60 protein-coding genes (1 of these 60 running past the window's edge) are annotated in these 55,541 nt (G+C 62.3%); 46 read left to right on the top strand and 14 right to left on the bottom strand.

Annotated features, from left to right (window positions below):
- The 3 genes from QF118_RS00300 to QF118_RS00290 form a co-directional block, all read right to left on the bottom strand.
- Window positions 1–14 carry the start of a gamma-glutamyltransferase family protein gene (locus QF118_RS00300; RefSeq protein ID WP_282300644.1) on the bottom strand. Its footprint begins 1,561 nt before the window's first position, so 14 of the gene's 1,575 nt are visible here — the first part of the coding sequence; the start codon lies at window positions 12–14; its stop codon lies off the left edge, out of view.
- 582 nt (window positions 15–596) lie between these two features.
- Window positions 597–1,049 (bottom strand): ATP-binding protein, encoded by a 453-nt coding sequence (locus QF118_RS00295; RefSeq protein ID WP_282300643.1) that lies wholly within the window; start codon window positions 1,047–1,049, stop codon window positions 597–599.
- A gap of 26 nt (window positions 1,050–1,075) precedes the next feature.
- Entirely contained in the window at window positions 1,076–1,411 is a 336-nt protein-coding gene (locus QF118_RS00290; RefSeq protein ID WP_282300642.1) for an STAS domain-containing protein, read from the bottom strand.
- Between the two features lie 93 nt (window positions 1,412–1,504).
- Here QF118_RS00290 and QF118_RS00285 point away from each other — a divergent pair, with 93 nt between their 5' ends.
- The 8 genes from QF118_RS00285 (at window position 1,505) to QF118_RS00250 (ending at window position 8,953) form a co-directional block, all read left to right on the top strand.
- Window positions 1,505–2,677 (top strand): thiolase family protein, encoded by a 1,173-nt coding sequence (locus tag QF118_RS00285; protein WP_282300641.1) that lies wholly within the window; start codon window positions 1,505–1,507, stop codon window positions 2,675–2,677.
- Window positions 2,678–2,775: 98 nt separating this feature from the next.
- A complete protein-coding gene (locus tag QF118_RS00280; RefSeq protein WP_282300640.1) occupies window positions 2,776–3,234 on the top strand; it encodes a free L-methionine (R)-S-oxide reductase MsrC in 459 nt (152 codons plus the stop codon).
- Window positions 3,235–3,318: 84 nt separating this feature from the next.
- Window positions 3,319–3,882 (top strand): helix-turn-helix domain-containing protein, encoded by a 564-nt coding sequence (locus QF118_RS00275; protein ID WP_282300639.1) that lies wholly within the window; start codon window positions 3,319–3,321, stop codon window positions 3,880–3,882.
- A gap of 1 nt (window position 3,883) precedes the next feature.
- On the top strand, window positions 3,884–4,510 hold the full coding sequence (locus tag QF118_RS00270) for a LysE family translocator (RefSeq protein WP_282300638.1): 627 nt from the start codon (window positions 3,884–3,886) through the stop codon (window positions 4,508–4,510).
- Window positions 4,507–4,875, top strand: coding sequence for a GFA family protein (locus tag QF118_RS00265; RefSeq protein ID WP_282300637.1), 369 nt, complete (start codon window positions 4,507–4,509; stop codon window positions 4,873–4,875). Before QF118_RS00270 ends, QF118_RS00265 begins: the two co-directional genes overlap by 4 nt.
- A 1-nt stretch (window position 4,876) precedes the next feature.
- Entirely contained in the window at window positions 4,877–5,776 is a 900-nt protein-coding gene (locus QF118_RS00260; protein WP_282300636.1) for a homocysteine S-methyltransferase family protein, read from the top strand.
- Window positions 5,777–5,799: 23 nt separating this feature from the next.
- Window positions 5,800–8,247: a GcvT family protein gene (locus QF118_RS00255; RefSeq protein WP_282300635.1), complete on the top strand. Its 2,448-nt coding sequence runs from the start codon at window positions 5,800–5,802 to the stop codon at window positions 8,245–8,247.
- 58 nt (window positions 8,248–8,305) lie between these two features.
- On the top strand, window positions 8,306–8,953 hold the full coding sequence (locus QF118_RS00250) for an RluA family pseudouridine synthase (protein ID WP_282300634.1): 648 nt from the start codon (window positions 8,306–8,308) through the stop codon (window positions 8,951–8,953).
- Window positions 8,954–9,113: 160 nt separating this feature from the next.
- Here the strand turns inward: QF118_RS00250 and QF118_RS00245 are convergent, their stop codons facing one another.
- A complete protein-coding gene (locus QF118_RS00245; protein ID WP_282300633.1) occupies window positions 9,114–10,550 on the bottom strand; it encodes an aldehyde dehydrogenase family protein in 1,437 nt (478 codons plus the stop codon).
- A 163-nt stretch (window positions 10,551–10,713) separates the two neighbouring features.
- On the opposite strand from QF118_RS00245, the gene QF118_RS00240 reads away from it, so the two are divergent.
- From QF118_RS00240 to QF118_RS00205, 8 genes are all read left to right on the top strand, one after another.
- The gene (locus QF118_RS00240) at window positions 10,714–11,367 is read left to right on the top strand and encodes a peroxiredoxin (protein WP_282300632.1); all 654 of its coding nucleotides are present in this window, start codon (window positions 10,714–10,716) and stop codon (window positions 11,365–11,367) included.
- A 212-nt stretch (window positions 11,368–11,579) separates the two neighbouring features.
- Window positions 11,580–12,287 (top strand): hypothetical protein, encoded by a 708-nt coding sequence (locus QF118_RS00235; protein ID WP_282300631.1) that lies wholly within the window; start codon window positions 11,580–11,582, stop codon window positions 12,285–12,287.
- A 63-nt stretch (window positions 12,288–12,350) separates the two neighbouring features.
- On the top strand, window positions 12,351–13,388 hold the full coding sequence (locus tag QF118_RS00230) for a succinylglutamate desuccinylase/aspartoacylase family protein (RefSeq protein WP_282300630.1): 1,038 nt from the start codon (window positions 12,351–12,353) through the stop codon (window positions 13,386–13,388).
- A gap of 110 nt (window positions 13,389–13,498) precedes the next feature.
- On the top strand, window positions 13,499–14,287 hold the full coding sequence (locus QF118_RS00225) for an exodeoxyribonuclease III (RefSeq protein WP_282300629.1): 789 nt from the start codon (window positions 13,499–13,501) through the stop codon (window positions 14,285–14,287).
- 532 nt (window positions 14,288–14,819) lie between these two features.
- Window positions 14,820–15,419, top strand: a complete 600-nt coding sequence (locus tag QF118_RS00220; RefSeq protein ID WP_282300628.1) for a hypothetical protein — start codon at window positions 14,820–14,822, stop codon at window positions 15,417–15,419.
- Between the two features lie 101 nt (window positions 15,420–15,520).
- Entirely contained in the window at window positions 15,521–16,432 is a 912-nt protein-coding gene (gene trxA / locus QF118_RS00215; protein ID WP_282300627.1) for a thioredoxin, read from the top strand.
- A gap of 27 nt (window positions 16,433–16,459) precedes the next feature.
- Window positions 16,460–17,101 carry an LON peptidase substrate-binding domain-containing protein gene (locus QF118_RS00210; RefSeq protein ID WP_282300626.1) on the top strand — a complete coding sequence of 214 codons (642 nt, stop codon included), beginning with the start codon at window positions 16,460–16,462 and terminating at the stop codon, window positions 17,099–17,101.
- Window positions 17,098–17,280 carry a Trm112 family protein gene (locus QF118_RS00205; protein WP_282300625.1) on the top strand — a complete coding sequence of 61 codons (183 nt, stop codon included), beginning with the start codon at window positions 17,098–17,100 and terminating at the stop codon, window positions 17,278–17,280. Before QF118_RS00210 ends, QF118_RS00205 begins: the two co-directional genes overlap by 4 nt.
- Here the strand turns inward: QF118_RS00205 and QF118_RS00200 are convergent.
- Entirely contained in the window at window positions 17,277–18,245 is a 969-nt protein-coding gene (locus QF118_RS00200) for a threonine ammonia-lyase (protein WP_282300624.1), read from the bottom strand. The genes QF118_RS00205 and QF118_RS00200 overlap by 4 nt on opposite strands.
- 84 nt (window positions 18,246–18,329) lie before the next feature.
- On the opposite strand from QF118_RS00200, the gene QF118_RS00195 reads away from it, so the two are divergent.
- The 4 genes from QF118_RS00195 (at window position 18,330) to rpsO (ending at window position 20,838) form a co-directional block, all read left to right on the top strand.
- Window positions 18,330–18,917: a DUF1643 domain-containing protein gene (locus tag QF118_RS00195; RefSeq protein ID WP_317133887.1), complete on the top strand. Its 588-nt coding sequence runs from the start codon at window positions 18,330–18,332 to the stop codon at window positions 18,915–18,917.
- Window positions 18,839–19,141, top strand: coding sequence for a DUF5665 domain-containing protein (locus QF118_RS00190; protein ID WP_282300623.1), 303 nt, complete (start codon window positions 18,839–18,841; stop codon window positions 19,139–19,141). The genes QF118_RS00195 and QF118_RS00190 overlap by 79 nt, the downstream gene beginning before the upstream one ends.
- A 77-nt stretch (window positions 19,142–19,218) precedes the next feature.
- The gene (locus QF118_RS00185) at window positions 19,219–20,382 is read left to right on the top strand and encodes a calcium-binding protein (RefSeq protein ID WP_282300622.1); all 1,164 of its coding nucleotides are present in this window, start codon (window positions 19,219–19,221) and stop codon (window positions 20,380–20,382) included.
- Between the two features lie 186 nt (window positions 20,383–20,568).
- The gene (rpsO, locus tag QF118_RS00180; protein ID WP_282300621.1) at window positions 20,569–20,838 is read left to right on the top strand and encodes a 30S ribosomal protein S15; all 270 of its coding nucleotides are present in this window, start codon (window positions 20,569–20,571) and stop codon (window positions 20,836–20,838) included.
- Here the strand turns inward: rpsO and QF118_RS00175 are convergent.
- Window positions 20,835–21,116: a hypothetical protein gene (locus tag QF118_RS00175; RefSeq protein WP_282300620.1), complete on the bottom strand. Its 282-nt coding sequence runs from the start codon at window positions 21,114–21,116 to the stop codon at window positions 20,835–20,837. The two genes, rpsO and QF118_RS00175, sit on opposite strands and share 4 nt — an antisense overlap.
- Window positions 21,117–21,349: 233 nt before the next feature.
- Here QF118_RS00175 and pnp point away from each other — a divergent pair, with 233 nt between their 5' ends.
- A complete protein-coding gene (pnp, locus tag QF118_RS00170) occupies window positions 21,350–23,497 on the top strand; it encodes a polyribonucleotide nucleotidyltransferase (protein ID WP_282300619.1) in 2,148 nt (715 codons plus the stop codon).
- 260 nt (window positions 23,498–23,757) lie between these two features.
- Window positions 23,758–24,111 carry a YigZ family protein gene (locus tag QF118_RS00165; RefSeq protein ID WP_282300618.1) on the top strand — a complete coding sequence of 118 codons (354 nt, stop codon included), beginning with the start codon at window positions 23,758–23,760 and terminating at the stop codon, window positions 24,109–24,111.
- A 273-nt stretch (window positions 24,112–24,384) separates the two neighbouring features.
- Here the strand turns inward: QF118_RS00165 and QF118_RS00160 are convergent, their stop codons facing one another.
- On the bottom strand, window positions 24,385–25,071 hold the full coding sequence (locus QF118_RS00160) for a response regulator transcription factor (protein WP_282300617.1): 687 nt from the start codon (window positions 25,069–25,071) through the stop codon (window positions 24,385–24,387).
- Between the two features lie 145 nt (window positions 25,072–25,216).
- On the opposite strand from QF118_RS00160, the gene ribA reads away from it, so the two are divergent.
- From ribA to QF118_RS00145, 3 genes are read left to right on the top strand one after another with little or no spacing between them, the layout of a single operon-like run.
- Complete coding sequence (gene ribA / locus QF118_RS00155) at window positions 25,217–26,299, top strand: GTP cyclohydrolase II (RefSeq protein WP_282300616.1); 1,083 nt, start codon at window positions 25,217–25,219, stop codon at window positions 26,297–26,299.
- 58 nt (window positions 26,300–26,357) lie between these two features.
- A complete protein-coding gene (locus QF118_RS00150) occupies window positions 26,358–27,359 on the top strand; it encodes an LLM class flavin-dependent oxidoreductase (protein ID WP_282300614.1) in 1,002 nt (333 codons plus the stop codon).
- Window positions 27,360–27,373: 14 nt separating this feature from the next.
- Window positions 27,374–27,868, top strand: a complete 495-nt coding sequence (locus tag QF118_RS00145) for a L,D-transpeptidase family protein (protein WP_282300613.1) — start codon at window positions 27,374–27,376, stop codon at window positions 27,866–27,868.
- On the opposite strand, the gene QF118_RS00140 is transcribed toward QF118_RS00145, so the two are convergent.
- Genes QF118_RS00140 through QF118_RS00130 form a run of 3 tightly spaced genes read right to left on the bottom strand, consistent with a single transcriptional unit; the run spans window position 27,865 to window position 30,859 of the window.
- Window positions 27,865–28,509, bottom strand: coding sequence for a GntR family transcriptional regulator (locus QF118_RS00140; RefSeq protein WP_282300612.1), 645 nt, complete (start codon window positions 28,507–28,509; stop codon window positions 27,865–27,867). The genes QF118_RS00145 and QF118_RS00140 overlap by 4 nt on opposite strands.
- A complete protein-coding gene (gene argE / locus QF118_RS00135; protein ID WP_282300611.1) occupies window positions 28,506–29,666 on the bottom strand; it encodes an acetylornithine deacetylase in 1,161 nt (386 codons plus the stop codon). The genes QF118_RS00140 and argE overlap by 4 nt, the downstream gene beginning before the upstream one ends.
- Window positions 29,663–30,859 (bottom strand): M24 family metallopeptidase, encoded by a 1,197-nt coding sequence (locus QF118_RS00130; RefSeq protein WP_282300610.1) that lies wholly within the window; start codon window positions 30,857–30,859, stop codon window positions 29,663–29,665. The genes argE and QF118_RS00130 overlap by 4 nt, the downstream gene beginning before the upstream one ends.
- Window positions 30,860–31,236: 377 nt before the next feature.
- Here QF118_RS00130 and QF118_RS00125 point away from each other — a divergent pair, with 377 nt between their 5' ends.
- From QF118_RS00125 to QF118_RS00095, 7 genes are all read left to right on the top strand, one after another.
- The gene (locus tag QF118_RS00125) at window positions 31,237–32,340 is read left to right on the top strand and encodes an ABC transporter ATP-binding protein (protein ID WP_282300609.1); all 1,104 of its coding nucleotides are present in this window, start codon (window positions 31,237–31,239) and stop codon (window positions 32,338–32,340) included.
- A gap of 121 nt (window positions 32,341–32,461) precedes the next feature.
- A complete protein-coding gene (locus QF118_RS00120) occupies window positions 32,462–33,577 on the top strand; it encodes an extracellular solute-binding protein (protein WP_282300608.1) in 1,116 nt (371 codons plus the stop codon).
- A gap of 93 nt (window positions 33,578–33,670) precedes the next feature.
- The gene (locus QF118_RS00115; protein WP_282300607.1) at window positions 33,671–33,958 is read left to right on the top strand and encodes a DUF1330 domain-containing protein; all 288 of its coding nucleotides are present in this window, start codon (window positions 33,671–33,673) and stop codon (window positions 33,956–33,958) included.
- Between the two features lie 3 nt (window positions 33,959–33,961).
- Window positions 33,962–35,596, top strand: a complete 1,635-nt coding sequence (locus QF118_RS00110) for an ABC transporter permease (RefSeq protein ID WP_282300606.1) — start codon at window positions 33,962–33,964, stop codon at window positions 35,594–35,596.
- A gap of 4 nt (window positions 35,597–35,600) precedes the next feature.
- On the top strand, window positions 35,601–36,785 hold the full coding sequence (locus QF118_RS00105; protein WP_282300605.1) for an ABC transporter permease: 1,185 nt from the start codon (window positions 35,601–35,603) through the stop codon (window positions 36,783–36,785).
- 112 nt (window positions 36,786–36,897) lie between these two features.
- Window positions 36,898–38,148, top strand: a complete 1,251-nt coding sequence (locus tag QF118_RS00100) for a PAS domain-containing protein (RefSeq protein WP_282300604.1) — start codon at window positions 36,898–36,900, stop codon at window positions 38,146–38,148.
- Window positions 38,149–38,238: 90 nt separating this feature from the next.
- A complete protein-coding gene (locus QF118_RS00095; RefSeq protein ID WP_282300603.1) occupies window positions 38,239–39,486 on the top strand; it encodes a PAS domain-containing protein in 1,248 nt (415 codons plus the stop codon).
- Window positions 39,487–39,543: 57 nt separating this feature from the next.
- Here QF118_RS00095 and QF118_RS00090 read toward each other — a convergent pair whose 3' ends face one another.
- Window positions 39,544–40,416 carry a branched-chain amino acid aminotransferase gene (locus tag QF118_RS00090; protein ID WP_282300602.1) on the bottom strand — a complete coding sequence of 291 codons (873 nt, stop codon included), beginning with the start codon at window positions 40,414–40,416 and terminating at the stop codon, window positions 39,544–39,546.
- Window positions 40,417–40,574: 158 nt separating this feature from the next.
- Between QF118_RS00090 and QF118_RS00085 the strand changes: the two genes are divergently transcribed.
- From QF118_RS00085 to dxs, 6 genes are all read left to right on the top strand, one after another.
- Window positions 40,575–41,087 (top strand): MarR family winged helix-turn-helix transcriptional regulator, encoded by a 513-nt coding sequence (locus QF118_RS00085; RefSeq protein ID WP_282300601.1) that lies wholly within the window; start codon window positions 40,575–40,577, stop codon window positions 41,085–41,087.
- Complete coding sequence (locus QF118_RS00080) at window positions 41,084–41,785, top strand: response regulator (RefSeq protein ID WP_282300600.1); 702 nt, start codon at window positions 41,084–41,086, stop codon at window positions 41,783–41,785. Before QF118_RS00085 ends, QF118_RS00080 begins: the two co-directional genes overlap by 4 nt.
- A gap of 70 nt (window positions 41,786–41,855) precedes the next feature.
- Entirely contained in the window at window positions 41,856–42,779 is a 924-nt protein-coding gene (locus QF118_RS00075) for a histone deacetylase family protein (protein ID WP_282300599.1), read from the top strand.
- Window positions 42,776–43,018 carry an exodeoxyribonuclease VII small subunit gene (locus tag QF118_RS00070; protein ID WP_282300598.1) on the top strand — a complete coding sequence of 81 codons (243 nt, stop codon included), beginning with the start codon at window positions 42,776–42,778 and terminating at the stop codon, window positions 43,016–43,018. The genes QF118_RS00075 and QF118_RS00070 overlap by 4 nt, the downstream gene beginning before the upstream one ends.
- Window positions 43,008–43,877 (top strand): polyprenyl synthetase family protein, encoded by an 870-nt coding sequence (locus tag QF118_RS00065; RefSeq protein ID WP_282300597.1) that lies wholly within the window; start codon window positions 43,008–43,010, stop codon window positions 43,875–43,877. The genes QF118_RS00070 and QF118_RS00065 overlap by 11 nt, the downstream gene beginning before the upstream one ends.
- A 15-nt stretch (window positions 43,878–43,892) precedes the next feature.
- Window positions 43,893–45,818, top strand: a complete 1,926-nt coding sequence (dxs, locus tag QF118_RS00060; protein WP_282300596.1) for a 1-deoxy-D-xylulose-5-phosphate synthase — start codon at window positions 43,893–43,895, stop codon at window positions 45,816–45,818.
- A gap of 3 nt (window positions 45,819–45,821) precedes the next feature.
- Here dxs and QF118_RS00055 read toward each other — a convergent pair whose 3' ends face one another.
- Window positions 45,822–46,436: an exopolysaccharide biosynthesis protein gene (locus tag QF118_RS00055; RefSeq protein WP_282300595.1), complete on the bottom strand. Its 615-nt coding sequence runs from the start codon at window positions 46,434–46,436 to the stop codon at window positions 45,822–45,824.
- A 7-nt stretch (window positions 46,437–46,443) separates the two neighbouring features.
- Window positions 46,444–47,301, bottom strand: a complete 858-nt coding sequence (locus QF118_RS00050; protein WP_282300594.1) for an SDR family oxidoreductase — start codon at window positions 47,299–47,301, stop codon at window positions 46,444–46,446.
- A 194-nt stretch (window positions 47,302–47,495) separates the two neighbouring features.
- On the opposite strand from QF118_RS00050, the gene QF118_RS00045 reads away from it, so the two are divergent.
- From QF118_RS00045 to QF118_RS00010, 8 genes are all read left to right on the top strand, one after another.
- Window positions 47,496–47,975, top strand: a complete 480-nt coding sequence (locus QF118_RS00045) for a lytic transglycosylase domain-containing protein (RefSeq protein WP_282300593.1) — start codon at window positions 47,496–47,498, stop codon at window positions 47,973–47,975.
- A 491-nt stretch (window positions 47,976–48,466) separates the two neighbouring features.
- Entirely contained in the window at window positions 48,467–49,516 is a 1,050-nt protein-coding gene (locus QF118_RS00040; RefSeq protein WP_282300592.1) for an AAA family ATPase, read from the top strand.
- A 69-nt stretch (window positions 49,517–49,585) separates the two neighbouring features.
- On the top strand, window positions 49,586–49,843 hold the full coding sequence (locus QF118_RS00035) for a hypothetical protein (RefSeq protein WP_282300591.1): 258 nt from the start codon (window positions 49,586–49,588) through the stop codon (window positions 49,841–49,843).
- A 109-nt stretch (window positions 49,844–49,952) separates the two neighbouring features.
- Window positions 49,953–51,365 (top strand): TRAFs-binding domain-containing protein, encoded by a 1,413-nt coding sequence (locus tag QF118_RS00030; RefSeq protein WP_282300590.1) that lies wholly within the window; start codon window positions 49,953–49,955, stop codon window positions 51,363–51,365.
- Between the two features lie 183 nt (window positions 51,366–51,548).
- Complete coding sequence (locus QF118_RS00025) at window positions 51,549–51,944, top strand: TIR domain-containing protein (RefSeq protein WP_282300589.1); 396 nt, start codon at window positions 51,549–51,551, stop codon at window positions 51,942–51,944.
- Window positions 51,941–52,816: a DUF4231 domain-containing protein gene (locus QF118_RS00020; protein WP_282300588.1), complete on the top strand. Its 876-nt coding sequence runs from the start codon at window positions 51,941–51,943 to the stop codon at window positions 52,814–52,816. Before QF118_RS00025 ends, QF118_RS00020 begins: the two co-directional genes overlap by 4 nt.
- A gap of 112 nt (window positions 52,817–52,928) precedes the next feature.
- Window positions 52,929–54,131: a YuaX family protein gene (locus QF118_RS00015; protein ID WP_282300587.1), complete on the top strand. Its 1,203-nt coding sequence runs from the start codon at window positions 52,929–52,931 to the stop codon at window positions 54,129–54,131.
- Window positions 54,132–54,176: 45 nt separating this feature from the next.
- Entirely contained in the window at window positions 54,177–54,665 is a 489-nt protein-coding gene (locus tag QF118_RS00010) for a TIR domain-containing protein (RefSeq protein WP_282300586.1), read from the top strand.
- Window positions 54,666–54,815: 150 nt separating this feature from the next.
- Here QF118_RS00010 and QF118_RS00005 read toward each other — a convergent pair whose 3' ends face one another.
- A complete protein-coding gene (locus QF118_RS00005; RefSeq protein ID WP_282300585.1) occupies window positions 54,816–55,448 on the bottom strand; it encodes a tyrosine-type recombinase/integrase in 633 nt (210 codons plus the stop codon).
- Between the last annotated feature and the right edge of the window lie 93 nt (window positions 55,449–55,541).

Here is a 55,541-nt window from a genome sequence, read left to right as displayed (position 1 = left end):
TGGAAATCGCGCATGAAACTTGCCCCTGTTGCTGATCCGGCTGCCTTGGACGCCCGGGTGTTCCCATGGCGGTCAGGCGCATTGTCGATTTCGGGGAAGGATAGGCGCGACGCCTGCCGCGTCAATGCGGTTGGTCGATGCATATGCTTTTGAGAAATCAAGTACCTCGGCGCCACGCACTGGGTGGGGGCTGTTAATGCGCGGCGCCGAGGGAAGCCATATGCAGCTACAAGACCATGAATGCCTGCGGAACAGGGCGGAAATGTGAAAGCGCTGCGGTGATTCCATGACGATCGGGCTGCCGGGGCCTGGCAGCGCGCAAAGGCCAGACAAGCGCAGGCGACCAGCCCGCACCGGCAAGGGCTGACGGCAGCTGACCATGGCTTGGGCAATCTGCGGACGGTTTGCGGAAATGGGAGGGGGGTAAGTGCCTCGGCGCCACGCACTGGGTGGGGGCTGTTAATGCGTGACGCCGAGGGAAGCCATATGCAGCTACAAGGCCTTTGTGCCCTGGATTTCTGACGGGAATATGACCTTATCCGGGTCATTCAAAGGCACGGACGAAAGAAACGGTGGCCTTTGCGTCGCCCTGCGTGTCAGTGCGTGCCCAACATGATGCTGAAGCTCAGGTAGTTGACGCCTTCCTTGCGGCGATACCGCAGATCATCCGTCATGCTGCGGATCAGGAACCAGCCGAACCCGCCTTCGGGCAGGTCCGCATTGGACACATCCAGCGTGGTCAGTTCCCCCTTGGGCAGATCGCCGCCGGGCATCGAATGCCCCCGGTCCTCGATCTGCGCGTCAAGGCGGTCACCGACAAGGGTCAGGCACAGGCTGATTTCGCCATCCACGCGTTCCTCGTAGGCATGTTCGACAATGTTGTTCAGCGCCTCCGCTAGGACCAGCTCGCAGGGGCCCAGGGCCTCGTGCCCATGGCCGTGGCGCGCAAGATCATCGCGCGCGGCGGCCAGGGTTTCGCGAACGGCCTCGGGGCGGCTTGCCAGGACATAGTGCATCCGGACACCATTCTGCCTATCGGTCGGGGTCATTGGTTGACCTCCGTATGATGACGATTTCAGGCGGGGTATTGAACGGCAAGATCGACGCTGTCGTGAATGGTAAAGATGGAATCCATCCGGGTCATCCGGAACACCTTGTCGACCGTCGGGGTCAGTCCGGCCAGCTCCAGCTTGCGCCCGTCCGGCATCAGCTTCATCGCCGCGACGATCGCGCCCAAACCGCTGGAATCGATAAAGTCGACGTGTTCCAGGTTCAGAATCACACGGCCGCTGGCGTCGGCGACGGCTTCGCGCATCCGGTCCTTGAACTGGATTGCCACGGCGGCGTCGATGCGGTTGGCTTCGACGTTGACGATATCGATGTCCCCGCGGGGTTGGGTTGTCAGTTTCATTGCTGCCTCACAGATGCTCAATGCAAACCACCCTAGACGCCATTCCTTACCATTCGGTATGCAGGGGACAGGCAAGCTTGGAAGGGACAGCAGATGAAAGACGTCGTGATTACCGGAGCCGCGCGCACACCGATGGGCGGATTCCAGGGGGTTTTCGAAAACGTGCCGGCGGCAACCCTGGGCGGCGCATCCATCGCCGGTGCGCTGGCGCAGGCCGGCAACCCGGCCGTCGACGAATTGCTGATGGGCTGCGTTCTGCCCGCCGGCCAGGGCCAGGCCCCGGCGCGCCAGGCCGGTTTCGCCGCAGGACTGGGCGAAGAAGTACCCGCCACAACCCTGAACAAGATGTGCGGATCAGGCATGAAGGCGGCGATGATGGCCTTTGACCGGCTGGCGCTGGGGCAGGCGACCACCATGGTCGCAGGCGGCATGGAATCGATGACCGGCGCGCCTTACCTGCTGCCAAAAATGCGCGGCGGCGCCCGCATCGGCCACGGCCAGGTGATCGACCACATGTTCCTCGACGGTCTCGAAGACGCCTATGACAAGGGCCGCTTGATGGGCACCTTTGCCGAAGACTGCGCCACGACCTTCGGCTTCACCCGCGAAGCACAGGACCAATACGCCCTGGCCTCGCTGTCCAACGCGCTCGAAGCGGAACGCACCGGCGCCTTCGAAGACGAAATCATCCCCGTGACCCTGCACACCCGCACCGGCGAGGAAATCATCACTCGCGACGAACAGCCCGGCAAGGCGCGCCCCGAAAAGATCCCGATGCTCAAACCCGCCTTCCGCAAGGACGGCACGGTCACGGCCGCCAATTCCTCGTCGATCTCGGATGGCGCGGCGGCGCTCGTCCTGACGACACTTGATGTTGCTGCCGCCTCGGGCGCGGTACCGCGCGCGCGCATCCTGGGCCATGCCAGCCATGCCCAGGCGCCGGCGCTGTTCCCCACTGCCCCCGTGCCCGCCGCGCAGAAACTGCTGGCCAGTATCGGCTGGAAAGCCTCGGACGTCGATCTTTGGGAAGTCAACGAAGCCTTCGCTGTCGTACCCATGGCTTTCATGCAGGAAATGGGCCTGCGCCGCGACGTGGTCAACGTCAACGGCGGCGCCTGCGCGTTGGGCCATCCCATCGGCGCCTCGGGCGCGCGGATCATCGTCACCCTGCTGAACGCACTGGAAAAACGCAACTTGCGGCGCGGCGTGGCAGCCATCTGCATCGGCGGAGGAGAAGGCACGGCGATCGCGATCGAACGCCTCTGACCACGCGCAACACCCTCTGGCATCTTCTTCTTGGCTCAAATACTCCGGGGAGCGCGAGGGGCTGGCCCCTCGCACCCTTCCGTCGAAAAAGGCGCATCATGCACGTTGATTACTCCGACCTTGGCAAGACCATCGCCGCCCTGACCGCGGGCGAAACCGATACTGTTGCGCTGATGGCGACGCTGGCCTGCGAAATCCACCAATCTGACGACCGGTTCCACTGGACCGGTTTCTACCGCGTCACCGCGCCGGAGCTGCTCAAGATCGGGCCTTATCAGGGTGGCCACGGCTGCCTTGTCATTCCGTTCGCGCGCGGGGTCTGCGGCGCTTGCGCCCGCACCGGGCAGGCGCAGATCGTCGAGGATGTCGATGCCTTCCCCGGTCACATCGCCTGTTCCAGCTCGACGCGGTCCGAACTGGTCCTGCCGGTGCGCAACGGCGCGGGGCGCTTGCTGGGCGTTCTGGACATCGACAGCGATCTGCCCGGCGCCTTTGACGAAGAGGACGCCAAGGCGCTGCAGGCCATTCTTGATGCAACCTTCGAGGCTGCGGAATAGTCACGCGTCTGGTGAAAAAATCCTTTGAATTTTCACGAAGCCATGCCAACGTGAAATTCACCCACGATTTTTCACCGAGTCGCAATGACCCAGACCGCCCCCAGAACCCTAGGCGCCGATCTGCGCGCCGTGCGCCGGATGCGCGGGCTGACCTTGCAGGACATGGCGCAGCGGTTGGATCGCTCGGTCGGCTGGCTCAGCCAGGTTGAACGCGACCTCTCCGAACCTTCGATCACCGACCTGCGCCACATGGCGCAGGCGCTCGACATCCCGGTTTCGGCGCTGTTCGGCCGCCCAGAAACCCCGCCCGAAGAGGCCGGGCTGATCGTCCGCAAATCCGCCCGTCGCCCCATCGGATCAGGGCAGGCCGGTCTGGTCGAAGAACTGCTGTCCCCCGATCTGACCGACGATTTCGAGATGGTGCACTGCACCTTTGCCCCCGGCGCCCGGATCGGCGAACCGGTGTCGCGCCCGACGCAAGAGGTCGGCTATCTGGTCTCGGGCCAGCTTGACCTGATCATCGGGGGGCGCCACTTTTCCCTGTCGCCCGGCGACAGTTTCCGCATTCGCGGCGAGACCTTTGATTGGTCCAACCCCCATGATGTGCCCGCCCAGGTCATCTGGGTCATCGCGCCGCCGGTCTACTGACATGAGCGTCGAGGCCTGGATCGTCTTTGCCAGCTTCTGGGTGTTGTTCGTCACCTCGCCGGGGCCGAACGCGGTCAATTGCATCCAGAACGGCATGAGCTTTGGCCTGCTCCGGTCGCTGTGGGGCGTGCTGGGCATCCTGACCCAGGCGCTGTTGTTCCTGACCCTGTCGGCGGTGGGGATCACGGCGCTGATCGTCACCTCGCCCACCGGGTTCCTGCTGGCCAAGATCGTCGGGGCGCTGGTGCTGATCTGGCTGGGCATCCGCAACTGGCGGCGGGCAACGATGGTGGTGCAAGAGGACCCGGCACCCTCGCATCACATCTATTCGCGCGCCTTCATGATCGCGACGATCAACCCCAAATCCGTCGCGGGCTACCTGGCGGCCTTTTCGCAATTCGTGCAGACGGATGTGCCGATCGCCCAGCAGATGTGGGTGATCGTGCCCACTGCGCTGACCCTGACCGCCGCCAGCTATGTCACCTATACCGCCCTTGGTGCCTTTCTGGGGCGCGCGGCGCTGTCGGCCGTCGCCAATACCACCATCCGCCGCGTTTTGGCGGGGTGTTTCATTGTTTACGGTCTGGCGCTGGCCGCCACGGCCCTTCCAGAAGGAACATTTTCATGAACGGAAGCTGCGCCTGCGGATCCATCCGCTTTACGACCTCGGGTACACCCGAGGGCGCGTCGGTCTGCCATTGCGGCCAGTGCCGCAAGATGTCGGGCTTTGCCTGGTCTTCGGCCTACCTGCCGCAGGACCGCGTCAGCATCGAAGGGCAGGTGCGCTGGGTGCATCTGTCAAACAAGGCCGAGCGCGGCGTCTGCCCGTCTTGCGGGTCTTTCCTGTTCTGGCGCGCCCATGACGAGGACACCATCAGCTTTGCCCTTGGCGCCATCGACGGGCCGACAGGGCTTAGCCTGACCAAACACATCTTTACCGCCGACAAGGGCGATTACTACGCCATCGCCGATGGCCTTCCGCAAAGGACCTGAGATGACAAAACCGGATATCACGCTGCTGGATGGCGGCATGGGGCAGGAACTGATCAAACGGTCGGGCGATGCGCCCACGCCTCTTTGGTCCACCCAGGTCATGATGGACCACCCCGGCCTCGTGGCGCAGGTCCACGCGGATTATTTCGCGGCGGGCGCGACCATCGCCACCACGAACACCTACGCCATCCTGCGCGACCGGCTGGAACGTGTCGGGTTGGAAGACCGCTTTGAACAGCTACAGCTTCTGGCCCTGCAAGAGGCGCGCGCCGCGCGCGACGAACATGGCTCGGGGCGCATTGCCGGGTCGATCGGGCCGCTGCGCGCCAGCTATCGCCCCGACATTCACCCCCCGGTGCAAGAGGCGATGCCGCTTTACGCCGAAATCGCCAGCCTTCAGGCGCCACATGTCGATCTGTTCATCATCGAAACCGTCGCCTCGCTGGACCATGCCCGCGCCGCCCTGATGGCGGTTCTGGGGCATGGCAAACCGGTCTGGCTGTCGATCACGCTGGACGATACCGACGGCACGCGCCTGCGCTCGGGCGAGGCGGTGGCCGACATTCTGCCCATCGCGGCCGAGGGCGCCGCCGCGCTTTTGGCCAACTGTTCCGCCCCCGAGGCGATGCCCGCCGCGCTGGAAATCTTTGCCACCGGGGATCTGCCTTTTGGCGCCTATGCCAATGCCTTCACAATGATCACCAGCGATTTCCTCAAGGATGCGCCCACCGTCGATGCCCTGTCGGCGCGTCAGGATCTGGGCCCGCAGGCCTATGCCGAACACGCGCTGGCCTGGATCGACATGGGGGCCACCATCGTCGGCGGCTGCTGTGAAACCGGCCCCGCCCATATCGCCGAACTTGCCCGCCGCCTGCGCGCGGCCGGTCACACCATCGTCTGACCCCTTTCAAAGGAGACGCCCCAATGACACAGGTTCCCAAACACGCCCGCGCCCTGATCATCGGCGGCGGAGTCGTCGGTGCTTCGTTGGCCTATCACCTGACCAAACTGGGCTGGACGGATGTAGTCCTGCTGGAACGCAAGCGCCTGACCTCGGGCACCACATGGCATGCGGCCGGGCTGATCGCCCAGCTGCGCGCCACGGCGAACATGACCAAGCTGGCGAAATACAGCCAGGAACTGTACGGCCAACTCGAAGAGGAAACCGGCCTTGCCACCGGCTTTCGCCGGGTGGGTTCGATCACCGTCGCGCTGACCGACGAACGCCACGAAGAGCTGCGCCGTCAGGCCGCCATGGCCCGCGCCTTTGGCGTCGAGATCACCGAGATCACCCCGGATGAAATCATCGCCAAATATCCCCACCTCAACCCCGATGGGGTCGTGGGCGGGGTCTACCTGCCCAAGGACGGGCAGGGCGATCCGGGCAATATCGCGCTGGCCCTGGCCAAGGGCGCGCGCAACCGCGGGGCGGTCGTTCTGGAAGGGGTCAAGGCCACCCGTGCCGCCAAATCCGGCGGGCGCGTCACCTCGGTCGATTATGTCACCGAGGCCGGGGATGCGGGCACCATCACCTGCGATCATGTGGTGAACTGCGCCGGGATGTGGGGCCGCGATCTGGGCGCCATGCTGGGCGCGCCGGTGCCGCTGCACGCCTGTGAACACTTCTACATCGTCTCAGAGCCGATCCCCGGCCTGCAATCTCTGCCGGTGCTGCGGGTGCCGGATGAATGCGCCTATTACAAGGAAGACGCTGGCAAGATCATGCTGGGCGCGTTCGAACCCAAGTCAAAACCCTGGGCGATGAAGGGCATCCCCGAGGATTTCGAATTCGACCAGCTGCCCGAGGACTTCGACCACTTCGAACCGATTTTGGAGGCAGCGGTCAACCGCATGCCTATGCTGGAGCAGGCGGGCATCCACACCTTCTTCAACGGGCCGGAAAGCTTCACGCCCGACAACGCCTATTACCTTGGTCAGGCGCCGCAGATGCAAAACGTCTGGGTTGCCGCCGGGTTCAACTCGATCGGGATCCAATCGGCGGGCGGCGCGGGCATGGCGCTGGCCCAATGGATGGAGGATGGTCAGAAACCCTTTGATCTGGGCGATGTCGATATCGCCCGCGCCCAACCGTTCCAAAGCAACCGCCGCTATCTGCAGGAACGCGTCAGCGAAACGCTGGGGCTGCTCTACGCCGATCACTTCCCCTATCGGCAAAAGGCCACGGCGCGCGGGGTGCGCCGCTCGCCCTTCCACGCGCTTCTGGCCGAAAAGGGTGCGGTCTTTGGCGAGCTGGCCGGGTGGGAGCGGGCAAACTGGTTCGCCGCCCCGGGCCAGGCGCGCGACTACGAATACACCTGGGGCCGCAGCAATTGGTTCGACAACCGCGCCGCCGAACATAAGGCGATCCGCGAAAACGTCGGGCTGTACGACATGTCGTCCTTTGGCAAACTGCGTGTCGAGGGCCGCGATGCCTGTGCCTTTCTCAACCACGTCTGCGGCGCGCAGGTCGATGTGGAGCCGGGCCGCATCGTCTATACCCAGTTCCTGAACTCGCGCGGCGGGATCGAGGCGGACGTGACCGTTACCCGCCTGTCGGAAACCGCCTATCTGGTCGTCACACCCGCCGCCACCCGCGTCGCGGATCAGGCCTGGCTGCAACGCCATGTCGGCGATCATGGCGTCGTCATCACCGATGTGACCGCGGGCGAAGGCGTGCTGGCGATCATGGGCCCCAAGGCGCGCGATCTGCTGATGGCGGTGTCGCCCAATGACTTCTCGAACGAGGCGAACCCCTTTGGCACGGCGCAGGACATCGAGCTTGGCCTTGGCATGGCCCGCGTGCACCGCGTGTCCTACGTGGGCGAGCTGGGCTGGGAAATCTACGCCAGCGCCGACATGGCGGCGCATGTCTTTGAAACCCTGGCCGAGGCAGGCGAGGGGATGGGGCTGAAATATTGCGGGCTGCATGCCATGGACAGTTGCCGCATCGAAAAGGCGTTCCGCCACTTTGGGCATGACATCACCTGCGAGGATCACGTGCTGGAGGCGGGGCTTGGCTTTGCGGTCAAGACCGACAAACCGGCATTCATCGGGCGCGACGCTGTTCTGGCCAAACGCGAGGCGGGGCTTGACCGCCGCATGGTCCAGTTCCTGCTGCACGACCCCGAACCGCTGCTGTACCACAACGAACCGATCCTGCGCGACGGGCAGATCGTCGGGCACCTGACCTCGGGCGGCTATGGTCACCACCTCGGCGCCGCCGTCGGGCTGGGCTATGTGCCCTGCAAGGGCGAAAGCCCCGCGCAGCTGCTGGCCTCGCGCTACGAGATCGACGTGGCGGGCACGCGGGTTCAGGCGACGGCCTCGCTCAAACCGCTGTATGATCCGACGTCGGAACGCGTCCGCGCATGACGGCCAGCAACGCGCCCTTGCCCTTGCGGGCGGGGCGCGCTTCTGACAAACCGCGCGGATGAGCACAGCCTATTCCCCACCGCAGGGCGAAATAACCGTCCTGCACGAAGACAGCGATCTGCTGATCGTCGACAAACCCGAAGGCCTCTTGTCCGTTCCGGGCAAGGGCGAAGGGCTGGAAGATTGCCTTCTGACGCGCCTCGAACGCGCCTTTCCGACGGTGCGCCTTGTGCATCGGCTGGACCGCGATACCTCGGGGGTGATGGTCTTTGCGCTGACGGCCCATGCGCAAAAGCACCTTGGCCAGCAGTTCGAAACGCGCAAGGTCAAGAAGACCTACGTAGCGCGTCTGGCCGGTGTTTTGGAGCCACAAGAGGGCGAGATCGACCTGCCGTTGATCGTCGACTGGCCGAACCGCCCGCGCCAGATGGTCTGCCACGACACCGGGAAACCGGCCCTGACCGGCTGGAAAGTGCTGAAGTCGTCAGATACGGAAACCCGCGTGCGCCTGTTTCCCCATACCGGGCGCAGCCACCAGTTGCGTGTGCATATGCTGGCGCTTGGACATCCCATCCTTGGCGATGAACTCTATGCACCGGACACCGCAAATGATTATCCGCGCATGATGCTGCACGCCGAGGAATTGCGGGTCAATCACCCCGAAAACGGGCGCGGCATGAAGTTCCGGGCAAAGCCCCCGTTCTAGAACGTTCAGGGGGCGCTGCCCCCACCGCCTTGCAGGCGGCTCCCCCGGGATATTTCCGGCACAAAGAAGCAATGGTCCGTTCCATGTTTCTTTGTGCTCCAAATATCCCGGGGGGAGGCTCGTCAGAGCCGGGGGGCTGGCCCCCCAGCGCCGGTCGATATCAGGCTGGCCAGCCTGAGACGGCCTTGACCTCGACAAAGTCGTGGATCCCCCAGCTGCCCGCCTCGCGGCCATTGCCCGAGGCTTTCATGCCACCAAAGGGCGCGCCGGCCCCGCGCGACTGGCCATTCATTTCCACCATGCCCGACCGCAGCTGACGGGCCAGCCGCATGCGGCGCGCGTCGTCGGTGCTTTGGACATAGTTGGTCAGGCCGTAGGGCGTGTCATTGGCGATCTGCACGGCCTCTTCCTCTGTCTCGAACTTGAGGATCGACAGGACCGGGCCAAAGATTTCCTCGCGGGCGATGGTCATGTCGTTGGTCACGTCGGCAAAGACCGTGGGGCGCACATAGAACCCCTTGTTCAGGCCCTCGGGGCGACCAAGGCCGCCAGCGACCAGGCGGGCGCCTTCGTCGATGCCTTTCTGGATCAGGTCCTGGATCTTGTTCCACTGGACTTCATTGACCACTGGGCCGATGTGGCGGCCTTCTTCCGAGGCGGGGCCGACGGTGATCGACTTGGCAACGGCGGCGGCCTCTTCGACGGCGGCATCATAGCGCGAGGCTTCGACGATCATCCGCGACGGGGCGTTACAGCTTTGACCGGTGTTGTTCATCATGTGCAGCACGCCGCGCTTGACCGCCTTGTCGTCGGCATCGGCAAAGACCAGGTTTGCGCCCTTGCCGCCCAGTTCCAGGTGGACGCGTTTCAGCGTATCGGCTGCCGCGATCGAGATCAGGCGCCCGGCGCGGGTCGAGCCGGTAAAGCTGACCATGTCCACGTCGGGATGCGCAGACAGCTGTGCTCCGACGCCCGCTCCGTCACCGTTAAGGAGGTTGAAGACGCCCGGCGGAATATCGGCGGCCTCCATGATCTCGGCAAAGATCACCGCATCCAGCGGCGATTCCTCGGAAGGTTTCAGAACCATCGTGTTGCCCGCCACCAGCGCCGCGCCAACCTTGAGCGTGATCTGGTTCATCGGCCAGTTCCAGGGCGTGATCAGCGCGCAGACACCGACCGCCTCGTGGATGATGCGGGTGCCGCTGTCCTGATCGCTCAGCGGTGCCTCCCAGGGGAATTCCTTGGCGGCGGTGATGAAGTTCTTGAGGTGATAGAGGCCTGCGCCGACCTGGCTGGCGCGTGACATTTCGATCGGGGCGCCCATTTCGACGCTCATCGCCTGGGCCAGATCCTCGGCGCGGGCCTTGTAGGCCTGATAGACGCGTTCAAGCGCTTCGATGCGCTGGGCGGGGGGCGTGGCGATCCAGCCGGGCAGGGCGGCCTTGGCGGCGGCCACGGCGGCATTGGTGTCGGCTTCGCCGCCCAGGGAAATCACCGCGCAGGGTTCTTCCGTGGACGGGTCGATCACATTGTGATCCTTGCCCGCAATCGGGTTGACCCAAGCGCCATTAATGTAGAACTGCTTATTCTCGATCATGTTTGCCTCCTGCTGGCTGGCTAAGTCCGACCGATTGGTCGGTCTTTTGCGGCACTCTGTCACTGTGCCGCGAGAGTCGCAAGGCAGGGCTTTACATCGTCGATTTGGAATATATCTAGGTCGCATGAATTTACCGAGCGACACACACAGGAAGGACGTTTCCATGGCTCTGCGCATCAACCAAGAAATCCCCAATCTTACCGTTCCCACCGACATGGGTGACATCACGCTGCACGACTGGATCGGCGACAGCTGGGCGATCCTTTTTTCGCACCCCAAGGATTTCACCCCGGTCTGCACCACCGAATTCGGCGCCGTGGCGCAGCTGGCCGATGAATGGGCCAAGCGCAACACCAAGGTCATGGGCATTTCCGTCGATGGTGTCGAAGAGCACAAGCAGTGGAAGGCCGACATCGAAAAGACCGCCGGCGCGCCCGCAGGGTTCCCGATCGTCGCCGACGAGGACCTGACCGTCGCCAAGGCGCTGGACATGCTGCCCGCCGATGCCTACCTGCCCGACGGCCGCACCCCGGCTGACAGCGCCACGGTGCGTTCCGTCTTTATCATCGCGCCGAACAAGAAGGTGCAGTTGATGATGACCTATCCGATGTCCGTGGGCCGCAACTTTGCCGAGGTGCTGCGCGCGCTGGATGGCCTGCAGCGCACCTATGAACAGCCGCTGGCCACCCCGGCGAACTGGGAAGTGGGCCAGGACGTGATCGTTGGCCTGGGTCTGGACGACGCCGCCGCCAAGGCCAAGTACGGTGAGCTGGACATCAAGCTGCCTTACCTGCGGTACGCCAAGAACCCGGCCTGAGCCAACGGCCCGGACGATTGACGAAGCCCCCGGTCCTATCAGGCCGGGGGCTTTTCCTTGGGTGCGCAAAAGTTGACAGACCGTTCCCCAAGGTCTTTCATTCCTGGGTGTGATTGTTGCACGAATTTCAACCGGGGGTTTTCATGACACATATTCCAGACACTACGACTAAAGCCGTTTTCCAACCCGTTGCGGCGGGGGCCTATCCACATTTGTACTATGGAGCAGGCGAGGGCAGTCTTGTCATTGCTTCCCTGAATGCTGGCAACTCGGGTGCCCTTTATGTCGGGGGCGGCGGCATCAACTCGGGGTTCCAGCGGGCTTTGTCCGGGCAGGATACATCGGCCTATCAGACCGACCACCAGGCTTTGGCAAAATCCACCCCTGTGGGTCAGACGGCCACCCAGACCTATTCGTCCGCTGATCCCTGCGCCAGTATGACGATCTGCAACAAACCTGTGGCTTTGGCCCTGGCCGCGGTCGCGGCCGGTCGCACGGACTATACCGGCGTGGCCTTTCTGGATGCCTTCGGCGATGCGCTGTGTCCCAAGGGGAACCCGAACAACCGCGCCATGGCCTATGTCGCGCCGCCATTGGGCAGCGCGTACACGGATGACGCAAGTTTTCTGTCCGATGTCAGCCTAGTCGGCACCCATGCGATCGAGGCGCTGCATGCCCACAACCAATGGGCCGAGGCACAGAATGCCCCGGTGATCGAGGGGCTGAGGATGTGCATGTACAGTTCGGTGATCTATGGCAGGGAAGGGGTGTCGCAGGACAGCATTGCCCTTGCGATCTTTGCCGGCATCCAGACAGGTCTAATCCAGACCGGGTGCAAGCTGGCCGAATTGCAAATGCCGGTGGGAAGCGAAGCGAACAACCCCTATTTCGCGGCGGTCCAGAACAAGCTGGCCAGCTGAACTTGGCAGTTGCCCCGGGTGCAATCCGGATTTAAGCCAAGGGTCGGACCAGGAGATTTCCCCATGACCGACTTTTTCCAGCTTGGCCAGGAACGCATCGCGCCCGGGCAGCGCAAGACGGTGGACCTGCCGGTGTCGGTCATGTCCGACCACACGCCGGTGACCATGTCGGCGCATGTGGTGCACGGCAAGAAACCCGGCCCTGTCATGTTCGTGTCCGCCGCCATCCACGGCGACGAGGTGATCGGGGTGGAAATCGTGCGCCGCCTGTTGCGCACCGCGCCGATGAACCGGCTGGCGGGCACGCTGATCGCGGTGCCCATCGTCAATGCCTTTGGGTTTCTCAACCAGTCGCGGTACCTGCCGGACAGGCGCGATCTGAACCGGGTGTTTCCGGGCCATGCCTATGGCTCGCTTGCGGCGCGGCTGGCGGATTTGTTCATGACCGAAATCGTGTCGCGCAGTGATGTGGGGATCGACCTGCATTCAGCGGCCGTGGGCCGCGAGAACCTGCCGCAGATCCGCCTGACCCCAAAGAACGATCGTCTGAAGAAACTGGGCACGGCCTTTGCCGCCCCGGTGACACTGATGTCCAAGACAAGGGATGGCTCGCTGCGGCTCGAGGCGGAAAAGGCCGGGGTCGACGTGCTGCTGTACGAGGCCGGCGAGGGGCTGCGCTTTGACGAATTCGCCGCCCGCGCCGGTGTCGCCGGTATCCTGCGCGTCATGGCGACACTGGGCATGATCACCATGCGCGGCGTGCCCAAACCGCGCGCGCACGGGGTGCTGTGCAGCGGCTCAAGCTGGGTGCGCGCGCCTTCGGGCGGGCTGTTGCGCACGCTCAAGGCCAGCGGCGACTGGGTCGAGCCGGGTTCGGTGCTGGGCGTCGTGTCCGACCCCTTTGGCCAGCGCGAGGCCGAGGTGCTGGCCGAAAAGCGCGGCATCATCGTGGGCCGGATCAACCTGCCCGTGGTGAACGAGGGCGACGCCCTGTTCCACATCGCCGAGCCAGAACAGCCCAAGGCCGCCGAGGCCGCCGCCGGCGATTTCGACGCCCATCCCGAAGCGGCGCCACTGTTCGACGAAGACGAAATCATCTGACGGCAGGGGCGGGCTGAAACCCCGCCCTGAGGCATCTTTGCGCAGGCTTCGCGGTTGCGCGCAGGCGCGTGGGCGGGCACTGTCGCGCCGCTGCACATCAGGAGACACCCATGCCCTTTACCCTTGCCACCTGGAACATCAACTCGGTCCGACTGCGCGCGCCTTTGGTCGAAAAGCTTTTGCGCGAAGAGGGGCCGGATGTTCTGTGTTTGCAGGAATGCAAAAGCCCGGTGGACAAGATCCCGCTGGAGGGGTTTCAGGCGCTGGGCTACACCCACATGGTAGCGCGCGGGCAAAAGGGCTACAACGGCGTTGCGATCCTGTCGAAACTGCCGATCCGCGACGTCGGAGACAAGGATTTCGCGGCATTGGGCCACGCCCGGCACGTCGCGGGGCAATTGGAAAACGGCGTGATCATCCACAACTTTTACGTCCCCGCTGGCGGCGACAAACCCGACCGTGCGGTGAACGAAAAGTTCGGCCAGAAACTGGACTACCTGAGCGAGATGCGCGACTGGTTCTACGCCGGTCGTCCGGAAAAATCCATCCTTGTCGGGGACTTGAACATCGCGCCACTGGACGATGACGTCTGGGATCACAAGAAAATGCTCAAGGTCGTCAGCCATACCCCGATCGAGGTCGAGGCGCTGGGCGCGGCGCAGGACGCGGGCGGATTCGTCGACGTGACGCGCCGCGATGTGCCCGAGGGCAAGCTGTATTCGTGGTGGTCCTACCGCGCGCGCGACTGGGACGAGGCGGACAAGGGCCGGCGGCTGGATCACGTCTGGGCGACGCCGGATATTTCCAACGCGGCGCACTCGAGCCGGGTGCTGCGGGCGGCGCGCGGCTGGGAACAACCCAGCGATCACGCCCCGGTTTTCGCGACGTTCGACCTGTAATCCGGTACAAAATGGGCGGGGATTGGGTACATATTCCAAATCCCAGCGCCGCCCACCCGGAATTTTGCCGTTTGGTACAAAATTCCGCGCGTTTGGTATGGATTGATAAACCGGAATACGATTGCGGGACGGCGCCGCGAATGAAAGGCTGAAACCTGACGGACAGGAGGCACATGTGGCGCGCAAACCCATCGATCCGAACGACCCGCTGACGGACCTCGACGAGGCGGCGGCGAAGGAAGCGTATCGCCGGGCGGCCCGTGGCCGCAATGGTCAACCTGACATGGCTCGCTCTGGACTACCTGCCTGTGTCCGACCTGGCTCCGTTGTCTCAAATGCATCAGTTGATTGATCTGCATATCGAAGACACTGCGGCGGAGGATTTGCGCCCCTTGATCAGGTTGCCCCGATTGGTCGACAGCCCAATAGAAGCCATGCAGGCTTGACTTTCAAGAATTGCGCCGCCTGCTAGGTTGACCCTGAACTCGCCCGGATTTTAGAGATTGAGGACGCCGCAGAGCGGGCGCGGACGTTGTTTGCCTATCTTGAAGACTGGAAGCCGCCAGCGGAGGTTCCTTCTGTACCGGAAATCCCTGCCCGAACCGAGCGAACACCGGCACAGGTGGCGGCGTCTTTTGTAGCCGCATCGAAGATTTCGACCAGGGAAATCAAGGCGGTCCTTCGAGACAGCTATCCTGATCTGACGGAGCGGTCAGGCCATTTGCGGGACTTGATCCAGCAGGAACTTTCGATGCATGCAATGATTGCCTGCCCCAACCAAGGGCCGGCACGCGATGAATATATTCGCAAGCGTGAGTTTCTGAGAACCTTGTCAGCTGGCATATTGTCCCTTTCCGAGGATATTCCAGCGCTGTCCGAGGTCGAGATTTCCGACGGTGACACCAAGCGCCTGAAGACCCGGTTGATCGAGGTCGCGCGATTGGTGGATGACTCGGTGGCCTATCTGGACGGTGATACGGGAACCTACGGAGGTCTCTACAAGATCGGGTTGATCGCAGGCGTCGGTGGTTTGCTGTCCTTGTTCGGAATGCCTTTGGCGACCGGCTCGGCCATTGCGGGCGGGGTCCTTGGCGCGCAGACAGTCAGAGTGCATTTGTCGCGAGACACGTGACAACCCGCATGCCGAAGGGAAGGCACCATGGCCGAGCCCTTGCATCCCGGCCCCCGCTGCGCCATCTAACGCGCTAGGAAACCGCAAAGGCGGAGGCGGAAATGTTGGAATTGGGTATGGGGCAGGCTCCTGCGGGGGATCTGGTCAAGGATATCACCGAGGCGGAGTTCATGGCCGAGGTCGTCGAGGCCTCGCAGAGTGTGCCGATCATCGTCGATTTCTGGGCGCCGTGGTGCGGGCCGTGCAAGACGCTGGGCCCGGCGCTGGAGGCCGCCGTCAAGGAGGCGCGCGGAGCAGTGCGCATGGTCAAGGTCAACGTCGACGAGGCGCAGAATATTGCTGGCCAGTTGCGCATCCAGTCGATCCCGACGGTCTATGCCTTTTGGCAGGGCCAACCGGTCGACGGTTTCCAGGGCGCGCTGCCGGGGTCCGAGCTGAAGGCCTTTATCGGGCGGGTCGTGGCGGCGGCGGGCGGCGATGCCAGCGGCGGTCTGGACGAGGCGATCGAAGCGGCCGAGGAAATGCTGGAGCAGGGCGCCGCGGTGGACGCGGCGCAGACCTTTGCGGCGATCCTGGGCGAAGACCCCAACAATGCCCGCGCCTATGCCGGAATGGTGCAGGCGCATATCGCGATGGACGATCTGGAGCAGGCCGAGGCGATCCTGAACGGTGCCCCGGCCGAGATTTCCAGGGCGCCCGAACTGGAAGCGGCCCATGCCAAGCTGGAGCTGGCCAAGCAGGCCGGCAACGCGGGCCCCATCACCGAATTGCAGGCGCAGGTCGATGCCGACCCCGGCAACCATCAGGCGCGGTTCGATCTGGCGCAGGCGCTCTATGCCTCGGGCGATGCCGAGGGCGCGGTGACGCAGCTTCTGGAGCTGTTCCGCAAGGATCGCGAATGGAACGATGGCGCGGCCAAGGCGCAGCTGTTCACGATCTTCGAGGCGCTCAAGCCGAATGATCCGGTGGTGCTGAATGGCCGTCGCAAGCTGAGCTCGATGATATTTGCCTGAGGCGCCGGGCGGGCTAGATCATCGGCCATGACAAAACTGACTGATCTGCCGGGTGTGATCCCGATCTTTCCACTGCCGGGGGCGCTGCTTTTGCCGCGTGCCCGGCTGCCGCTGCATATCTTTGAGCCGCGCTATCTGGCGATGCTGGATGATTGCCTGAAAACCGACACGCGGCTGATCGGGATGATCCAGCCGAACGAGGCGCCGGGGCGCACGGGGACGGGGTTGCACCTGATCGGCTGTGCAGGGCGTGTGTCGCAGTTTTCGGAAACCGAGGACGGGCGGTACATGGTCACACTGACCGGGGTGTCGCGGTTCCGGGTGCTGCGCGAGGTCGAGGGGTTCACGCCCTACCGCCGCTGCGATGTCAGCTGGGACGGGTTCGAGGCGGACAAGGACGCCGCCGAACGGGACGACGCCTTTGACCGCAGGGGCTTCATGCGGCTGCTCGAACGCTATTTCAAGGCGCGCGATCTGTCGGCAGACTGGGAAACCCTGCAAGAGGCCGAGGACGAGCTGCTGGTCAATTCGCTGTCGATGCTGCTGGACTTTTCGCCCGAGGACAAGCAGGCCCTGCTTGAGGCGCCATCGCTGGCGACGCGGCGCGAAACGCTGGTGACGCTGATCGAATATGCCCTGCGGGGCGGAGAAGAGGATTTGATCCAATGACCGAAAAGGCCTTTGATCGACGCATGTTGGAGGCGCTTGTCTGCCCGGTGACCCAGGGCGGTCTGGACTATGACGCCGAGCGGCAGGAACTGGTCAGCCGCAACGCGCGGCTGGCCTTTCCGATCCGCGACGGCATTCCCGTCATGCTGATCGACGAAGCGCGGAGCCTCGACGCCTAAAGGCGCTGCAACGCACGGGCAAAGACCGACGCCTCGACATTGCCGCCGCTGATCGTCGCGATCACCGTGTCGCCCTGCAATGCGTCGCCATGGAACAGCGCGGCGGCAAGGGCGACCGCGCCGCCCGGTTCGGCCACCACCTTGAGATGACGAAAGGCCAGCGCCATGGCGTGCAGCACCTCGTCATCGCTGACCACCAGACCGGGGCCGCACAGGCGCGCGTTGATCGGAAAGGTCAGATCGCCCGGTTTCGGCGTCAGGATCGCATCACACAGCCCCCCGGCCTCTTGGTCATTGGCAAGCTGCTTGCCCGCGCGCAGCGACCGGGCGGTATCGTCAAAGCCTTCGGGTTCGGCGGGGCGCACGCGCATGTCCGGCGCACGGGCCTGAAGCGCCAGCGCGATCCCGGCGGTCAGCCCGCCACCCCCGCAGCAGACCAGAACATCGCCCTGCGTGACGTTCAGTTCGGCGGCCTGCTCGGCGATTTCCAGACCGCAGGTGCCCTGTCCGGCGATGACCTCGGGGTCGTCATAGGGTTTGATCAGCGTCAGGCCACGGCCGCGCGCCAGGCGGTCTCCGATTTCCTCGCGCGCCTCGCGGCCGCGTTCGTACAGAACCACCTCCGCGCCAAGGGCGCGGGTGCCGTCGATTTTCAGGGCGGGCGCGTCCGAGGGCATGATGATCACGGCAGGCGCGCCATGGGCGCGGGCGGCCATGGCCACGCCCTGCGCATGGTTGCCCGAGGAATAGGCGATCACGCCCTTTTTGCGCGCCTCGGGGGACATTGCGGACAGCGCCGACCAGCCGCCGCGAAACTTGAAACTGCCGGTGTGTTGCAGGCATTCGGGTTTGACCAGCAGGCGGCGCCCGGCGATCTGATCCAGGGCGGGCGCGCCCAGCAGGGGCGTGCGGCGCGCGTGGCTCTTCAGGCGTTTGGCGGCGGCTTCGATCCGGGCGATGTCCATGGCGGGTCCTTTCGTGCGTCGGGGCAAAGAGGGCGTCACTTTGGCGGGCTTGTCAACGGCTGGTGGCGGGGCCATGCTGCCGCCATGATCGAACGGCAGGCCAAGCGTGACGGCCAGGTCAGCACCGCCTGGTTTTCCCCCTGCGAGCGCTATCGCTATGGGCTGAGACGGACGTGGGACACGGATTTGCCCGCCGTGCTGTTCATCATGCTCAACCCCTCGACCGCGGACGAAATGCGCAACGATCCGACCATCGAACGCTGCCAGCGGCGCGCTCGTGCCATGGGCTGCGGCAGTCTTTGGATTGCCAACCTTTTCGCCTTTCGTGCCACGCGGCCGCAGGACCTGCGCCGCGCCGCCGATCCCGAGGGGCCGGAAAACGTCGCGTTCCTGCGGGATTGGTCCGGCGCCGCGGACTTGACGATTGCGGGTTGGGGGGGTGCATGGGGGGCTTTCAGGTCAGGCGGCACGGGTTGCCCCCGACCTGCCCGGAGACGTCCGGCACTTGGGATTGACCAAGGATGGCCATCCGCGGCACCCGCTGTATGTGCCCTATGCGATCCGCCCCGAACCATGGCCGAAGGAGGCCCGCTATGCAAAGCTCTGACCACGAGCGCACCGAACAGATGCACCGGGACCTCAATCGCCTTGCGAATGAGCTGGCGCGGCTGAACAATCACCGGTTCATCAAGGTGCAGAATTCGCATGTGCGGATGGTCACGTTCCAGTTCGTGCGCGGCCTGGCCTTTGGTCTGGGGACGGTCATCGGGGCCTCGGCGCTTGTGTCGGTCATCGTCGTCATGCTGAGCCAGATCGAATTCGTTCCCATCCTGGGCGATCTTGCGGTCCAGATCATCGAGGAAATCCAACCCGAAGCGCGCGAAACAGACCGTTAACCGCTTTGCGGGAATTTCGTTGATCCGTCAGGACCCATCGGGGATACTGGGCAAGGTGGAGTGCGAGGGTTGCGACCATGTTTTTTCTTGCGGGCTTGATGGGGATGATGGTGCTGGGCTCTTTTGCCTTTGTCAGCACCCCTTTTGTCGAAGAAGACGAGGCCGTTGAAGACGACCTTCAGGATGCCACCACCGGCGAGGCCGAGGAAGACCCCGATGCCGAGGTCGGCGAAGGCACCGGAATAATGGATTTTGCCGCCGCCAGCGAAGAGGCCGCCGCCAACCAGGAGGCGGCTGCCCCGGTTCATCAGACCATGACCTCGGACATTGGCATGTCGCCGCAGGGCGAAGCTTATGATATCGAACAGGATGTGGCCGGCGGGGCGATGCAGTCGTTGTTCGGCCAGATGGGCCTGATCAACATGCCCGGTCTGATCGAAGAGGGCAGCGACGGCGACGACAGCATGACCGGCACCGACGCGACCGACCTTTTGGGCGGCGGTGACGGCAATGACCTGATCGACAGCGGCGCCTCGGACGATGAATTGCAGGGCGGCGACGGCGAGGACACCTTGCTGGGCGGTTCCGAAAACGATTCCCTGCACGGCGGGGCCGGGGCCGATGTCATGTTCGGCGGCGACGGGCAGGACGAGATGTTCGGCCACGATGGCGACGATCAGATGTCGGGCGATGCCGGCGATGACGAGCTGTGGGGCGGTCTGGGCGATGACCGGATGGATGGCGGTGACGGCGCGGATGCGCTGCTGGGCCGCGAAGGCGCCGACACGCTGGATGGCGGTCTGGGCGAAGACACGCTTTTCGGTGGATGGGACAATGACCTGTTGATCGGCGTGGAACGGGATGCCGACGGCCTGGACGTCGATGATGCCGATTACCTGAACGGCGGCGACGGGGACGATACCATTGCCATCGGCACAGGCGATATCGTGACGGGCGGCGAGGGCGCGGATGTGCTGGTGCTTGGTGACTGGATCGCCGACAAGGCCGCGCAACTGATGGATTTCGATGCATCCGAAGACCAGATCGTGGTTGTCTATGACGACAGCAACGAGGAAGACGATCCCGAGCTGGAACTGCGCGTCAGCGCGGATGACCCGGAGCTTTCGGAGATCGTCGTGAACGGCGTCGTTCTGGGCACGCTTGCCACGGTTGGCGCCCCTTCCGTCGATGCAATCGTCCTGGTCGGGGAAAGCGCGGCGGGGGCCCTGTCCTTCGGATAAGGGCGCCGATCCTGCGGGGCGGTGCTTTAGTGGCCCTTTTGCCGGGTTTCCCTGCCTTTTTTGACTTTCCAACCCGAGATGAATCGCTTATCAGCGCGCATCCGTCTGCATGACGGTGTTCTCCACGGGCCTTGCTGGACGACATCCCGGCTCGAGCCATAACCCTTAATCCGAAAGGAGATCCCGATGTCGATCACGCCCGAAGAAAAGAACCGCCTGATGAAGGAATTCGCAACCAAGGAAGGCGACACCGGTTCGCCCGAAGTCCAGGTTGCCATTCTGACCTCGCGCATTTCCACCCTGACCGAGCACTTCAAGACCCACAAGAAGGACAACCACTCGCGTCGTGGCCTTCTCAAGCTGGTTGCTCAGCGCCGCAAGCTGCTGGACTACACCAAGGCTCGTGATGAAGCACGGTACCAGGACCTGATCAAGCGTCTCGGCATCCGCCGCTAAGGACGGGCGGGGCTGTCCCCGCCGAACCCAAGATTGCTGGCGCCCGCTTCGAAAGAAGCGGGCGTTTTGCTTGCCGAGACGGTGAATGGCATTTTCGCCGAAAGTCTTGTTTCCCGTTCCAGCCTGTCAGATGAAAATTCGGATGGGACCGCGGCAGAAACCGACGAAGTGCCCCCTTCAAGCAGGTGAAAGCCGGGCAGGCGTCCCTTTTGCACATAGCGTTTGCGCCCGATCTCGGCCTTGACCCAAACGGCCGGGCGCCGGACGACCCGGGCCATCGGTAGGCAACAGCCAGCCACGCGGCGCGCCAAGGGGCAGTTTTACGGTCCCTCCAGCCACCCCGCACGCAATCGTAGCTTTCCAAAGCATGGAAAAACCTGTAAGGCGCGAACATCTGAGACGTGACGCAATGGCCTCGGCGCATGGAATGATGAAGAGGTCGGCGGCAATGGGGCCGCCATTCAAACGGGAGACCCGGAGGGCCGGGAGCGCTCCCATACAGGATAGATGAATGTTTAAAGAAACGAAGAAGTCGATGCAGTGGGGCGAAGAGACGCTCACACTGGAAACGGGCAAGATTGCCCGTCAGGCCGATGGCACCGTGATCGCCACTCTGGGCGAGACCTCGGTCATGGCGAACGTGACGTTCGCAAAGGAACCGCGCGAAGGGCAGGATTTCTTTCCGCTGACGGTCCACTACCAGGAAAAATACTATGCCGCCGGTAAAGTGCCGGGCGGTTTCTTCAAGCGCGAAGCGCGCCCGACCGAAAAAGAGACGCTGACCGCGCGTCTGATCGACCGTCCGATCCGCCCGCTGTTCGTCCCCGGCTTCAAGAACGAAGTGCTGGTGATGTGCACCGTGCTGTCGCACGATCTGGTCAACGATCCCGACATCGTCGCAATGATCGCCGCGTCCGCCGCGCTGACCATTTCCGGCGCGCCGTTCCGTGGCCCGATCGCCGGTGCCCGCGTTGGTTTCGAAGATGGCGAATACGTCCTGAACCCGACCGTGGATGACATGCAGAACCTGCGTGACAACCCCGAGCAGCGGCTTGACCTGGTCGTCGCCGGCACCAAAGACGCCGTGATGATGGTCGAATCCGAAGCCTACGAGCTGACCGAAGAGGAAATGCTGGGCGCCGTGATGTTCGCGCACGAGCAGATCCAGCCGGTCATCGACCTGATCATCGATCTGGCTGAAGATTGCGCCAAAGAGCCGTTTGATTTCCAGGCGCCGGACTATTCGGACCTGTACCAAGCAGCCAAGGCCGCTGGCGAAGAGGCCATGCGCGCCGCTTATGCCATCACCGACAAGCAGCAGCGCGTTGCCGCTGTGGCTGCCGCCAAGGACACCATCAAGGCCGCCCTTTCCGAAGAGCAGCTGGCAGATCCCAACCTTGGCTCGGCCCTGAAAAAGCTGGAATCGGTTGTTCTGCGCGGTGACGTGGTCAAGAACAAGCGCCGCATCGACGGCCGCGCGCTGGACCAGATCCGCCCCATCGTGTCGGAAACCGGCCTGCTGCCGCGGACCCACGGTTCGGCCCTGTTCACCCGCGGTGAAACCCAGGCGCTGGTCGTGACCACGCTGGGCACCGGCGATGACGAACAGTTCATCGACGCGCTGCATGGCAACTTCAAGTCCAACTTCATGCTGCACTACAACTTCCCGCCCTATTCGGTTGGCGAAGTTGGCCGCGTGTCCGGCCCGGGTCGCCGTGAAATCGGTCACGGCAAACTGGCATGGCGCGCCCTTCAGGCCGTTCTGCCCGCCGCGACGGACTTCCCCTACACCCTGCGTCTGGTGTCCGAGATCACCGAGTCCAACGGCTCGTCCTCGATGGCATCGGTCTGCGGTGGATCGCTGTCCATGATGGACGCGGGCGTTCCGCTGAAGGCGCCGGTTGCCGGTGTGGCCATGGGTCTGGTGCTGGAAGACGATGGCGATTACGCCATCCTGTCCGACATCCTGGGTGACGAAGATCACCTTGGCGACATGGACTTCAAGGTGGCTGGCACCGAAAAGGGCATCACCTCGCTGCAGATGGACATCAAGGTGGCCGGCATCACGTCCGACATCATGAAAACCGCCCTGGCCCAGGCCAAGGAAGGCCGCCTGCACATCCTGTCCGAGATGAACAAGGCGCTGTCGTCGGCGGGTGAATTCAGCGTTCACGCACCGCGCATCGAAACCATGCAGATCCCGACCGACAAGATCCGTGAAGTGATCGGTTCGGGCGGCAAGGTGATCCGCGAGATCGTCGAAGTGTCGGGCGCCAAGGTCGACATCAACGACGAAGGCATCATCAAGATCGCATCGCCCAACGGCGAGGCCATCAAGAAAGCCTACGACATGATCTATTCGATCGTGGCCGAGCCGGAAGAAGGCAAGGTTTACGACGGCAAGGTCGTGAAGATCGTCGATTTCGGCGCCTTCGTGAACTTTTTCGGCAAGCGCGACGGCCTTGTGCATGTCAGCCAGATCGAAAATCGCCGCCTGAACCACCCGTCCGACGTTCTGAAAGAAGGCCAGGACGTGAAGGTCAAGCTGCTGGGCTTTGACGATCGCGGCAAGGTGCGCCTGTCGATGAAATGCGTCGATCAGGAAACCGGCGAAGAGATCGTCGCCGAAAAGAAAGCCAAGGAAGACGACGCAGAATAATCTGTCGTCCCTCCCGGTATCGAAAGGGCGCCTCGCGGGGCGCCCTTTTTTTGTGGGCGTTTGCGTTTCCGCACTGGGAAATTCAGACTTCCTTTACCCCTCACAGGGCAAGGTCAACCTGTCAAAAGGCACGTACTGGTACTGGACTCTGCGTCAACTCACGGGATGCGTCCAAGGGCTCTGGCGGGGATGCCAGAGCCCATTTTCCCAAATCCCATTTTGATTGCCCTTGCGCCGCCGTGCGGCTAGGCCATGACCCCATGCTTGTTTTGGAAAACATCCTGTCGGACCGCGGGTCGCGCTACGCCGTTTCGGGCGGCGCCTGCACCTCTGCCGAGGCCGCGCAAGGCTTTCTCAAGGACCTGAAGCGGCGCAAGAAATTCGCCAAGGCCACGCACAACACCTGGGCTTGCCTGACGGACGATGCGCCGCTCAAGAACGACGATGGCGAAAGCGGCGCAGGCATGGTGATCCTGCGGATGCTCGAACGCGAGGACATCCGCAACCACATCATCGTGGTCACCCGCTGGTACGGCGGAAAACACCTGGGCGGCGACCGCTTTCGCCACGTTCAGGAAGCCGTCAGGATCTATCTCGACGCTCTGATGGATTGACCGCTCGGGGTTTCTTTGTGCCCAAAATATCCCGGAGCGCGAGGCAGAGCCTCGCAAATGCCCGGCCGCCACAAACGATCGGCCCAAGGCAAAAAAAGACCCGGGACAAGCCCGGGCCAGGTCCAACAGGGAGGTGCATGTGATGACCCGCACATGCAACGGGTAACGCTTGTCTTATCCCCGATCTAAAGGCCGGTCCGCAATGCGACTTTGATCTGGGTCAAGAAAACCTGCGGCGGGGCTGCATCTTTTGCGATGCGTTGTTTCAAAACCTCAGGACACCAGTCGATAGCCACCGGATTCGGTGACCAGCAGCGTGGCATTCGACGGATTGGGCTCGATCTTCTGGCGCAGGCGATAGATGTGGGTTTCCAGCGTATGGGTGGTGACCCCGGCGTTGTAGCCCCAGACTTCGTGCAGCAGCGTGTCACGCGGCACCACGCCTTCGGTCGCGCGGTACAGGAACTTGAGGATGTTGGTCTCTTTCTCGGTCAGGCGGATCTTCTTGTCGTCCTCGGTCACCAGCATCTTCATCGCCGGTTTGAAGGTATAGGGCCCGACGGTGAACACTGCGTCCTCGGATTGTTCGTGCTGGCGCAGCTGGGCGCGGATGCGGGCCAGAAGCACCGGGAACTTGAAGGGTTTGGTGACATAGTCATTGGCCCCGGCATCCAGGCCCAGAATGGTGTCGGCGTCGCTGTCGTGCCCGGTCAGCATGATGATCGGTGCCTTGACCCCCTGTTTGCGCATCAGGCGGCACAACTCGCGCCCGTCGGTGTCGGGCAGGCCGACATCGAGGATGATCAGATCATAGTTCTGTTCCTTGGCACGGGTCATGGCGCCGCTGCCATTCTCGGCTTCGAAGACTTCGAAATCCTCGGTCATGATCAATTGTTCGGCCAGGGCCTCGCGCAGATCGTCGTCGTCGTCCACCAGAAGAATGTTCTTCAGCTGTGCCATGTCATCTGTCCTTGTCTTGCCTTTCCGATCAGATGTGGACATTTTGCCAGTCCGGCAAGGATTGCTGCAGTGGTTTCACGTCCTCGTGTCCGATGCAGGCAAATGTTACAGAAAAACCGGCCCATTGTTACATCAAGGAACCCTCATGCGCTTTGCCCCGGATACCTATGAAACCCTGTCCCGGGCCCGTGCGGATCTGCGCATGGGGGTTCCGGTGGTGCTGATCGGGGCCGAGGGCGCGGCCCTGGTCGCCCCGGCCGAGACCCTGGGCGCGGCGCGGCTGGCGTCGATGCAGGCACTTGGGCCGGTCGATCTGGTGCTGACGGGGCGGCGTGCTGAAACGCTCAAGGCGCGGGCCTATGATGGCGATGTGGCGCGGGTTGTTCTGCCCGATGGGGCAGCGTTGGACTGGGTGCGTGATCTGGCCGACCCGGCGGACGATCTGAACGCCCCGATGAAGGGGCCGTTCGCGACGCGCCGCGATGGCAGCGCGGCGCTGCACCGACTGGCGGTGTCGCTGTGCAAATCCGCGCGGCTGTTGCCGGCGGCTCTGGTGGTCCCGGTCGCGGCGGGGTTTGCGGCCGAAAACGGGTTGGTGGCGCTGAGGGCCGATGCGGTCGCGCCCGCCCTGACGGCCTTGCCGGCGCTGGATCACGTCGTGTCGGCCAAGGTGCCGTTGCGCGCGGCCCAGAACGCGCGGCTGCATATTTTCCGCCCCGAGGACGGCAGCGACGAACATTACGCCATCGAGGTGGGCCGCCCGGATCGGGACAAACCGGTGCTGGCGCGGCTGCATTCGGCCTGTTTCACCGGCGATCTTCTGGGGTCGTTGAAATGCGATTGCGGGCCGCAGTTGAACGCGGCGCTGGCCCAGATGGGGGCCGAGGGCGCGGGGGTGCTGCTGTACCTGAACCAGGAGGGGCGCGGGATTGGCCTTGCCAACAAGATGCGGGCCTATTCGCTGCAGGATCAGGGGTTTGATACGGTCGAGGCGAACCACCGGCTGGGGTTCGAGGATGACGAGCGGGATTTCCGGCTGGGCGCGCAGATCCTGTCGAAGATGGGGTTTGGCGCGGTGCGGCTGTTGACCAACAACCCGGCCAAGGTGGCGATGATGGAGCATTGCGGCATCACCGTCGCCGAAAGGGTGCCGTTGCAGGTGGGCAAGACCCCGCAGAACGCGGCCTATCTGGCGACCAAGGCGAAAAAATCAGGGCACCTGTTGTGATGGTCACGACTTGCGCCTGCCCAAGGCCATCATAGGGTAAGGGCAAAGGAGTCGTCCCATGCGCTATTCCCTGCTTGATTTGTCCCCGGTTCCCGAAGGCTCGGACGCGGCCGATGCGCTGCGCAACACCGGCGATCTGGCCCGCCATGCCGAAGGCTGGGGCTATCACCGCTACTGGATGGCCGAACATCACAACATGCCCGGCATCGCCAGCGCGGCGACAGCGGTTCTGGTGGGGCATGTGGCAGGGCTGACGCGCAGAATGCGCGTGGGCGCGGGGGGCATCATGCTGCCCAACCATGCGCCGCTGGCAGTGGCCGAGGCCTTTGGCACCCTTGCGACGCTGTATCCGGATCGGATTGATCTGGGGCTGGGGCGCGCGCCCGGCGGTGACGGGGCGGTGATGCAGGCCCTTGGCGTGCAGATGGCGCGGGCCGAGCGGTTTCACGAAGAGGTGGCCGAGTTGCGCGCGCTGATGGGGCCGCCCGATCCGGCGCGCCCGGTGCGGGCGCTGCCGGGCGAAGGCACCGGGGTGCCGCTGTGGATATTGGGGTCATCCCTGCACGGCGCGCAGGTGGCGGCGATGCTGGGGCTGCCCTATGCCTTTGCCTCGCACTTCGCACCCGCGATGCTGGAGCAGGCGTTCGAGGTGTATCGGCGCTATTTTCGCCCCTCTGAAAGCCTGTCGCAGCCGCATGCGATGATGGCGATCAATGTCTTTGCCGCCGAGACCGAGGCCGAGGCGCGCCGCCTGCGCACCACCATGCAACTGGGGTTCTATCGGCTGAGAAGGGGAAATCCCGGCAAGTTGCCCGCACCGGTGGATGATCTGGATGCCCATGTGCCCCCCGCCGCGCAAGTCGCGGTGAACGAGGCGCTGCGGGTCACGGCAGTGGGCGACCCCGCGCAGGTCGAGACGCAGTTGCGCGCGCTGATCGACACCCACCGCCCGGACGAGGTGATCCTGACCGGGCAGATCCACGACCACGCCGCGCGGCTGCGCAGTTTCGAGATCGCGGCCGATGTGATGGGGCGGATCGCGGCCCCGGTCGCCGCATGATGGGGGCGGGGGACATGGTGCTGACGCGGGCCGGGCTGCGCTTTGCCGGGCGGCTTTGGCCCTGCACGATCGGACGCGGCGGTGTTTCCGCCGACAAGCGCGAAGGCGACGGGGCGACGCCGGTGGGTTGTCACCACATCGTCGGGATGCTGTATCGCCCCGACCGGATGGCGCGGCCTGCGGATTGGGCCGAGCCGATCCTGCCGGGGGATTTGTGGTCTGACGATGCGGCGGACGCGGCCTATAACCAGATGGTGCGTGCACCCTATGCGCCCAGCCACGAAGCGCTGCGTCGGGCCGATCCCCTGTACGATCTGGTGCTGTTGACCGATTGGAACTGGCCTGTGGCGCAGCCGGGGCGGGGCAGCGCGATTTTCCTGCACCGCTGGCGACGGCCGGGGTTTCCGACCGAAGGCTGCATCGCCTTTCGGCCCGACCATCTGCGGCGCATCGCGCAGGCGATTGCGCCGGGAACACGGGTGATCGTGCCCGAGGGGCTGGCCAGCTAGACGCTGCGCAACCGGTGATAGCTCATGGATATATGGCTGCGGCGGATCAGGGCGGCGGCCTGCGGATCAGCGGCGCGCAGCGCCTGCCGGGTTTGCAGGATCTCGTCGCGAAAGATCGCGCATTCGCCCGCCAGATCCATATGGGGGATGGATTTCAGCCAGATGCGCGCGGTCAGGAAATACAGCCTTTCGGCGGTGTCGCGCAGGGCGGCGTTGTCTGTCAGGGACAGGCCAAAGGCGTGGTAGTCCATGTTGAGCCGGGCAAAATCGCGCGGATCGGGGCTTTGGTTCAATGCCTCGGCGCGGGCGGCAAAGCTGTCGATCTCGTCCAGATGCGCAGCGGTGATTGCAACGGGCGACAGGGTGCCGACCAGTTGGGACAGTTCCAGCCGCAGGGCATAGACCTGCGCCATTTCGGTGACGTCGACATCGGTGACCAGCGTGCCGACCCCGTGGCGCGAGACCACCAGCCCTTCGTCTTCGAGCCGAGCCAGAACCCGGCGCAGGGGCGTGCGGGATGTGCCGAACTCCTGCGCCAGCGTTTCTTCGGACAGGCGGGTGCCGGGGGGGTAATCCAGCAGGCAGATGCGGCTGCGCAGGGCGTCGTACAGGCGGCGGAAACGGGTGGCGGCCTCGGTCATGCGATCAGGGTCTTTCCAAGGCCGTGCAACATGTCGAGGCATTGTTGCAGTTGTTCGCGGGCGATGTATTCGTCGGGCTTGTGCGCCTGCGCGATGGACCCCGGGCCGCAGACCACGACACTCATCCCCATGCCCTGGAACAACCCGGCCTCGGTGCCAAAGGGGACGACATCGCAGGAATTGCCGCCGGTCAACTTGTGTACAAGATCGCGCACGGCGTTGTCCGGCATCGGTTCCAGCCCGACGACTTCGCCGATCACCTCGGTCGAGATGTCGGCCTGGGGCGAGACGGCGCGCATGGCGGGCAGCAGCTCGGTCTCGACAAAATCGGTCAGGGCGTCCTTGACGAAATGCGCGTCACCCCATTCGACCGGGCGCATTTCCCAGTCGACCTCGGCCTTGCCGGGGATGACGTTGTGGGCCACGCCGCCAGACAGGCGGCCGATGTTGACGGTGGTCCAGGGCGGATCAAAGCGCGATCCGCGCGGGGCGCGTGTTTTCAGCTCTTCTGCCAGTTCCAGCAGGCGCGCGACATAGCGCACCGCATAGGTGACGGCGTTGACGCCGCGGTCGGGGGCCGATCCGTGACCTTCGAGGCCGGTAAAGCGGGTGGTATATTCGCAACAGCCCTTGTGGCCTTCGATGATCTGCATCGAGGTAGGTTCGCCCACGATGGCCATGGCGGGTTTGATGCCGCGCGCCTGCAGGTGCGGCACCAGTTGCCGCGCGCCAAGGCAGCCGACCTCTTCGTCGTAGGTAAAGCAGAAATGCACGGGGCGGCGCAGCGGGTGTTCGGCATAGGCGGGGGCCATGGCCAGCGCGGCGGCGATGAACCCCTTCATGTCGCAGGTGCCGCGCCCGTAAAGCAGATCACCCCGTTCGCACAGGGCAAAGGGATCCAGCGTCCAGTCCTGATCGGTGACGGGCACCACGTCGGAGTGGCCGGACAGGACGATGCCGCCGTCGCCCGCGGGGCCAAGGGTGGCCCAGAGGTTGGCCTTGCCGCCGGTGTCATCGTGCAAGATCTCGACGCGGGCGCCGTGGCGGTCCAGCAACCCGGCCATGTGGTCGATCATGGCCAGGTTGCTGTCGGACGAGACCGTCGGAAAGGCGATCAGGTTGGACAGGATCGCCTCGGTTGTCCGCAGGTCGGTCATGTCTTGACGAACATCTTGCGTGGGCGGTCACAGAAACATTCGGCATCGCCGTTTTCGGTGATCAGGATGGATTCGGTGATTTCCATGCCCCAATCGGTCATCCAGAGCCCCGGCATGAAGTGGAAGGTCATGCCCGGTTGCAGCACGGTCTGGTCCTCGGCGCGCAAACTGATGGTGCGTTCGCCCCAGTCGGGCGGGTAGGACAGGCCGATGGGATAGCCGCAGCGCGCGCCGCGTTCGATCCCGGCGCGTTCCAGCGGGGCGGCAAGGGCATTGGCGATGTCGCAGGCGCGGTTGCCGGCGCGGGCGGCTTTCAGCCCGGCCTCAAGCCCTTCGACAAGGGCGGCCTCGGCCTTGACCAGGGTTGCGGGGGGATCACCCAGAAAGATCGTGCGGGAGAAGGGCGCGTGGTAGCGGCGGTAGCAGCCCGAGATCTCGAAAAAGGTCGCCTCGCCCTTGGCGAAGGGGCGGCCATCCCATGTCAGGTGCGGCGCGGCGGCGTCCGAGCCGGAGGGCAGCAGCGGCACGATGGCGGCGTAATCACCCCAATCGCCATCAACACCAAGGATCGCATCACGCTGGATTTCCGCGACGACCGCGTTTTTCGGCACGCCGGGTTCGACGCGTTCCAGCAGGCCATCGACGATCTTTTCGGAAATGCGCGCGGCCTTGCGGATAAAGGCGATTTCCTCGCCCGATTTGATGCCTCGTTGCCAGTTCACAAGCGCGGTGGCGTCGATCAGGGTGGCCCCGGGCAGGGCGGCCATCAGCGACAGATGCGCCTTGGCGGAATAGTAATAATTGTCCTGCTCGGTGCCGATGCGGGCCTTGTCATGGCCCATGGCGGCAAGGTGCCCGGCCAGGTCCTGCATCGGGTGTTTGGCGGGGTTCTGCACATAGGTGTCGACATAGCCAAACACCCGGTCGTCGCCCATCCAGACGGTGCGCAGTGCGCCGTTGGTGTCCTGGTTGCGGCCCCACCAGATCGGGTCGGCTTCGTGAAAGACCAGCACGCCCTGATGCACGTAGAACGACCAGCCGTCATAGCCGGTGAGCCAGGCCATGTTGGACGGATCGGTGACGAACAGCACCTCGATCCCGGCCTTGTCCATGGCGGCGCGGGTCAGGGCAAGACGGCGGTCATATTCTGCCTGGCTGAAGGGGATGGACTTGTTGAAACGGTGCTGGCGCATCGGGATCTCCGTGATCGACTGCAGCCCAGTTAAGCACTTGTATACAACTGGGCCCGACTGAAAACGACCCAAGCGGCCTGAAAGCGTCTGAAATGCCGGGAATCTGGTCAAAAATCGCGGGCCGTTGCGCAAATCATGGGCGAAACCGGCGATTCCCTGGGTGTTTTGCCCTTTTGGCCGAAGTCGAATGGCCTGAAAGACCGCCTTTCAGGGCGGAAATCTCCTGAAAAGGGTCGTTTTTTTTGCCTGATTTCCCGGAATATGCGAGATATCCGTATGAGACGGGGCTAGACGGTTGCAACCGGACGCCGCCCGCGCTTTAGTCTGGTATCAATACAGCGGAGCCAATCCGCGAGACCACAAACAGGGAGCCGCTCTTGGCCGAACAAGGGAACGAAGACGCCTTCGTTGCATTCGAACGCGTGCAAAAGAGCTATGACGGCGAAACGCTTGTCGTCAAGGATCTGAACCTTTCCATGCCGAAAGGCGAATTTCTGACCATGCTTGGGCCGTCGGGGTCGGGCAAGACGACCTGCCTGATGATGCTGGCGGGTTTCGAAACGGCCACGCATGGCGAAATCAAGCTGGACGGAGTGTCGATCAACAACATCCCGCCGCACAAGCGCGGCATCGGGATGGTGTTCCAGAACTACGCGCTGTTCCCGCACATGACGGTTGCCGAAAACCTGTCCTTTCCGCTGGAGGTCCGCAAGATCGGCAAGTCCGACCGCGAGGCCAAGGTCAAGCGGGCGCTGGACATGGTGCAGATGGGGGCCTTTGGCGGCCGCCGTCCTTCGCAACTGTCGGGCGGTCAGCAGCAGCGGATCGCACTGGCGCGCGCGCTGGTGTTCGAACCCGAACTGGTGCTGATGGACGAACCGCTGGGCGCGCTGGACAAACAGCTGCGCGAACACATGCAGTTCGAGATCACCAAGCTGGCGCATGACCTGGGGATCACCACGGTTTACGTGACGCACGACCAGACCGAGGCGCTGACTATGTCGGACCGCGTCGCTGTGTTTGACGACGGGCGCATCCAGCAGCTGGATCCGCCGGACGTGCTGTACGAAAAGCCGGGCAATTCCTTTGTTGCGCAGTTCATCGGCGAGAATAACACGCTGGAAGGCGTGATCACCGAGATCAAGGGCGAAACCTGCGTGGTCCGGCTGGACGACGGTCAGGAAATCGACGCGGTGCCGATCAACGTCAGCAAGATCGGCGAAAAGACTCGCGTGTCGATCCGCCCCGAACGGGTCGAGTTCAACAAGGAGCGCCTGAAGGCGGGCGCCCATACGATCAAGGCCGAAGTGCTGGAATTCATCTACATGGGTGACATTTTCCGCACGAGGCTGCGCGTCGCGGGCAACGACAATTTCGTGATCAAGACACGCAACGCACCGGACCAGGTGCGGCTGGAACCCGGCACCCAGATCGAAATTGGCTGGTTGCCCGAGGACTGCCGCGCGCTCGACGCGACCTGAGCCATTGATATTGCTGCGCGCTGATCGGGGATGATCGGCGCGCAGGCAAGTCGAGGGGTCGGAGCTTCGACCCGGAACCCGGCCCCCTCATCACAACGGGTAGTTTACTAGGGAGTATGACATGAAACTCACGAAGACACTGATGGCCAGCACGGCCCTGACCGTGGCAGCAGTCGGCGCTCACGCCGAAAGCCACGGTGCAATGGCCGACAGCCTGACGCTGGTCAGCTGGGGCGGCGCCTATCAGAACAGCCAGCTGAAGGCCTATGCTGAACCTTATATGGCCGCCAACCCCGGCGTGACGATCATTTGGGACGAAAGCTCGGCCGAAGCGGTGGCAAAGCTGCGCGCGATGAACGAAGCGGGCAACATCACCTGGGATCTGGTCGACGTCGAAGCGGCAGACGGCATCCGTCTGTGTGACGAAGGTCTGGCGATGGAAATCGACCACGACGAAATGCTGGCCGCAGGTGACGATGGTTCGTCCGCGTCGGATGACTTTGGCGATTCGATCGTGTCCGACTGCTTCATTCCGCAGATCGTCTTTTCGACCACCTTCGGCTATCGCACCGACATGGTTGGCGACACCGCGCCGACCGAAATCTGCTCGATCTTCGATACCGACGCCTATCCGGGCAAGCGCGCGCTGAACAAGCGCCCGATCGGCAACGTCGAATGGGCCCTGCTGTGCGACGGCGTGGCCAAGGAAGACATCTATGACGTTCTGGCAACCGAAGAAGGCCAGGACCGCGCCCTTGCCAAGCTGGACACCATCAAGGACCAGGTGATCTGGTGGTCGGCCGGCGCCGACACGCCGCAGCTGCTGGCCGATGGCGAAGTGGTGATCGGTTCGACCTACAACGGTCGTCTGTTCTCGGTCATCGCCGAGCAGAACCAGCCGATCGGCATGCTTTGGGATGCGCAGATGCTGGACTTTGACGGTTGGGTCGTGCCCGAAGGCCTGCCCGCAGACCGTCTGGCCCGCGTGATGGACTTCCTCAAGTTCGCCACCGACACCCAGCGTCTGGCCGATCAGGCGGCGTACATCTCTTACGGTCCGGCGCGTGCATCTTCGGCTCCGCTGGTCGGCAAGCACGCCGAGCTGGGCATCGAAATGGCGCCCCACATGCCGACCGATCCGGCCAACGCCAAGAACGTCTTTGTCACCCAGTATGAATTCTGGGCCGACTACCGCGACGATATCGACGCGAAGTTCCAGGCCTGGCTGGCCAAGTAATCGGCGCCGTGGCGGGATGATCCCGCCACGCAGCTGACACCAAAGGGCAGGGCGGAGCGATCCGCCTTGCCCCACCAATGGACGGAGGCGGTCATGCCCAAAGGCTATATCATCGGCCATATCACGGTGAACGATCCCGAGGCCTACAAAGAGTACATCGCGCGCGACACGCCGATCCTTGAAAGCTATGGGGCAAAGTTCATCGTTCGCGGCGGTCAGTCCCAGACCCCCGAGGGCGAAACCCAGAACCGCCATGTCATCATCGAATTCCCTGATTACGAGACGGCCCAGCGGGCCTATAACGACCCTGCCTACCAGGAAGTCGCCGAGATCCGCCGCCGCACCGCAACCAGCACCATCATTCTTGTCGAAGGCGCCTGATCCATGAGCGACGCAAAAAAAACCGGCCCTGTTCTTGCCGCTGACGGCACCCCGCTCAAACGCAGTCTGAACCGCGCGCTGCGCCGCCAGAAGATGCGCGCGCTGATGTTGATCGCGCCGCTGTTGCTGTTCGTGCTGGTCGCCTTCATCGCACCCATCGCGGACATGCTGTGGCGGTCGGTCGAAAACCAGATCGTTTCCGAAACCCTGCCGCGCACGACGCAGGCGCTGCAGGATTTCGACGCGGGATCGGGCGACATCCCCGGGGACGCGGTGTTCGAGGCCGCCTATTACGACCTGTTCGTCGCCGCCGAGGCCAAGCTGCACACCCGGCTGGGGTCGCGTCTGAACTATGAACAGACTGGCGTTTCCTCGCTGTTCCGCAAATCCGGTCGCGGCCTGGACGATATCGGAGAGGTCTATCAGGACCAGTTCAAGGATTTGAACAAGGACTGGGACAAGGCCGAGCCCTGGGCGCAGCTGATGGGCGATCCGGCCTGGCTGGAAAAGCAGGCCGATTGGCAAAAGGGCCAGAGCCAGCCCAGGTTCAAGCTGCGCGAGGGCGTGGCCGAGATCCTGCCGCGCACCGCCGAGCAATACAGGGTTTTCGCCCTGTTCCAGCAGCGAGAGGAAGAAAAGAGCCCGCTGAACGAAGAGCCCTGGTCCGCCGTGCATACCGCGCTGTACCAGGACCTGGCCGCGGCGGACCTGTCCGGCTATTCCGGCCCGCAGGCCGAGATGCTGAAGGCCGCCGATGCGCTGGTCGACAGCCCGGACTTCGAGACCGTGGACATCAAGGCGGCCTTTGAAGACATCGACAAGGATTGGCTTGAGCCCGACATCTGGAAGACCATCAAGATCTACAGCCCGACGCTGACCAACGGTTATTTCCTGAACGCCATCGACATGGAAAAATCGCCCGACGGGCCGCAATTCCGTGACGAGCGTCAGCAGATCTATGGCCTGCTGTTCAAGCGCACCATGTTCATGTCGATGGTCATCACCATCAGCTGCATCATGCTGGCCTATCCGATCGCCTACCTGCTGTCGAACCTGCCGGCACGGACCTCCAACCTGTTGATGATCCTCGTGCTTTTGCCGTTCTGGACGTCTCTTCTGGTGCGGACCTCGGCTTGGAAGGTGATGTTGCAACAACAAGGCGTGATCAACGATGTGCTGGTCTGGCTGGGGCTGGTGGCGGATGACGCGCGCCTGACGATGATCAACAACCAGTTCGGCACGATCGTGGCGATGACGCATATCCTGCTGCCCTTCATGATCCTGCCGATGTATTCGGTGATGTCGACCATTCCGCCGACCTATGTGCGCGCCGCCAAGTCGCTGGGCGCGACCAACTGGACAACCTTCTGGCGGGTCTATTTCCCGCAGTCGGTCCCGGGGATCGGGGCGGGCAGTATCCTGGTGTTCATCCTGTCCATCGGCTACTACATCACGCCCGAGATCGTCGGCGGCACCACGGGGACATTCATTTCGAACCGGATCGCCTATCACATCTCGTCCAGCCTGAACTGGGGTCTGGCGGCGGCGCTGGGGACCATCCTTCTGGCGGTCGTGTTGCTGCTCTACTGGGCCTATGACCGGATCGTCGGCATCGATAACGTAAAGCTGGGGGGCTGAGGCCATGGCTGTCGAAACACAAGCAATCAAACGCCCCATCAGCTTTTCCGCACCGGTCATCGGCGCGGCCGGGGGTTTTGCCGGGATCTTTGTCGGTGCGGCCAACGGGTCCAGCCTGATGGGCATCGTGCTGGGGTTTGTCATCCTGGCGGTCATCGGCTTTGTCGCGCTGGCGCTCCTGCCTGACAGCATGGAGAAAACCGTGCGCGCGGGCCTTGTTGCCCTGATGGGCATCGCGGGGTTCGTGCTGGGCGGATTGCCCGGCCTGGTGGTCGGGCTGCTGTTTGGCTGGGTCTTTGGCTGGTTCATCTACTGGTTGGGCATGGGCCGCTACCGCGTGCCCCTGCCGCCCTACCTGACCGCGGGCCAGGTGCTGTGGCACTACAGTTTCCGCGTGATCTGCGGTGCGATCTTTGTCTTTTTGATCACGCCGATCCTTGTGGTCATGCCCTTGTCATTCAACGCACAGGACTTTTTCACCTTTACGCCGGAAATGCTGCGCTTTGATCCCGAGGGCTACAGCCTCAAGCATTACCGCGATTTCCTGACCTCGGCCGACTGGCAGCATGCACTCTGGAACTCGCTCAAGATCGCACCTCTGGCGACGCTGCTCGCCGTTGGATTCGGCACGCTCGCTGCCATTGGCCTGTCGTCCGAGCACGTCCCTTTCAGGCGCGCGATCATGGCAATCCTGATTTCTCCGATGATCGTACCGCTGATCATTTCCGCTGCGGGGATGTACTTCTTCTACAGCCGCATCGGCCTGCAAGGAACCACGGCAGGCGTGATCCTCGCCCACGCGGCGCTTGGCATTCCTTTCGTGATCATCACCGTCACCGCGACGCTTGTCGGGTTCGATCGGTCGTTGACGCGGGCGGCGGCGAACATGGGCGCGGATCCGGTGACCACCTTTTTCCGGGTGCAGATGCCACTGATTCTGCCGGGGGTGATTTCGGGCGGCCTGTTCGCATTCATCACCTCGTTCGACGAGGTTGTCGTGGTGATCTTTGTCGGCTCGGCCAACCAGCAAACCCTTCCGTGGCAGATGTTTACCGGCCTGCGTGAACAGATCAGCCCGACGATTCTGGCGGTGGCGACGATCCTGGTGGGCATTTCGATCGCGCTGCTGGCGACGCTGGAAATGCTGCGCCGCCGGTCCGAACGGCTGCGCGGGATGAGCCCGGGCTGAAGCGGAAAATGGCGACAATTCCTCGCGAATTCGACCGAGTTCGCGAGGGATATTTCACCCTTTCTTAAAGCGGCTGAACGATCTTTCGGGGACATCGTTTCCGGGGGGTCATATGACCGAACTCAATCCAGAATTCACGGCCGAAGCGCAGCGCACCGCCAAGGGGGCGTTGCCGTTTGCGATCGGTGAAATGTTCTATTCGCGAACCGACAAACGCGGGATCATTGCCGCCGGCAACTCGGTTTTTCAGCGCCTTGCCGGATACGACTGGGCCGACCTGATCGGCGCCCCGCACAAGATCATCCGCCACGAAGACATGCCGCGCGGCGTCTTTCACATGATGTGGGGGCGACTTCAGGACGGCATGCCGACAGGTTGCTATGTCAAGAACAAGGCCAAGGACGGGCGGTACTACTGGGTCTTTGCCTTGGTGTCGCCGACGGAAAACGGCTATCTTTCGACCCGGCTGAAACCGACCAGCCCGATGCTGGAAACGGTGCAAGGCATCTATGCCGAACTGCTGCGCCGTGAAACCGAAGAGGGTCTGAACGCCGCCGACAGCGCCAAGGCGCTGGATGAATTGTTCAGGGCGCAGGGCTTTTCAAACTACGGCACCTTTCAGGCCACGGCCATGGCGCAGGAATTCGAAATGCGCGCCCGCCAGCTGGGGCACCCGCTGGATACCATCCAGACCCGTTTCCTGGACATGTCCAAGGCGATTTCGGACGTGGCCGAAGAAACCGCAGGCATGACCGAGGCGTTTCGCGCCATCCGCACAGTGCCCATGAACATGAGCATCATCGCCTCGCGGCTTGAAAATGCGGGCGGGCCGATCAGTGCGATTTCGGTCAATTACAGCCAGATGCTGGAAGAAATGTCATCCTGGGTGACAACCTTTGTGCAGGGCGACAAATGCGTGTTTTCGAAAATGCGCGGGGCCATTTTCGAAGGCCAGTTCCTGAGTTTCGCCCGCGCCATTCAGGCCGAGATGAACAGCGAGTTCCTGAAACACGAAGCCGTTTATCCCGACAGCATCGACGTCGCGGCCGAACGCGCGCGCCTTGAGGCCCGGGAAAAGGATTTTCTGCAGAAAACCGCCGCTTCGCTGCACAACGTCGAGATCGAGGCCCGGCGCTTTGCCCGCAGCGTTCTGGACATGAAACGCTATGTCACGGGTCTCAGCTCGACCCGCATGATGTGCAAGATCGAAAGCGCATCGCTGGCGGAATCGGGGACCGAACTGGCCGGGATCGTCGACCAGCTGGATGCCGGCCAGAACGAGATCGAAGCGCGCCTTGCCCGCATCGTCGAGCTGAACGCCGTCATCCAGGGAAGCACGGGCATGTTGCGGTCGCTTTTCTAGGAAAACAGGGGGGCGGCCAAAGGGCCGTTCACCAATTTCTAAGAGTTCGCGACGATGTTCAGACCAAAGAATGGGTCGAGGACACGACAGATGACCGAACTGAAACCTGGCATTGCCTCAGCCGCAAACGCTTCGGGCAGCGAAGCGGTTTTTCACCTGTCCGAGATGTTCTATTCGCGCACCGATCATCGCGGTGTCATCCTGTCGGCGAACTCAGTTTTCCAACGGGTGGCGGGCTTTGAATGGGATCAATTGCTGGGCGCGCCGCACAAGATCATCCGCCATCCGGACATGCCCAAGGGCGTGTTTCAACTGTTCTGGGATCGGCTGAAAGTGGGCAAGCCCATCGGCGCCTATGTCAAGAACCGCGCCAAAAGCGGGCGGTACTACTGGGTCTTTGCAATCGCCTCACCGGCCGAGGGGGGGTATGTGTCGATCCGCCTGAAGCCCAGCAGCGATTTTCTGGACAAGGTCACCGCCTTGTACGGAACGCTGTTGGAGCGCGAAAAATCCGAGGGGCTGACCCCGGCGAAAAGCGCGGCATTGCTGCTTGAAATGCTCAAGGAGAATGGCTTTGCGAATTACGACGCCTTTCAGTCGACCGCCATCGCCAAGGAACAACAGGCCCGCGTCCAGCAACTGGGGCGCAGCCTGACCCCATTGCAGACCCGGTTCCTGGAAATGTCCCGCGCCATCGACCAGGTGCAGCATGAAACCACAGAACTGACCGAAGCCTTCCAATCGATCCGCACCGTGCCGATGAACATGCGCATCATCGCCTCGCGCCTTGAAAGCGCGGGTGGGCCGATCAGCGCGATCTCGGTCAACTACAGTCAGATGCTGGAGGACATGTCGACCTGGGTCCGTACTTTTGTGGATGGCGACAACTGTGTCTTTTCCCGCATCCGGAACGCCATTCTTGGCAGCCAGTTCCTGGGGTTCGTATCGGGGATCGAGCTGGAAATGGCCGAACTGTTCCAGACCCTGGACTACACTTACCCGCAGGACATCGACCGCGAGGCAGAGGCAGAGCGGATCGAAGCACACCGGCAAAGCTATGTCGGCGAAACCGCCCGCGCGCTGGCGGAGGTCGAGCAGGAGGCAAAGCGCCTTGGCCGCAGCGTGCTGGACATGAAACGCTATGTCACCGGGCTCAGTTCGACGCGGATGATGTGCAAGATCGAAAGCGCATCGCTGCCGGATTCGGATACGGCCCTGTCCGGGGTGGTGGACCAACTGGACGCGGGCCAGAACGAGATCGAGGAAAGGCTTGGCCGGGTGGTCGAGCTGAATTCGATCATCCAGTCGAACACCGCGATGTTGCGAACCTTGTTGTGAAACGGCAAGGGGCGCCAGGTTTCCCCGGCGCCCCCGCTTTGCCGTTCAGGCCCGCGCTTAGCTGCGGACCAGCTTTTCATAGCTTTCCGCGATCTCGCGGGTCAGGGCGCCAACCTCAAAGGTATAGTCGCCGATCTGCCCGACAGGGGTGACCTCGGCGGCGGTGCCGGTCAGCCAGCACTGTTCAAAGCCTTCCAGCTCTTCGGGCATGATGTGGCGTTCGTTCACCGTCACGCCGCGGTCCTTGAGCATCTGGATCACGGTCTGCCGGGTCAGGCCGTTCAGGAAGCAGTCGGGCTTGGGCGTGTGCACTTCGCCGTCCTTGACGAAAAAGATGTTCGCGCCGGTCGCCTCGGCCACGTAGCCGCGGTAATCCATGAACAGCGCATCCGAACAGCCCTTGGCCTCGGCCGCGTGCTTGGAGGTGGTGCAGATCATGTAAAGACCCGCGGCCTTGGCATGCACCGGGATGGTTTCCGGCGACGGGCGTTTCCACTTGGCGATGTCCAGCTTGGCGCCTTTCATCTTGGCGTCGCCGTAATAGCTGCCCCATTCCCAGGCGGCGATGGCCAGGCGCACCGGGTTGCGCGCCGAGGCGACACCCATGTCCGGACCTGCGCCGCGCCAGGCCACCGCCCGCACATAGGCGTCGGTCAGCCCGTTGGCTTCCAGCACGGCCTGCTTTGCGGCCTCGATTTCATCGACGGTGTAGGGGATCTTGAAATCCAGTTCGCCGGCGGAAAAATGCAGCCGTTCCGAATGCTTGCGCGACAGGAAGATCTTGCCGTTGTAGGCCCGCTCGCCCTCGAAGACCGAGCTGGCGTAATGCAGGGCGTGGGTCAGCACGTGGACCTGGGCCGAGCGCCAGTCTACGAGCGCGCCATCCATCCAGATCTTGCCGTCACGGTCATCATATGCGCCAATTGCCATAGCATCCTCCTGCGTGCGCTTTTCAAATATTGCGCGTGAAACGTCCGGTTCGGACATAAAGTTGCGCAAAAACTGAGATTCGCTACCAGTTCCGACTTGGAATGTCAACAAGGCTGACTTAAACTGCGGCAACCGGGGTTTGACCAATGAGGCAGGGTATGTCCGAAGCGCAAAGCAACCAGACTGTCGGGGGCGAGACGCTTTTGTATCTCACTGACGAACAGCTGCGGCAGGGGATCGAGGCGATGTTCTTTGCCTATCGCGGGTTCACGGCGGATCCCGATCGCATTCTGGCGACGCTCAGCTATGGGCGGGCGCATCACCGGGCCCTGCATTTCATTCATGGCGCGCCGGGGACGACGGTGAACAACCTCTTGTCGATCCTGGGCGTGACCAAGCAGTCGCTGAACCGGGTGCTGCGCACGCTGATCGAGGACGGGCTGGTCGAATCCCGCGTCGGGCGCCAGGACAAACGGGAACGCCACCTGTTCCTGACCGAAGAGGGCGCGGCGCTGGAACGCCGCCTGTCCGATGCCCAGCGGGCGCGGATGCGCGCGGCCTACAAACAGGCCGGGCCCGAGGCGGTGACCGGCTTTCGCCGGGTGCTTGAGGCGATGATGGACCCCGAGATGCGCGGTCAGTCGCTCAGGCTGCGGGAGGGTCGGGGATGAGCGAACCGGATGCACATCTGCTGATTGTCGATGATGACGAACGGATCCGGGGGCTGTTGCAGAAATTCCTTGTCCGGCACGGGTTCCTTGTCAGCGCCGCCCGCGATGCCGCCCATGCGCGGCGTCTGCTGTCGGGGCTGGAATTCGACATGATCGTGCTGGACGTGATGATGCCGGGCGAGGATGGCGTAAGCCTGACCCGCGGCATTCGCGAAACCAGCACGACGCCGATCCTGCTGCTGACCGCCAAGGCGGAAACCGAAGACCGGATTGCCGGGCTGGAGGCGGGGGCGGACGACTACCTTGCCAAGCCTTTCGAGCCCAAGGAACTGCTGTTGCGGATCAACGCAATCCTGCGCCGGATGCCGGAAACCACCGCCGAGGCGACAACGCCCAAGCTGCTGACAATGGGCGCCTTTCGCTATGATATCGAGCGCGGAGAGATGTGGTGCGGCGATGACCTGGTGCGGTTGACGGCGACGGAAAGCCAGCTGATGCGGATCTTTTCGCGCCAGCCCGGCGAGGCGATCAGCCGCGCCAAGCTGGTCGAGGACCTGGGCCGTGACAAGGGACAGGCGCAGGAACGCGCGGTCGATGTCCAGATCACCCGGCTCCGCCGCAAGCTGGAGGCTGATCCCAAGCAGCCGCGCTATTTGCAGACGGTGCGGGGCGCGGGGTATATGCTGGCTCCGGACTGATGGCGGCGCGTCCGGCATCGGGCGCGGAATTTGAGTATTTTTTCCAAGAAGAAGCAGGGGGCGGGCGCATATGGCCACGGCACTTATCACTCACGCGGATTGTCTGGAGCATGTCACCCCTCAGGGTCATCCCGAACAGGTTGCGCGGCTTGACCATGTCCTGCATGGGTTGCAGGCGCTGGACCTTGTCCGGGTGACGGCGCCCGAGGCGGCGGACGAGGATTTGCGGCTGTGTCATCCGCAGGCCTATGTCGACCGGATCGTTGCGGCCGAGCCTGCATCGGGCAACGCGCAGTTGGACGCCGATACCTGGATGTCGCCGGGTTCCGTTCGGGCGGCGCGGCGGGCGGCGGGCGCGGCGTTGAAGGCGGTCGACATGGTGATGGGCGGCGAGGTGGCCAACGCCTTTTGTGCCACGCGTCCCCCCGGGCATCACGCCGAGACCGAGACGCCGATGGGGTTTTGCCTGTTCGGCAATGCCGCGCTGGCGGCGAAACATGCGTTGGAGCGGCACGGGTTGGCGCGGGTTGCTGTTCTGGATTTCGACGTGCATCACGGCAATGGCACGCAGGACCTGTTGTGGAACGAGGCGCGCGCGCTGTTCATCGGCAGCCATCAAATGCCGCTGTGGCCCGGCACCGGCGGCGCCGATGAGCGCGGCGCTCATGACAACGTGCTGAACCTGCCTTTGGCGCCGGAAAGCGGCGGGGCCGAGATGCGCGCCGCCTGGACGCCCGCCCTGCAGCGCCTCCGGGCCTTTGAGCCCGAGCTGATCGTGATCTCGGCGGGGTTTGATGCGCACCAGGACGACCCGCTGGCGCAGCTGAACTGGGGGCTTGAGGACTTCCGCTGGATCACGCGGGAAATCTGCACGGTTGCTGAACAAAAAGCGCAGGGGCGTGTGGTCTCTGTGTTGGAGGGCGGCTACGATCTGGCAGCCTTGGCGCAGGCCGCCAAGGCGCATGTCGAGATACTGATGGAGGCAGGCGCATGAGCGACGCACCGATCGAAGAGATGAGTTTTGAGCAGGCCATGGCCGAGTTGGAACAGGTCGTCGGCCAGCTGGAGCGGGGCGACGTGGCGCTTGAGGATTCGATCCGCCTGTATGAACGCGGCGCCGAGCTGCGCAAACGCTGTGACGCCAAGCTGAAGGAAGCCGAGGAAAAGGTCGCCGCGATCACGCTGGACGCCGATGGCAACCCGGTTGGGACAAAGCCCGTCGATGCCGGATGAGTTGCAATCCGCGCTGAGCGGGGCGGCGGACCGGGTGCAAGCCACGCTTGGCGACCTGTTGCGCGCTGACGAAGGCACGGTCGCGCAGGCGATGCTGTACGCGGTCGAGGGCGGCAAATGCCTGCGCGCCTTCCTGGTGTTCGAAGGCGCCAGGGCGCATGGGCTGGCCCCGGACCTGGCGGCGCCCGCTGCCACGGCGGTAGAGTGCATCCACGCCTATTCTCTGGTGCATGACGACATGCCCTGCATGGACGACGATGACCTGCGGCGGGGTCGTCCGACGGTGCACCGGGTCTGGGACGAAGGCACGGCGCTGCTGGTTGGCGATGCCTTGCAGGCGCTGGCCTTTGAAAGCGTCGCCTTGGGTGATCTGCCGGCATCGGCGCGGTTGGCGCTGTCGGCATCCTTGGCGCGGGCGGCAGGGTTGCGCGGCATGGTGGGCGGCCAGGCGATGGACATCGCCGCCGAAAGCGCCGCCGAGCCGCTGACGCTGGACCAGATCACCGACCTGCAACGCGGCAAGACCGGTGCCCTGATCGAATGGTCAGCGACGGCGGGGGCGGTGATGGCCGGGGCCGACCCTGCGCCGCTGCGCCGTTATGGCCAGGCGCTTGGCCTGGCCTTCCAGATTGCCGATGACATCCTGGATGTCGAAGGCGATGCCGCCACTGTCGGCAAGGCGGTGGGCAAGGATGCGGGACGGGGCAAGGCCACCTTTGTCAGCCTGCTGGGGTTGGACGGGGCGAAACGCCGCGCGGAAAACCTCGTGAATGAGGCATGTGATGCCTTATCTGTCTATGGTGACAAGGCCGATTGCTTGCGGGATGCCGCCCGTTTCGTTATTTCGCGCCGTAACTGAACGACCGAGGCCCCAATGCCTGACAAACCCGATACCCCCTTGCTTGACCGCGTCGCGCTGCCTGCCGACATGAAGCAGTTTTCCGATGCGCAGCTGACGCAGCTGGCGCAAGAGGTGCGCGCCGAGACGATCCATGCGGTTTCGAAGACCGGGGGGCATCTGGGCGCTGGGCTTGGGGTGGTCGAATTGACGGTTGCCCTGCACGCGGTGTTCGACGCGCCGCGTGACAAGATCATCTGGGACGTCAGCCACCAGTGTTACCCGCACAAGATCCTGACCGGGCGGCGCGACCGCATGGGGACCTTGCGTCAAAAGGACGGGCTGTCGGGCTTTACCAAACGGTCCGAGTCGCCCTTTGACCCCTTTGGCGCGGCGCATTCCAGCACTTCGATCAGCGCGGCGCTGGGTTTTGCCGTGGCGCGCGATCTGGGCGGCAATTGCGACACCGGGCATGGCGATGCCATCGCGGTGATCGGGGATGGCAGCATCAGCGCGGGCATGGCCTATGAGGCGCTGAACAACGCGGGCCATCTGGGCAAGCGGCTGATCGTGATCCTGAATGACAATGAAATGTCGATTGCCCCGCCGACAGGGGCCATGTCGTCCTACCTGACGCGGCTTTATGCCGAGGCGCCGTTCCAGGACCTCAAGGCCGCCGCCAAGGGCGCCGTCAGTTTCCTGCCCGAACCCTTCCGCGAAGGGGCCAAGCGCGCGAAGGAAATGATCAAGGGCATGACCGTGGGCGGCACCCTGTTCGAGGAGTTGGGGTTCAGCTATGTCGGGCCGATCGACGGACATGACATGGACCAACTGTTGCCGGTGCTGCGCACGGTGCGCCAGCGCGCCACCGGGCCGATCCTGATCCACGTTCTGACGAAAAAGGGCAAGGGCTATCGCCACGCCGAACATGCGCCTGACAAGGGCCATGCGCGCGGCAAGTTCGATGTCGCCACCGGCGAGCAGAAAAAGGCGCCGTCCAACGCGCCGTCCTATACCAAGGTCTTTGCCGAGGCGCTGTTGCAGCACGCCGCCGAAGATCCGCAGATTTGCGCGGTGACCGCCGCGATGCCCGATGGTACGGGCCTTGATCTGTTTGCCGAACGCTATCCGTCGCGCTGTTTCGACGTCGGCATTGCCGAACAGCATGGCGTGACGTTCTGCGCCGGTCTGGCTGCGGGCGGGATGAAACCGTTCTGCGCGATGTATTCGACCTTCCTGCAGCGTGGGTACGATCAGGTGGTGCATGACGTGGCGATCCAGCGCCTGCCGGTGCGCTTTGCCATTGACCGGGCCGGGCTGGTGGGGGCCGACGGGGCCACCCATGCGGGCAGTTTTGACATTGCCTTCATGGCGAACCTGCCGGGGATGGTCGTCATGGCCGCCGCCGACGAGGCCGAGCTGAAACACATGGTCGCCACCGCCGCCGCGCATGACGAGGGGCCGATTGCCTTTCGCTATCCGCGCGGCGAAGGCGAGGGGGTCGAGATGCCCGAACGCGGGCGGGTTCTGGAAATCGGCAAGGGCCGGATGATCCAGGAGGGCAAGACCGTCGCGATCCTGTCCTTTGGCACCCGCCTGGGCGAGGTTCTGAAAGCCTCCGAGGCGCTGCGTGCACGCGGGATCACGCCGACCATCGCCGATGCCCGCTTTGCCAAACCGCTGGACCGCGACCTGATCCTGCGTCTTGCGCGCGACCACGAGGCGCTGATCACGATCGAAGAGGGCGCGGTTGGCGGCTTTGGCAGCCACGTGGCCCAGCTTTTGTCGGACGAGGGCGTGTTTGACCACGGTCTGAAATACCGCTCGATGGTGTTTCCCGATACCTTCATCGACCAGGCCAACCCCAGCGACATGTATGCCGTCGCCGGCATGAACGCCGAGGATATCGAGGCCAAGGTGTTGACCGTGCTGGGGGTTCAGGTGCTGGACAAACAGGCCTGAGGCCTAGACCAGCCCCGTCCAGATCGTCACCAGCAGCACGAAGATCACGGCGCTTTGCACGTAGCCTGCCAGCAGGTAGGCGCCGTCGCGCGTCATCAGGCCGAACATGATCATCGCGGTGGCCCCGGCGCTGAAGGATGTGAAAAAGGGCAGCAGTTCCAGCACCGGCCAGGACAGGGCGATCACGATCGAAATGGCAAAGGCCAGCAGCCGCATCGGCCCGGCGGTCAGCAGGTGAAACCGGCCCTTGCTGTGACGGTCCATGAAGGCGGCCGGACGGCGCAGCCAGTTCACCGCTTTTTGCAGTTTGCCCGAGGACACGCTGCGCCGTGTCAAAAGCCCCGGCAACCACAGGTGATCGCGCCCCAGAAGTCCCTGAAAGGCGCAGATCAGCACGATCAGCGCGCCCAGCGTCGGGGTGCCCGGAATGCCCGACAGCGGCGAGACCAGCAGCACCGCGGGCACCATGATCACCGCCGGAAAGGACCGCCCGCCGACGCGTTCCAGCATGTCGCCCACCGATACGTGATCTTCGTCGCCTTGCGGCTGGACGGCATCCAGCAGCTGGGTCAGGCTTTCGGGCGGGCCTTTCAGCGGACCGTTCACCGGGGCGGGCATGGCGGGCTCAGGCGCTTTCGGCGTGCAAAAGGGCGGCCAGCCCGGCGCGGTAATCGGGGTACAGAAGGGTCACGCCCAGCTCGTCCTTGATGCGCGCATTCGAGACGCGCTTGCTTTCGGAATAAAAGCTGCGCGCCATCGCGGACAGGTCGGCCTGCTCAAAGGGGATTTCCGGCGGCACCGGAAGCCCCAACAGTTGCGCGGCATGGGCGATCACGTCCTGCGGCGGGGCGGGGTCGTCGTCACACAGGTTGTAGACCGCGCCGGGGTTGGGCGCCTTGATCGAGGCTTCGAGCACCTGGGCGATATCGTCGACATGGATGCGGCTGAACACCTGCCCCGGTTTGACGATACGCCGCGCGGTGCCGTTTCGGACCTTGGAAAACGGCCCGCGCCCCGGACCATAGATCCCGGCAAGGCGAAAGACGTGCAGCGGCAGGTGTGCAATGGCGCCCCAGGCGGCCTCGGCCTGAACGCGTGCGGCCCCGCGGCTGGTCGATGGGGTCAGGGGCGTTGCCTCGTCGATCCAGGCGCCGTGATGGTCGCCGTAGACGCCGGTGGTCGACAGGTAGCCGGCCCAGTGCAGATCAGGGGCGCGGGCGGCGATCTGGTCATGCAGCAGGCGCAGCGCCGGGTCGCCCTGATCGTCGGGCCCGGCGGAAATCAACAGGTGGGTGCATTGCTCCAGCGCCTTTGACAGGCTCTGTTCGTCCCACAGGACGGGCTGCACGCCGGTGGCGCGGATCTGCTCTGCCTTGTCGGCCGAGCGCGTGGTGCCAAGGATCGTCCAGCCTTGCGGCAGGAGATTGCGGGACAGGGCGCTGGCCGAATAGCCGTGGCCCAGGGAAAGGAGTGTGCCGGACATGACGATGTAAGTGGCGCGAATGCTGCCCCGTTTCAAGCCGATAGGCAGAATGTTCTGCGTGGGAATGCCCTGCCGCGCCGCGCGGACAAGGGGCGCAGGCGCCCATGCGCGGGAGCCTGCCGATGCGTCAAGCGGGGACTCGCCGGGAATCGATGCGGGGGGTAGAGGCAGGGCAGTCGTTTCAGGAGTTCACCATGTTTGCCCGCCGTGCGTTTCTGCTGAGCCTGCTCAGCCTGCCCATCGCCTGTTCGGCCCCCGCCCCAAAGAAGGCGGCCCCATCAAAGGAACGGTTCGATCCGCCGCTGTACCCCAATGAAACGCCGGAATTGCGGGCGCTGATCAACCAGTGGTCGGACCATTATGACCTGCCCCGCCCATTGGTGCACCGGCTGGCCATCCGTGAAAGCAGCCACCGGCCGGGCGCGCGCAATGGCCCCTATTGGGGGCTGTTCCAGATCCTGCCGCAGACCGCGCGTACCATGGGGTTCAAAGGCCGGAACGAAGAGTTGCTGGATGCCGGAACCAACCTGAAATACGCGCTGAAGTATCTGAAGGGCGCCTATGTGGTGGCGGATGGCAACCATGATGCGGCCATCGGGTGGTACGCCAAGGGCTATTACTACGAGGCCAAGCGCAAGGGTCTGCTGGTGGAAACCGGGCTGCGGCCGGGCTGATCGCTTGACGGGCGGGTTTTTCTTGGCGCATCGGGGGCAAGCCTGTAACAGTTCTCCGGACCGGGGCGCTGGTGCCCCCTTGGCAGGAAAGTAGGCCGGAATGTTCATTCGCTGCGCGTTTTTCAAAGGCAAGATCAAACTGGGCATGGAAGAGGCCTTTCACGCCCATTGGCGCGAGAACCTTGTTGTCGGACGCAGCATAATGTGACCTTTTCCCAGGAAAATTGACCTTTACACAGGTTAAGAATGGCCATCGGCAACAGGGGTTGCCGATGGTCTTTTTGTTTTTCAATGACTTACGTGAAATCTGGCCTGTCATCGCCATGGCGCAGCCTGGGCCGCACGCAGCCTCGGCTGGGAGATTGACGGCGGCCGCTCTTTGTTCTCATTTCGTTCCCAAGGGTCCGGACCCTCCTACACATGCCAATCGCAGCGTCGCTGCTGTTCCTGACCTGCGCGATCTCGCTCGGTTCGGGGAAGAAAGGAGTCCAATGCCCAAGATACGTTTCGCCGACGTCAACTTCCGCCGCCTGGGAGCCCCGGAGAGGTACGAAGTCGAAGACCGCCTGAAAAAGTTTCTCGCGAACTTTCGTGCCGAGCGACATCCGGCGCGCTCCCTGAGGCACATCCCTGCTGAAGACCGCGACAAGATCGAACGCCGGGTCGTCGCGTACTTCGAGGCCGTCCATCGCGCGTCCGGCATGGGACACCTTGACCGCAGTGATCGCGAGAAGATGGAAGCTTTCCGCGGTGGCGTCGATCTCATCGAAATCAAGAGCGAGCATCAGGCGGACGAGATCGCGAGCGCCCTGCACACCGAGATGCCCTGGATGGCTGCTGCGACAGAGCGGGTCTGGCATGACCTTCGCTCGTCAGTGCGCCGGGGTGATGCGGGGCCACGCATATCGCCACTGCTCTTGCTTGGTCCACCGGGGATCGGCAAGAGCCATTGGGCCCGTCTCTTGGGGGAACACATCGGGGTTCCGACCACAACCATCGAAGCAACTAGCGAACCGGCCTCATTCGTGGTGAGCGGCTCACAGCGTGGCTGGTCGAGCGCCGAGCCGGGCAAGGCCGTTCAATCCGTCATGGCGTCCAAGATCGCCAACCCTGTCATCGTGGTTGATGAGATCGACAAGGCTGGGTCACCGCAGTCGACGAGTGGGCGATCCTTCGATCTGGCCGAAGGCCTCCTGCCCCTGCTGGAGAGAACTACGGCCCAAGGTTGGGCGTGCCCATACTTCCGGGTGAAATTCGACATGTCCTGGATCATCTGGGTTCTGACCGCCAACAGCCTGCAGGGGCTCACGCAGCCGTTCCTGAGCCGCTGCCCACCACTGGAACTGCCGTCCTTGTCGCTCGATCACCTGAAGGGCTTTGCTGCTCGGGAAGGAGCCAGACGGGGCCTGCCGATGGATGCCGTAGACGCCGTTCAAGAGGTAATCGACGCCATCAGGCAGCCGCAGCTGCTCAGTCTCCGGAACGTCCTCCGGCTGCTGGATGCCGTTGAGGTGACCTTCCACCAGCCGGTGCTGCACTGATGTTCCAGATGATGATAGGTTCCGGCGGCAGCTCAAGGGCGTCGGGGTCTTGGGAAAAGGATGGATGAGATGGCTGACGATGAAGAAAACCGATATTTTAGCTTTGCGGAACGGCAGAAGCAAAAGGCGCGCTCCAGGGAGCGCGATGAAGAACGGCTGGCGCGGGGAGAGATCTCCGCGGCGGACCTCCAGAAGGAAAATCTTGCTTTCCGAAACCTGCGGCTCGACAAGATCGGCATTCGAAAGCGCGATGGGTCCGGTGAATGGTGGTGGATGTCGATCGCACGCAAGTCGGTGATGCCTGTCGACACAAGTGAGGACGATTGAAACTAAGAGTGTCGTATCGGGGGCGGTTACTGGAAGTTCGCCGCAGGCGTGAAAGCGCCCCGACCATGTCGCAGGAGCGGTCAATCCGGCAGGTCCATTCCACTGCTGCATGGTGATCGGCACAGAGGGCGGGAAGTGTGAATTCGCTGCAAAGCAGCGGGGGCTTCCTGTGATCACCAAAGCAGACCTTCGATTGAAGCGGCCGAACCCGACATATCGATTGCTTTGGCAGCCACTCAACCTTTACGATAGCCTCAATCGAATAATAGGTGCTTTTGTTATGGGCGACGCTCAAAAGATTTGCTTTGTAGTGATGGGGTTTGGAAAAAAGACCGACTATGAATCTGGCCGTCTTCTTGATCTGGATGCGACTTACGAGGCAATAATTCAGCCTGCGGTTGAGACAAGCGGTTATCGATGCATCAGGGCCAACGAGATTTTACACTCTGGTGTGATAGATGTTCGAATGTACGAGATGCTTCTGCGAGCAGACTTGGTGGTCGCAGACATTTCAACCGGAAATGTGAATGCAGTTTACGAACTTGGCGTGCGACACGCATTGCGCCCATTCTCAACTATTGTGATGAAGGAGAAACAAGGGAAACTGCACTTCGACTTGGATCACACAGCCACATTTATGTATGAACACCTTGGCGAAGATATAGGTAGCCGTGAAGCCAAGAGAGCTCAGGCCGATCTTGGAGCCTTAATTGGCGACATCTCTGAGAACCCGCGTCCGGATAGTCCAGTCTACACGTACATCCCATTCTTACGCCAACCGACTTTCACAGATGAAGAGTTTGAAAAGGTTTTGGTCGACGCCGAAGAAGCTCAAGAGAAGTTTTCGACTCTTCTGACGAAGGCTGAAGAAGCTGCGGATGCGTCGGACCACTTGACGGCAGCAAAGAAGTTCAAGGCGCTGCTGGAGATGCGACCCCAGAACCCATATCTCCGACAACAAACCGCTTTGCACACCTACAAATCTAAGCAGCCTTCAGAGCCGTTGGCCTTGATGCGTGCGCTAACGATCTTGGAGCCGTTGGAACCGGAAAAGTCTAATGATCCAGAAACCCTTGGCCTGAGTGGTGCAATCTATAAGAGGCTGTGGAGTCATAACGATGATCCAGCGACGCTGGACCAAGCAATACAGTACTATGAAAAGGGTTTCGAACTCAGAGGCGACTATTATAACGGGGAAAATGCGGCCACCTGCATCGAGGTTCGGGCAGGACTACAAGAAGACGAAAACGAAGCTCTGTACGATCGCATGACCGCTAAGAAGATACGAACGACTATCGTCGAAGAATTGTTGTCAGTAGCGGACAGTGCAGAGTTTGCAGAACGCTCGGATCAAGTCTGGGTGTATGCCACTCTCGCAAACTGCTTATTTGCTCTGGGGCAGAACGTGGACGCCCAGAAGTTTGAAACGTTGTTCTTCGAACAGAAACCAGCTGATTGGCAGCAAGAAACCTATCAAACTGAGAAAGACAAGGTATTGAAAGTACACAAACCTGAAGGATAGAAACACGCCTGCTCTAAAGACGAGAATGACTTTCATGAGTCACGGCCGGCGCCACAGCCAGTGACCAGTGCAATGAGCTGCTCAATCAACAACGATACGCAACTACAGATTCTTAAGTATGTTCCCCTTTAGTTCGCCTTATGCTAACAACAAGTTGGGATTCCCACATGTGAAAGGTACTAAATGTCGACTCGGCTCTTTATCAGCCATTCGTGGTCATACAGCGAACGCTACAATGCGATGGTGAACTTGCTTAACAATCGCCCGTATTTCAACTTTACCAATTACTCCGTACCAGAAACTAAGGCTTTTGGGCCTATGGCGCGGTACAAGATGGAAGAAGAGCTGCGCAGTCAAATTCGTCCGGTCAACTGCGTGATCATCATCGGCGGGATGTGGGCCAACCACAGCGACTGGATCAAGTTCGAGATGGACTTCGCAAACAGCATCAACAAACCGGTGCTTGGTGTGCGCCCGCGCGGAGCGCAGGTCATGCCGGTCGCGGTTGCTCAGGCATCCGATTTGGTGGTGAACTGGAACTCGGACTCCATCGTTGCAGGCATAAGGCAGATCACTTGAGCGCGCCCGATCTTGAATACCCAGCGCTATACGACAGCGCGAACAACGGCTCGATCAAAGCACAGCGTCGATTCCTGAGAACGATTAGGCTGGAATACTTCCTGCTGTTCTGCGTCAGCGTGGCAAGCGCCACGCGTGGGATGTCCGGGATCAACCCGCTCATCATTACGTTGCTGCTGGTCGTGCTGGCGGGTCTTTTCGTATTCAAAATTTTCAAGCGGCTAGATCAAGACTGGTACCGCTGTCGCGCGCTTGCTGAATCGGTCAAGACGTCTACATGGCGATTTTCAATGCGTGCGCATCCGTTTGAGGATACGAGCAGCATTGCGATTCCGAAGGCAAATTTCAGAAACCTCCTAAAAGACATATTAAAAGCCAACAGGCATATTGCGGCAAACCTTGAAACTCCGGTGACGGAGCAGGTCACTGAATCGATGGACGAGATCAGGAAATTGTCGCTCGATCAGCGGATGGAATACTACGTCAAAAACAGAATTGATAATCAGCGGACATGGTACTCTAAGAAGTCGAAGGCAAACAAGAATGCCCTTACATGTTGGTTCACGGCCATCATCTCCCTGTACGTCATTGCAGCGATGGCGCTGAATGCGGAGCGGTTGGGTCTTCCTTGGGCAACGCTCGCATTCGACCCTCTGATTGTCATTGTGACCTCGGCCCTCGGCTGGCTGCAAATGAAACGGCATGGCGAGTTGATGGCGAGTTACAATCTCACTGCCCACGAGATCGGAATTATTCGCGGCAACTCGGAGTCAGTGCAAACAGAGGAAGCACTCTCTGACTTCATCAATGAAGCGGAGCTAGCATTTTCGAGAGAACATACACAGTGGGTCGCTAGGCGGGATGCAACCTAAACGCTTCAGGAACAAGTTTTGAGCTTCCGCTGGAAGAGATAGAACGGCAAGATCAGCAGCTTTCTGATCGCGCCAAACAAACAAGACTATTGGACGGGTGCAGGAGGTGGCAATGCAGGGGTTGGACAAACTTCTTAAAGAACTCGATCAGGCGCAGAAAGCGCTTGCACGCCTCGACGGCAGTTTGGCGACTGTTGAATTCGATCCCAACCAACCTGGAAGCATTCAAGCCGCCATTACAAAGATGGAAGGCGCGGTAGACGCAAGTATCGCGGCCTACTCTCGCAATCCAATGGTTAGAGAGCTGACTGATGGAATTAAAGGCAACTTGAGAGAACAGATTGAACAGCGCGCTGCAAAGGCGCGGACAATGGCCGGAGACAGGCGAGAGGAAAATGAGCGCATGGACGGTACAATTTTTCGAAAGATCGAAAACACGATTGATGACTTGAAGTGGGCAGACATGAACACTTTCGATCGTCACATTAAGAAGCTGTCCAGTCTGCTCAAGTCCGATGAAGTTGTTGAATTGTCGGACGAGCTGGTTGGGCTGGTGGACTTGGACGCATGGCTGACCGCTGGAGAAGCCACACAAGGTGGTATGGTTGGCAGTGCGGAACTAGACTGGCCAGTTGACCCACGCGAAGAGCTCGGCATGACAATTGCACTAGCGCACTGGTTCGCGGACAAACCTGATCGAGCCATCGACTTCGCTCATACCTTTTACAACAGCGGTGGTCGAAAGATTACACCTGAACTTCAAGGTATGGTGGCGCAAGTTTTCGTACCATTTGGTCGCGACTTCATCGACCACGTAAAACAAGAGACTGGCATAGTGGAGTTAACCACCATCCCCGAACGAACAGCATCGACGGCACGTAAAGTGTTTGTTGTTCACGGCCATAGCGAAGCCGCCAAAGAGAAGATGGCGAGATTTCTGTCTCGCCTAGATTTCGAACCGATCATTTTGCACGAACAAGCAAGCGGAAATCGTACCGTGATCGAAAAGATCGAAGCCAATAGCGATGTTGGATTTGCTGTAGTCTTACTGACGCCTGATGATGTGGGCGGACCAATGGACGGAAACACGCAGCCGCGTGCGCGCCAAAACGTGATATTGGAGCTAGGTTACTTCGTCGGAAAACTTGGCCGTTCGCGTGTGGCCGTTTTCAAGCAAGGCGATGTGGAAGTTCCATCTGATTTTGGTGGAGTGGTGTATATTCAGCTTGATGGGGCCGGGGCATGGCAACAAGCTCTAGGAAAAGAGCTCAAAGAGGCTGGTTTCGAGGTCGATTGGAACGAAATCATGACGTAGTCCCCTTGGGTGGGTTAGGCATTTAGACTGAAGGAGACCAAAAAGATGCCCGGAGCAGCGTACATAGTATTTGACGGCGATAATGACGGTTGGGCATACCGCTACATGAACGGCTGGACAGCAAACCGGAACATCGATTTTAAATACCAGAACGCCCACGATTTGGACACGATGACAAGCCGCGCCCAGAATGAGGAGTATGTTAAGTCCAAGCTCCGAGAGAGGATGAGACAGTCTACAGCCGTTGTGGTACTTGTCGGCGATAAAACTAAGAATTTGTACAAATTCGTCCGATGGGAATTGGAGTTAGCTCTAGAGTTGGGGCTGCCGATAATTGCTGCGAATCTAAGCAAGAAAAATGGGCAGGATGACGCAAGGTGCCCAGCAATCATTCGGGACAAGGGCTGCGTCGTACATATTCCCTACACACTTGAGGCGCTTAAGTTCGCGATGGCCAATTGGCCCGGTGGCTTTAGAAAACTGAGCCGTGCTGAAATCAACGGTGGATGGAGATACTATCCGAAATTTGACTGAAAGCACAGGACCATCGGAGCTTGTTCAATGTCGGCCAGACATCAATTGCTACGCATCTGTGCTAATGTCTGCTTACCGGAAGCCGCGCCACAGCGAGGAATTAAGTAGCGGATGTCCGCTTTGGGCCGTCCTCTCGAACGGCCCTTCAGTCTAGATTTCAATAGCTTCCGCAATCGCCAAGGCATCCTCAAGTTCGACGCCCAAGTACCGGACTGTGCTGTCCATCTTGGTGTGTCCAAGGAGAAGCTGAACGGCACGAAGATTGCCCGTCTTCTTGTAAATCTGCGTCACCTTCGTCCGCCTCATCGAATGCGTGCCATATGCGCTGGCTTCTAGGCCAATTGATGTGACCCAGTCCCGGACAATGCGGGCATATTGGCGGGCGGAAATGTGAAGGCGTTCGTGAAACCGGCCTGGCCAAAGATACTCGGACCCGACCATGAGCTCGTCTTCCATCCACTTTTCGACCGAAGCGCGCGTACCTTCTGATATCTCAAATCGAACGGGCTTCTGTGTTTTGCTTTGAAGCACCGATGCCCGTTCTTTGATCTGACCAGACGACATGACATCGACAACTTTCATCCTCACTAGGTCACATCCACGCAGTTTGCTGTCGATCGCCATGTTGAACAACGCGAGGTCTCGATGGTTCTCCGCAAGTTCAAGTCTGACGCGGATCGCCCAGACGTGTTTTGGTTTCAGTGGTCGTTTCTGGCCAACGATACGTCCCTTGTTCCATGCGGGTCTTAGCGCGCGAATGGCTGGTAGGTTTGGTGTTTCCATGACTGATCCTCCGATCCGCCATGCCCTCCACAACGACAACCCGACGTTGACAAGGCAACATATCACAGAATTGCTGCACTGCCTCTGAGGTCG

It is taken from the genome of Tropicibacter oceani, from assembly GCF_029958925.1.
Taxonomy (GTDB): Bacteria; Pseudomonadota; Alphaproteobacteria; order Rhodobacterales; family Rhodobacteraceae; genus Pacificoceanicola; species Pacificoceanicola oceani.
This window is presented reverse-complemented; position numbering and strand designations above follow the sequence as displayed.

Coding starts and splice junctions, on each gene's coding strand:
- QF118_RS00295 (WP_282300643.1), bottom strand. CDS start 1,049: ATGACCCCGACCGATAGGCAGAATGGTGTCCGGATGCACTATGTCCTG.
- QF118_RS00290 (WP_282300642.1), bottom strand. CDS start 1,411: ATGAAACTGACAACCCAACCCCGCGGGGACATCGATATCGTCAACGTC.
- QF118_RS00285 (WP_282300641.1), top strand. CDS start 1,505: ATGAAAGACGTCGTGATTACCGGAGCCGCGCGCACACCGATGGGCGGA.
- QF118_RS00280 (WP_282300640.1), top strand. CDS start 2,776: ATGCACGTTGATTACTCCGACCTTGGCAAGACCATCGCCGCCCTGACC.
- QF118_RS00275 (WP_282300639.1), top strand. CDS start 3,319: ATGACCCAGACCGCCCCCAGAACCCTAGGCGCCGATCTGCGCGCCGTG.
- QF118_RS00270 (WP_282300638.1), top strand. CDS start 3,884: ATGAGCGTCGAGGCCTGGATCGTCTTTGCCAGCTTCTGGGTGTTGTTC.
- QF118_RS00265 (WP_282300637.1), top strand. CDS start 4,507: ATGAACGGAAGCTGCGCCTGCGGATCCATCCGCTTTACGACCTCGGGT.
- QF118_RS00260 (WP_282300636.1), top strand. CDS start 4,877: ATGACAAAACCGGATATCACGCTGCTGGATGGCGGCATGGGGCAGGAA.
- QF118_RS00255 (WP_282300635.1), top strand. CDS start 5,800: ATGACACAGGTTCCCAAACACGCCCGCGCCCTGATCATCGGCGGCGGA.
- QF118_RS00250 (WP_282300634.1), top strand. CDS start 8,306: ATGAGCACAGCCTATTCCCCACCGCAGGGCGAAATAACCGTCCTGCAC.
- QF118_RS00245 (WP_282300633.1), bottom strand. CDS start 10,550: ATGATCGAGAATAAGCAGTTCTACATTAATGGCGCTTGGGTCAACCCG.
- QF118_RS00240 (WP_282300632.1), top strand. CDS start 10,714: ATGGCTCTGCGCATCAACCAAGAAATCCCCAATCTTACCGTTCCCACC.
- QF118_RS00230 (WP_282300630.1), top strand. CDS start 12,351: ATGACCGACTTTTTCCAGCTTGGCCAGGAACGCATCGCGCCCGGGCAG.
- QF118_RS00225 (WP_282300629.1), top strand. CDS start 13,499: ATGCCCTTTACCCTTGCCACCTGGAACATCAACTCGGTCCGACTGCGC.
- trxA (WP_282300627.1), top strand. CDS start 15,521: ATGTTGGAATTGGGTATGGGGCAGGCTCCTGCGGGGGATCTGGTCAAG.
- QF118_RS00210 (WP_282300626.1), top strand. CDS start 16,460: ATGACAAAACTGACTGATCTGCCGGGTGTGATCCCGATCTTTCCACTG.
- QF118_RS00205 (WP_282300625.1), top strand. CDS start 17,098: ATGACCGAAAAGGCCTTTGATCGACGCATGTTGGAGGCGCTTGTCTGC.
- QF118_RS00200 (WP_282300624.1), bottom strand. CDS start 18,245: ATGGACATCGCCCGGATCGAAGCCGCCGCCAAACGCCTGAAGAGCCAC.
- QF118_RS00195 (WP_317133887.1), top strand. CDS start 18,330: ATGATCGAACGGCAGGCCAAGCGTGACGGCCAGGTCAGCACCGCCTGG.
- QF118_RS00190 (WP_282300623.1), top strand. CDS start 18,839: ATGCAAAGCTCTGACCACGAGCGCACCGAACAGATGCACCGGGACCTC.
- QF118_RS00185 (WP_282300622.1), top strand. CDS start 19,219: ATGTTTTTTCTTGCGGGCTTGATGGGGATGATGGTGCTGGGCTCTTTT.
- rpsO (WP_282300621.1), top strand. CDS start 20,569: ATGTCGATCACGCCCGAAGAAAAGAACCGCCTGATGAAGGAATTCGCA.
- QF118_RS00175 (WP_282300620.1), bottom strand. CDS start 21,116: ATGGCCCGGGTCGTCCGGCGCCCGGCCGTTTGGGTCAAGGCCGAGATC.
- pnp (WP_282300619.1), top strand. CDS start 21,350: ATGTTTAAAGAAACGAAGAAGTCGATGCAGTGGGGCGAAGAGACGCTC.
- QF118_RS00165 (WP_282300618.1), top strand. CDS start 23,758: ATGCTTGTTTTGGAAAACATCCTGTCGGACCGCGGGTCGCGCTACGCC.
- QF118_RS00160 (WP_282300617.1), bottom strand. CDS start 25,071: ATGGCACAGCTGAAGAACATTCTTCTGGTGGACGACGACGACGATCTG.
- ribA (WP_282300616.1), top strand. CDS start 25,217: ATGCGCTTTGCCCCGGATACCTATGAAACCCTGTCCCGGGCCCGTGCG.
- QF118_RS00150 (WP_282300614.1), top strand. CDS start 26,358: ATGCGCTATTCCCTGCTTGATTTGTCCCCGGTTCCCGAAGGCTCGGAC.
- QF118_RS00145 (WP_282300613.1), top strand. CDS start 27,374: ATGGTGCTGACGCGGGCCGGGCTGCGCTTTGCCGGGCGGCTTTGGCCC.
- QF118_RS00140 (WP_282300612.1), bottom strand. CDS start 28,509: ATGACCGAGGCCGCCACCCGTTTCCGCCGCCTGTACGACGCCCTGCGC.
- argE (WP_282300611.1), bottom strand. CDS start 29,666: ATGACCGACCTGCGGACAACCGAGGCGATCCTGTCCAACCTGATCGCC.
- QF118_RS00130 (WP_282300610.1), bottom strand. CDS start 30,859: ATGCGCCAGCACCGTTTCAACAAGTCCATCCCCTTCAGCCAGGCAGAA.
- QF118_RS00120 (WP_282300608.1), top strand. CDS start 32,462: ATGAAACTCACGAAGACACTGATGGCCAGCACGGCCCTGACCGTGGCA.
- QF118_RS00115 (WP_282300607.1), top strand. CDS start 33,671: ATGCCCAAAGGCTATATCATCGGCCATATCACGGTGAACGATCCCGAG.
- QF118_RS00110 (WP_282300606.1), top strand. CDS start 33,962: ATGAGCGACGCAAAAAAAACCGGCCCTGTTCTTGCCGCTGACGGCACC.
- QF118_RS00105 (WP_282300605.1), top strand. CDS start 35,601: ATGGCTGTCGAAACACAAGCAATCAAACGCCCCATCAGCTTTTCCGCA.
- QF118_RS00100 (WP_282300604.1), top strand. CDS start 36,898: ATGACCGAACTCAATCCAGAATTCACGGCCGAAGCGCAGCGCACCGCC.
- QF118_RS00095 (WP_282300603.1), top strand. CDS start 38,239: ATGACCGAACTGAAACCTGGCATTGCCTCAGCCGCAAACGCTTCGGGC.
- QF118_RS00090 (WP_282300602.1), bottom strand. CDS start 40,416: ATGGCAATTGGCGCATATGATGACCGTGACGGCAAGATCTGGATGGAT.
- QF118_RS00085 (WP_282300601.1), top strand. CDS start 40,575: ATGTCCGAAGCGCAAAGCAACCAGACTGTCGGGGGCGAGACGCTTTTG.
- QF118_RS00080 (WP_282300600.1), top strand. CDS start 41,084: ATGAGCGAACCGGATGCACATCTGCTGATTGTCGATGATGACGAACGG.
- QF118_RS00075 (WP_282300599.1), top strand. CDS start 41,856: ATGGCCACGGCACTTATCACTCACGCGGATTGTCTGGAGCATGTCACC.
- QF118_RS00070 (WP_282300598.1), top strand. CDS start 42,776: ATGAGCGACGCACCGATCGAAGAGATGAGTTTTGAGCAGGCCATGGCC.
- QF118_RS00065 (WP_282300597.1), top strand. CDS start 43,008: ATGCCGGATGAGTTGCAATCCGCGCTGAGCGGGGCGGCGGACCGGGTG.
- dxs (WP_282300596.1), top strand. CDS start 43,893: ATGCCTGACAAACCCGATACCCCCTTGCTTGACCGCGTCGCGCTGCCT.
- QF118_RS00055 (WP_282300595.1), bottom strand. CDS start 46,436: ATGCCCGCCCCGGTGAACGGTCCGCTGAAAGGCCCGCCCGAAAGCCTG.
- QF118_RS00050 (WP_282300594.1), bottom strand. CDS start 47,301: ATGTCCGGCACACTCCTTTCCCTGGGCCACGGCTATTCGGCCAGCGCC.
- QF118_RS00045 (WP_282300593.1), top strand. CDS start 47,496: ATGTTTGCCCGCCGTGCGTTTCTGCTGAGCCTGCTCAGCCTGCCCATC.
- QF118_RS00040 (WP_282300592.1), top strand. CDS start 48,467: ATGCCCAAGATACGTTTCGCCGACGTCAACTTCCGCCGCCTGGGAGCC.
- QF118_RS00035 (WP_282300591.1), top strand. CDS start 49,586: ATGGCTGACGATGAAGAAAACCGATATTTTAGCTTTGCGGAACGGCAG.
- QF118_RS00030 (WP_282300590.1), top strand. CDS start 49,953: ATGGTGATCGGCACAGAGGGCGGGAAGTGTGAATTCGCTGCAAAGCAG.
- QF118_RS00025 (WP_282300589.1), top strand. CDS start 51,549: ATGTCGACTCGGCTCTTTATCAGCCATTCGTGGTCATACAGCGAACGC.
- QF118_RS00015 (WP_282300587.1), top strand. CDS start 52,929: ATGCAGGGGTTGGACAAACTTCTTAAAGAACTCGATCAGGCGCAGAAA.
- QF118_RS00010 (WP_282300586.1), top strand. CDS start 54,177: ATGCCCGGAGCAGCGTACATAGTATTTGACGGCGATAATGACGGTTGG.
- QF118_RS00005 (WP_282300585.1), bottom strand. CDS start 55,448: ATGGAAACACCAAACCTACCAGCCATTCGCGCGCTAAGACCCGCATGG.